General features: G+C 62.8%; 53 protein-coding genes, 3 tRNA genes and 1 riboswitch (1 of these 57 only partly in view). Of the genes, 35 read left to right on the top strand and 21 right to left on the bottom strand.

Annotated features, from left to right (window positions below; translation table 11 throughout):
* The 9 genes from BVH03_RS09875 to BVH03_RS09915 form a co-directional block, all read left to right on the top strand.
* Nucleotides 1–118 (top strand): integrase core domain-containing protein (locus tag BVH03_RS09875; protein ID WP_143485886.1); only part of this gene is annotated, 118 nt, incomplete at its 5' end.
* A gap of 264 nt (nt 119–382) precedes the next feature.
* Nucleotides 383–1,132, top strand: a complete 750-nt coding sequence (locus tag BVH03_RS09880) for a GntR family transcriptional regulator (protein WP_075961000.1) — start codon at nt 383–385, stop codon at nt 1,130–1,132.
* A 2-nt stretch (nt 1,133–1,134) separates the two neighbouring features.
* Nucleotides 1,135–2,859: a fumarate reductase/succinate dehydrogenase flavoprotein subunit gene (locus BVH03_RS09885; RefSeq protein WP_168175610.1), complete on the top strand. Its 1,725-nt coding sequence runs from the start codon at nt 1,135–1,137 to the stop codon at nt 2,857–2,859.
* A gap of 59 nt (nt 2,860–2,918) precedes the next feature.
* Nucleotides 2,919–3,164: a ferredoxin family protein gene (locus BVH03_RS09890; RefSeq protein WP_075961002.1), complete on the top strand. Its 246-nt coding sequence runs from the start codon at nt 2,919–2,921 to the stop codon at nt 3,162–3,164.
* Between the two features lie 176 nt (nt 3,165–3,340).
* Nucleotides 3,341–4,747: an ABC transporter substrate-binding protein gene (locus BVH03_RS09895; RefSeq protein ID WP_075961003.1), complete on the top strand. Its 1,407-nt coding sequence runs from the start codon at nt 3,341–3,343 to the stop codon at nt 4,745–4,747.
* 50 nt (nt 4,748–4,797) lie between these two features.
* On the top strand, nt 4,798–5,580 hold the full coding sequence (locus BVH03_RS09900; RefSeq protein ID WP_075961004.1) for an ABC transporter permease: 783 nt from the start codon (nt 4,798–4,800) through the stop codon (nt 5,578–5,580).
* On the top strand, nt 5,580–6,434 hold the full coding sequence (locus tag BVH03_RS09905) for an ABC transporter ATP-binding protein (protein ID WP_075961005.1): 855 nt from the start codon (nt 5,580–5,582) through the stop codon (nt 6,432–6,434). The genes BVH03_RS09900 and BVH03_RS09905 overlap by 1 nt, the downstream gene beginning before the upstream one ends.
* Entirely contained in the window at nt 6,431–7,411 is a 981-nt protein-coding gene (locus BVH03_RS09910) for a HEAT repeat domain-containing protein (RefSeq protein ID WP_075961006.1), read from the top strand. Before BVH03_RS09905 ends, BVH03_RS09910 begins: the two co-directional genes overlap by 4 nt.
* Entirely contained in the window at nt 7,408–7,701 is a 294-nt protein-coding gene (locus tag BVH03_RS09915) for a gamma-butyrobetaine hydroxylase-like domain-containing protein (RefSeq protein WP_075961007.1), read from the top strand. Before BVH03_RS09910 ends, BVH03_RS09915 begins: the two co-directional genes overlap by 4 nt.
* 348 nt (nt 7,702–8,049) lie before the next feature.
* Here BVH03_RS09915 and ykgO read toward each other — a convergent pair whose 3' ends face one another.
* Both ykgO and BVH03_RS09925 read right to left on the bottom strand, forming a co-directional pair.
* Nucleotides 8,050–8,205: a type B 50S ribosomal protein L36 gene (gene ykgO / locus BVH03_RS09920; RefSeq protein WP_042552546.1), complete on the bottom strand. Its 156-nt coding sequence runs from the start codon at nt 8,203–8,205 to the stop codon at nt 8,050–8,052.
* A complete protein-coding gene (locus tag BVH03_RS09925; RefSeq protein ID WP_075961008.1) occupies nt 8,202–8,462 on the bottom strand; it encodes a type B 50S ribosomal protein L31 in 261 nt (86 codons plus the stop codon). Before BVH03_RS09925 ends, ykgO begins: the two co-directional genes overlap by 4 nt.
* A 253-nt stretch (nt 8,463–8,715) precedes the next feature.
* Nucleotides 8,716–8,912: riboswitch (cobalamin riboswitch) on the top strand.
* 167 nt (nt 8,913–9,079) lie between these two features.
* On the opposite strand from BVH03_RS09925, the gene BVH03_RS09930 reads away from it, so the two are divergent.
* The 6 genes from BVH03_RS09930 to BVH03_RS09955 are packed head-to-tail and all read left to right on the top strand — an operon-like array spanning nt 9,080 to nt 14,000.
* Nucleotides 9,080–10,087, top strand: coding sequence for an ABC transporter substrate-binding protein (locus BVH03_RS09930; protein WP_075961009.1), 1,008 nt, complete (start codon nt 9,080–9,082; stop codon nt 10,085–10,087).
* On the top strand, nt 10,084–11,118 hold the full coding sequence (locus tag BVH03_RS09935) for an iron ABC transporter permease (protein WP_075961010.1): 1,035 nt from the start codon (nt 10,084–10,086) through the stop codon (nt 11,116–11,118). Before BVH03_RS09930 ends, BVH03_RS09935 begins: the two co-directional genes overlap by 4 nt.
* Nucleotides 11,115–11,882 carry an ABC transporter ATP-binding protein gene (locus BVH03_RS09940; protein ID WP_075933159.1) on the top strand — a complete coding sequence of 256 codons (768 nt, stop codon included), beginning with the start codon at nt 11,115–11,117 and terminating at the stop codon, nt 11,880–11,882. The genes BVH03_RS09935 and BVH03_RS09940 overlap by 4 nt, the downstream gene beginning before the upstream one ends.
* 14 nt (nt 11,883–11,896) lie before the next feature.
* The gene (locus BVH03_RS09945) at nt 11,897–12,325 is read left to right on the top strand and encodes a pseudoazurin (protein WP_075961011.1); all 429 of its coding nucleotides are present in this window, start codon (nt 11,897–11,899) and stop codon (nt 12,323–12,325) included.
* Nucleotides 12,326–12,366: 41 nt separating this feature from the next.
* Complete coding sequence (locus BVH03_RS09950; protein WP_075961012.1) at nt 12,367–13,590, top strand: MFS transporter; 1,224 nt, start codon at nt 12,367–12,369, stop codon at nt 13,588–13,590.
* A 23-nt stretch (nt 13,591–13,613) separates the two neighbouring features.
* A complete protein-coding gene (locus tag BVH03_RS09955) occupies nt 13,614–14,000 on the top strand; it encodes a hypothetical protein (protein WP_075961013.1) in 387 nt (128 codons plus the stop codon).
* Between the two features lie 18 nt (nt 14,001–14,018).
* Here the strand turns inward: BVH03_RS09955 and BVH03_RS09960 are convergent, their stop codons facing one another.
* From BVH03_RS09960 to BVH03_RS09970, 3 genes are all read right to left on the bottom strand, one after another.
* Nucleotides 14,019–15,155, bottom strand: coding sequence for a mechanosensitive ion channel family protein (locus tag BVH03_RS09960; protein WP_075961014.1), 1,137 nt, complete (start codon nt 15,153–15,155; stop codon nt 14,019–14,021).
* A 521-nt stretch (nt 15,156–15,676) separates the two neighbouring features.
* On the bottom strand, nt 15,677–15,985 hold the full coding sequence (locus BVH03_RS09965) for a hypothetical protein (RefSeq protein WP_143485937.1): 309 nt from the start codon (nt 15,983–15,985) through the stop codon (nt 15,677–15,679).
* A gap of 281 nt (nt 15,986–16,266) precedes the next feature.
* On the bottom strand, nt 16,267–17,271 hold the full coding sequence (locus BVH03_RS09970; protein ID WP_075961016.1) for an NADP-dependent oxidoreductase: 1,005 nt from the start codon (nt 17,269–17,271) through the stop codon (nt 16,267–16,269).
* A gap of 183 nt (nt 17,272–17,454) precedes the next feature.
* Between BVH03_RS09970 and BVH03_RS09975 the strand changes: the two genes are divergently transcribed.
* A complete protein-coding gene (locus BVH03_RS09975; RefSeq protein WP_075961017.1) occupies nt 17,455–18,354 on the top strand; it encodes a bile acid:sodium symporter family protein in 900 nt (299 codons plus the stop codon).
* Between the two features lie 91 nt (nt 18,355–18,445).
* Here the strand turns inward: BVH03_RS09975 and BVH03_RS09980 are convergent, their stop codons facing one another.
* The 3 genes from BVH03_RS09980 to BVH03_RS09990 all read right to left on the bottom strand — a co-directional run bounded on the left by BVH03_RS09980 (nt 18,446) and on the right by BVH03_RS09990 (nt 20,799).
* Nucleotides 18,446–19,642 carry a benzoate/H(+) symporter BenE family transporter gene (locus BVH03_RS09980; RefSeq protein ID WP_075961018.1) on the bottom strand — a complete coding sequence of 399 codons (1,197 nt, stop codon included), beginning with the start codon at nt 19,640–19,642 and terminating at the stop codon, nt 18,446–18,448.
* Nucleotides 19,642–20,256, bottom strand: a complete 615-nt coding sequence (locus BVH03_RS09985; RefSeq protein ID WP_075961019.1) for a LysE family translocator — start codon at nt 20,254–20,256, stop codon at nt 19,642–19,644. Before BVH03_RS09985 ends, BVH03_RS09980 begins: the two co-directional genes overlap by 1 nt.
* 96 nt (nt 20,257–20,352) lie before the next feature.
* Nucleotides 20,353–20,799, bottom strand: a complete 447-nt coding sequence (locus BVH03_RS09990; RefSeq protein WP_075961020.1) for a MarR family winged helix-turn-helix transcriptional regulator — start codon at nt 20,797–20,799, stop codon at nt 20,353–20,355.
* A gap of 230 nt (nt 20,800–21,029) precedes the next feature.
* On the opposite strand from BVH03_RS09990, the gene BVH03_RS09995 reads away from it, so the two are divergent.
* Together BVH03_RS09995 and BVH03_RS10000 are read left to right on the top strand one after the other, a co-directional pair.
* Nucleotides 21,030–22,196 (top strand): PLP-dependent aminotransferase family protein, encoded by a 1,167-nt coding sequence (locus tag BVH03_RS09995; protein ID WP_075961021.1) that lies wholly within the window; start codon nt 21,030–21,032, stop codon nt 22,194–22,196.
* Nucleotides 22,197–22,219: 23 nt separating this feature from the next.
* Nucleotides 22,220–22,822 (top strand): glutathione S-transferase family protein, encoded by a 603-nt coding sequence (locus tag BVH03_RS10000; protein WP_075961058.1) that lies wholly within the window; start codon nt 22,220–22,222, stop codon nt 22,820–22,822.
* Nucleotides 22,823–22,958: 136 nt separating this feature from the next.
* Here BVH03_RS10000 and BVH03_RS10005 read toward each other — a convergent pair whose 3' ends face one another.
* Nucleotides 22,959–25,067 carry a heavy metal translocating P-type ATPase gene (locus BVH03_RS10005; RefSeq protein WP_256574670.1) on the bottom strand — a complete coding sequence of 703 codons (2,109 nt, stop codon included), beginning with the start codon at nt 25,065–25,067 and terminating at the stop codon, nt 22,959–22,961.
* A gap of 418 nt (nt 25,068–25,485) precedes the next feature.
* Here BVH03_RS10005 and cadR point away from each other — a divergent pair, with 418 nt between their 5' ends.
* The 3 genes from cadR (at nt 25,486) to BVH03_RS10020 (ending at nt 27,027) form a co-directional block, all read left to right on the top strand.
* Nucleotides 25,486–25,932 carry a Cd(II)/Pb(II)-responsive transcriptional regulator gene (gene cadR / locus BVH03_RS10010; protein ID WP_075961022.1) on the top strand — a complete coding sequence of 149 codons (447 nt, stop codon included), beginning with the start codon at nt 25,486–25,488 and terminating at the stop codon, nt 25,930–25,932.
* 110 nt (nt 25,933–26,042) lie between these two features.
* Entirely contained in the window at nt 26,043–26,423 is a 381-nt protein-coding gene (locus tag BVH03_RS10015; RefSeq protein ID WP_075961023.1) for a hypothetical protein, read from the top strand.
* Nucleotides 26,424–26,520: 97 nt separating this feature from the next.
* Nucleotides 26,521–27,027 carry a plastocyanin/azurin family copper-binding protein gene (locus tag BVH03_RS10020; protein WP_075961024.1) on the top strand — a complete coding sequence of 169 codons (507 nt, stop codon included), beginning with the start codon at nt 26,521–26,523 and terminating at the stop codon, nt 27,025–27,027.
* Between the two features lie 146 nt (nt 27,028–27,173).
* Here the strand turns inward: BVH03_RS10020 and BVH03_RS10025 are convergent, their stop codons facing one another.
* A complete protein-coding gene (locus BVH03_RS10025; RefSeq protein WP_075961025.1) occupies nt 27,174–27,542 on the bottom strand; it encodes a glutaredoxin in 369 nt (122 codons plus the stop codon).
* Nucleotides 27,543–27,656: 114 nt separating this feature from the next.
* On the opposite strand from BVH03_RS10025, the gene BVH03_RS10030 reads away from it, so the two are divergent.
* Nucleotides 27,657–27,890, top strand: a complete 234-nt coding sequence (locus tag BVH03_RS10030) for a DUF3820 family protein (protein ID WP_075961026.1) — start codon at nt 27,657–27,659, stop codon at nt 27,888–27,890.
* On the opposite strand, the gene BVH03_RS10035 is transcribed toward BVH03_RS10030, so the two are convergent.
* Nucleotides 27,891–28,754, bottom strand: a complete 864-nt coding sequence (locus BVH03_RS10035) for a universal stress protein (RefSeq protein ID WP_075961027.1) — start codon at nt 28,752–28,754, stop codon at nt 27,891–27,893. It abuts the gene before it with no gap.
* A gap of 197 nt (nt 28,755–28,951) precedes the next feature.
* Between BVH03_RS10035 and BVH03_RS10040 the strand changes: the two genes are divergently transcribed.
* Nucleotides 28,952–29,623, top strand: a complete 672-nt coding sequence (locus BVH03_RS10040; protein ID WP_256574669.1) for a tRNA-(ms[2]io[6]A)-hydroxylase — start codon at nt 28,952–28,954, stop codon at nt 29,621–29,623.
* Between the two features lie 61 nt (nt 29,624–29,684).
* On the opposite strand, the gene lpxH is transcribed toward BVH03_RS10040, so the two are convergent.
* Both lpxH and BVH03_RS10050 read right to left on the bottom strand, forming a co-directional pair.
* Nucleotides 29,685–30,407, bottom strand: coding sequence for a UDP-2,3-diacylglucosamine diphosphatase (gene lpxH, locus BVH03_RS10045; protein WP_075961028.1), 723 nt, complete (start codon nt 30,405–30,407; stop codon nt 29,685–29,687).
* A complete protein-coding gene (locus BVH03_RS10050; RefSeq protein ID WP_075961029.1) occupies nt 30,404–30,898 on the bottom strand; it encodes a peptidylprolyl isomerase in 495 nt (164 codons plus the stop codon). Before BVH03_RS10050 ends, lpxH begins: the two co-directional genes overlap by 4 nt.
* Nucleotides 30,899–31,077: 179 nt before the next feature.
* Between BVH03_RS10050 and BVH03_RS10055 the strand changes: the two genes are divergently transcribed.
* From BVH03_RS10055 to BVH03_RS10065, 3 genes are all read left to right on the top strand, one after another.
* The gene (locus BVH03_RS10055; protein WP_075961030.1) at nt 31,078–32,742 is read left to right on the top strand and encodes a glutamine--tRNA ligase/YqeY domain fusion protein; all 1,665 of its coding nucleotides are present in this window, start codon (nt 31,078–31,080) and stop codon (nt 32,740–32,742) included.
* A 148-nt stretch (nt 32,743–32,890) separates the two neighbouring features.
* Nucleotides 32,891–34,273 (top strand): cysteine--tRNA ligase, encoded by a 1,383-nt coding sequence (gene cysS / locus BVH03_RS10060; protein WP_075961031.1) that lies wholly within the window; start codon nt 32,891–32,893, stop codon nt 34,271–34,273.
* A gap of 78 nt (nt 34,274–34,351) precedes the next feature.
* Entirely contained in the window at nt 34,352–36,277 is a 1,926-nt protein-coding gene (locus BVH03_RS10065; protein ID WP_075961032.1) for a DEAD/DEAH box helicase, read from the top strand.
* A 208-nt stretch (nt 36,278–36,485) separates the two neighbouring features.
* On the opposite strand, the gene folD is transcribed toward BVH03_RS10065, so the two are convergent.
* Nucleotides 36,486–37,340: a bifunctional methylenetetrahydrofolate dehydrogenase/methenyltetrahydrofolate cyclohydrolase FolD gene (gene folD / locus BVH03_RS10070; protein WP_075961033.1), complete on the bottom strand. Its 855-nt coding sequence runs from the start codon at nt 37,338–37,340 to the stop codon at nt 36,486–36,488.
* A gap of 267 nt (nt 37,341–37,607) precedes the next feature.
* On the opposite strand from folD, the gene BVH03_RS10075 reads away from it, so the two are divergent.
* From BVH03_RS10075 to BVH03_RS10115, 9 genes are all read left to right on the top strand, one after another.
* Nucleotides 37,608–37,684 (top strand) — tRNA-Arg (locus tag BVH03_RS10075).
* 41 nt (nt 37,685–37,725) lie between these two features.
* A tRNA-His gene (locus BVH03_RS10080) sits at nt 37,726–37,801 on the top strand.
* A gap of 61 nt (nt 37,802–37,862) precedes the next feature.
* Nucleotides 37,863–37,947 (top strand) — tRNA-Leu (locus tag BVH03_RS10085).
* 125 nt (nt 37,948–38,072) lie between these two features.
* Nucleotides 38,073–39,383, top strand: coding sequence for a trigger factor (gene tig / locus BVH03_RS10090; RefSeq protein ID WP_075961034.1), 1,311 nt, complete (start codon nt 38,073–38,075; stop codon nt 39,381–39,383).
* Between the two features lie 94 nt (nt 39,384–39,477).
* Entirely contained in the window at nt 39,478–40,119 is a 642-nt protein-coding gene (gene clpP / locus BVH03_RS10095) for an ATP-dependent Clp endopeptidase proteolytic subunit ClpP (protein WP_070887516.1), read from the top strand.
* Between the two features lie 109 nt (nt 40,120–40,228).
* Nucleotides 40,229–41,509 carry an ATP-dependent Clp protease ATP-binding subunit ClpX gene (clpX, locus tag BVH03_RS10100; RefSeq protein ID WP_075961035.1) on the top strand — a complete coding sequence of 427 codons (1,281 nt, stop codon included), beginning with the start codon at nt 40,229–40,231 and terminating at the stop codon, nt 41,507–41,509.
* A 150-nt stretch (nt 41,510–41,659) separates the two neighbouring features.
* Entirely contained in the window at nt 41,660–44,056 is a 2,397-nt protein-coding gene (lon, locus tag BVH03_RS10105) for an endopeptidase La (protein ID WP_075961036.1), read from the top strand.
* Between the two features lie 135 nt (nt 44,057–44,191).
* Complete coding sequence (hupB, locus tag BVH03_RS10110; protein ID WP_003239952.1) at nt 44,192–44,464, top strand: nucleoid-associated protein HU-beta; 273 nt, start codon at nt 44,192–44,194, stop codon at nt 44,462–44,464.
* A 217-nt stretch (nt 44,465–44,681) separates the two neighbouring features.
* Nucleotides 44,682–46,541, top strand: a complete 1,860-nt coding sequence (locus BVH03_RS10115) for a SurA N-terminal domain-containing protein (RefSeq protein ID WP_075961037.1) — start codon at nt 44,682–44,684, stop codon at nt 46,539–46,541.
* A 137-nt stretch (nt 46,542–46,678) separates the two neighbouring features.
* On the opposite strand, the gene BVH03_RS10120 is transcribed toward BVH03_RS10115, so the two are convergent.
* The 7 genes from BVH03_RS10120 to gloB all read right to left on the bottom strand — a co-directional run.
* Nucleotides 46,679–48,295 carry an ABC transporter ATP-binding protein gene (locus BVH03_RS10120; RefSeq protein ID WP_075961038.1) on the bottom strand — a complete coding sequence of 539 codons (1,617 nt, stop codon included), beginning with the start codon at nt 48,293–48,295 and terminating at the stop codon, nt 46,679–46,681.
* Between the two features lies 1 nt (nt 48,296).
* Nucleotides 48,297–49,316, bottom strand: coding sequence for an ABC transporter permease (locus BVH03_RS10125; RefSeq protein WP_075961039.1), 1,020 nt, complete (start codon nt 49,314–49,316; stop codon nt 48,297–48,299).
* Nucleotides 49,317–49,319: 3 nt separating this feature from the next.
* Complete coding sequence (locus BVH03_RS10130; protein ID WP_075961040.1) at nt 49,320–50,405, bottom strand: microcin C ABC transporter permease YejB; 1,086 nt, start codon at nt 50,403–50,405, stop codon at nt 49,320–49,322.
* Nucleotides 50,406–52,256, bottom strand: a complete 1,851-nt coding sequence (locus tag BVH03_RS10135) for an extracellular solute-binding protein (protein WP_075961041.1) — start codon at nt 52,254–52,256, stop codon at nt 50,406–50,408.
* Nucleotides 52,253–54,085, bottom strand: coding sequence for an extracellular solute-binding protein (locus BVH03_RS10140; protein WP_075961042.1), 1,833 nt, complete (start codon nt 54,083–54,085; stop codon nt 52,253–52,255). The genes BVH03_RS10135 and BVH03_RS10140 overlap by 4 nt, the downstream gene beginning before the upstream one ends.
* A 106-nt stretch (nt 54,086–54,191) precedes the next feature.
* Complete coding sequence (locus BVH03_RS10145; protein ID WP_075961043.1) at nt 54,192–55,733, bottom strand: LysM peptidoglycan-binding domain-containing protein; 1,542 nt, start codon at nt 55,731–55,733, stop codon at nt 54,192–54,194.
* 99 nt (nt 55,734–55,832) lie between these two features.
* On the bottom strand, nt 55,833–56,037 hold the 3' end of the coding sequence (gene gloB, locus BVH03_RS10150) for a hydroxyacylglutathione hydrolase (RefSeq protein ID WP_075961044.1). 569 nt of this gene lie beyond the right edge of the window; only the last 205 of its 774 coding nucleotides appear in the window; the start codon falls outside the window, past its right edge; the stop codon is at nt 55,833–55,835.

Genomic DNA, 56,037 nt, shown 5'->3' on the forward strand with positions numbered 1-56,037 from the left:
TTTGCCAGCCTGGCTGCACCACTACAACTGGCACAGGCCGCACAGCAGTCTCAACTACAAACCACCAATCAGTCGGGCTCCATTGCCACTGAACAACGTACTGGGTTTACACAGCTAGGTGGCGGCAGCGGTCATCGGCGCAGTACCTGTGGAAGCGGGTCGTGCCCGCGATTTTTCGCGCGCATGGCCCGCTCCCACAGTGGGTCAGCGGACGGCTGCTCCCGTCTTGCTGCCGCTTCACGCCCAGAAAGATCGTGTGAACAGGCTCTGAGGGCCATCGTGGCGCCATATGCTTATTCGATATCAATATTTCCTACATCTGTTCTTGTTCGTTAGTTTCTTGTCACTACTTGTTATGACAAGTCGATCAGAAAGGATACCGATGTCGCAGCTCATCCCGTTATCGCCCGTTCCTCTGTACAGCCAGCTCAAGGAGCTGTTGCGCGCGCGCATTCTCGATGGCAGCTATGCGCCGCACAGCCGCATGCCCTCCGAGAACGAACTGGGTCAGACCTATGCCGTCAGCCGCATCACCGTGCGCCAGGCATTGGGCGACCTGCAGAAGGAGGGGATGATTTTCAAGATCCACGGCAAGGGCACCTTCGTCGCCAAGCCCAAAGCCTTCCAGAACGTCAGCACCCTGCAGGGGCTGGGCGAGTCGATGAAACAGATGGGCTACGAGGTGATTAACAAACTGCGCAGCCTGCGCCACGTTCCGGCCTCGGCCCTGGTGGCCGAGCGTTTGCAGGTGGCACAGGGCAGTACGGTCACCGAAATCCGCCGGGTGCGGTTGATCAACCGCGAACCTATCTCCCTGGAGATCACCTGGTTACCCCACGCCATTGGCGAGAAGCTGGAAAAGGCCGATCTGGTGACCCGCGACATTTTCCTCATCCTGGAAAACGATTGCGGCATCGCTCTCGGCCATGCCGACCTGGCCATCGACGCCGTGCTCTCCGACAGCGACCTGACCCAGGCGCTGAACGTGGAAGAAGGCTCGCCGATCATGCGTATCGAGCGCCTGACTCACACTGCTGACGGCACACCGCTGGACTTCGAACACCTCTATTACCGCGGCGATGCCTTCCAGTATCGCCTGCGCATCGACCGACAGAAGAGCGCCCAATCATGAGCATCGAGACCCGGGAGCAGGAATACGACATCGTCGTCATCGGCGGCGGCACGGCTGGCCCGATGGCGGCGATCAAAGCCAAAGAGCGCAACAATAACCTGCGCGTGCTACTGGTCGACAAGGCCAACGTCAAGCGCAGCGGTGCCATCAGCATGGGCATGGACGGCCTCAATAATGCGGTGATCCCCGGCCACGCCACGCCGGAGCAGTACACCAAGGAAATCACCGTAGCCAACGACGGCATCGTCAACCAGGCCGCCGTGTACGCCTATGCCACCCATAGCTTCGAAACCCTCTCACAGCTTGACCGTTGGGGCGTGAAGTTCGAGAAGGATGAAACCGGCGACTATGCGGTGAAGAAGGTGCATCACATGGGCGCCTACGTTCTGCCGATGCCTGAAGGGCACGACATCAAGAAGGTGCTGTATCGCCAGCTCAAGCGCGCCCGGGTGGACATCACCAATCGCCTGGTGGCCACACGCCTGCTGACCGCTGCCGACGGTGCGGTCAACGGCCTGATGGGTTTCGACTGTCGCACCGCCGATTTCCACGTGATCAAGGCCAAGGCGGTGATTCTTTGCTGCGGCGCGGCCGGACGTCTCGGGCTGCCGTCTTCTGGGTACCTGATGGGCACCTACGAGAACCCGACCAATGCCGGCGACGGCTATGCCATGGCGTATCACGCCGGGGCCGAGCTGGCCAATCTGGAGTGCTTCCAGATCAACCCGCTGATCAAGGATTACAACGGCCCGGCCTGCGCCTACGTGACCGGCCCGCTGGGGGGCTATACCGCCAACAACAAGGGCGAACGTTTCATCGAGTGCGATTACTGGAGCGGCCAGATGATGTGGGAGTTCCATCAGGAACTTGAAGGCGGCAACGGCCCGGTGTTCCTCAAACTCGATCACCTGGCCGAGGAAACCATTCAGAACATCGAGGAAATTCTACACAGCAACGAGCGCCCCAGCCGCGGCCAGTTCCATGCCGGGCGGGGCACCGACTACCGCTCCAGCATGGTCGAGATGCACATCTCCGAGATCGGCTTTTGCAGTGGCCACAGCGCTTCCGGCGTATGGGTCAACGAGCGGGCGGAAACCTCGGTCAAGGGCCTGTATTCGGCCGGAGACATGGCGGCGGTGCCGCACAACTACATGCTCGGCGCCTTCACCTACGGCTGGTTCGCCGGCAACAACGCTGCCGACTTCGTCGCCGAGCGCGACTACAGCGCACTGGATCAGGCGCAGATCGACGCCGAGCGGGCGCGGGTCTACGCGCCGCTGAACCGCGAGCACGGCCTGCCGCCGGCCCAGGTGGAGTACAAGCTGCGCCGTTTCGTGAATGACTACCTGCAGCCGCCCAAGGTGACCAGAAAGATGGAGATCGGCCTGCAGCGCTTTGCCGCCATCGAAGCGGATCTGGGCGAGCTGAAGGCCAACAGCGCCCACGAGCTGATGCGCGCCATGGAAGTCAGCGTGATCCGCGACTGCGCCGAGATGGCCGCCCGCGCCTCGCTGTTTCGCAAGGAAAGCCGCTGGGGTTTGTACCACCACCGGGTCGATCATCCCGAGCGCAACGACGCCGAGTGGTTCGTGCATTGCCACCTGAAAAAGGACGAGCACGGCCAGATGATCAGCTTCAAGAAGCCGGTCGAGCCTTACCTGATTCCGCTGGATGACGAAGAGCAGCAGGCCTACAACCGCCTGCGGGTGAAGACCGAAGCGGCGTGATGAGTCGCTGATCAGACGCAGAAAAATACGAGAGCCGCAGGCTCCGAGGACACCGTGATATGAGCTTCCAGCCCCAGGAAATCCTGTTCCGCAGCAATGCCCCCGTGACCATCGACGAAGACAAGTGCATCGCCCACAAGGGCTGCACCGTGTGCGTCGACGTCTGCCCGATGGACCTGCTGGCGATCAATCCGGCGACCCAGAAGGCCTACATGGCGTTCGACGAGTGTTGGTACTGCATGCCGTGCGAGAAGGATTGCCCGACCGACGCGGTGCGCGTCGAGATTCCGTATTTGTTGCGCTGAGTTGCCATTCACCTGGGTATCGCTGCGTTCAACCCAGGCTACGGATGCACAACCAAACATAAGAAAAAGCAACACGCCATCCGGCCAACCACCGGACGCCTGATCGACACACCCCTCGTTTCCCACCACCGACCGGCTGGCGGAGACGAATACCATTGATTCGAGGGGAGACACCCATGCACTTGCGTACTACCATCGCCGGCCTTGCGCTGGCCATCGCTGCCGCTTCCGCTCAGGCGCAGACCATCCGCATCGCTATCGGCACCCAGGACACCACCATCAACTGCGCCACTGGCGGCCTGCTGATCCGCGAGCTCGGCCTGCTCGACAAATACCTGCCGCGCGACGGCAAGTACAAGGACGCCACGTACGAAGTAGAGTGGAAGAACTTCACCAGCGGCGCGCCGCTGACCAATGAAATGGTCGCCGGCAAACTGGACTTCGGCGCCATGGCCGATTTCCCCGGTTCGTTCAACGGTGTGGCTCATCGTGACGCCGGCAAGCAAAGCCTGTTCATCACCGTGCTCTCGGGCAGCACCAAGGGCAGCGGTAACGGCATCGTGGTGCCGGCGGCATCCAGCGTGCAGTCGCTGGCCGAACTCAAGGGCAAGACCATTTCCGTGCCGTTCGCGTCCACTGCCCACGGCATGCTGCTGCGCGCCGTCGCCGCCCAGGGTTGGGACCCACAGAAAGACGTGCGCATCATCGCTCAGGCGCCGGAGATCGCCGGCTCGGCGCTGCGCAGCAATCGCATCGAAGCCCACGCCGACTTCGTGCCGTTCGCCGAACTGTTCCCCAATCGTGGTTTTGCCCGCAAGATCTACGACGGCTCCCAGGCCGATGCGCCGACCCTGCACGGCGCGCTGGTGGACGCCGACTATGCCAAGAAGTACCCGGAGATCGTCACGGCCTATCTGCGCGCCGGCCTGGAGGCCGATCGCCTGTTCGCTGCCGAGCCGGAGAAGTACAGTGAGCTGATCGAAAAGGTCACCGGCATCGAGGCAGAGGTGAACTACCTGTTTCACGGTCCGCTGGGTTTGCAGACCCGCGATTTCACCTGGAAGCCTGAATACCGTCAGGCGGTTGCCACCTCCATCGACACCCTCAAGTTGCTGAAGAAGACCGACCGCGGCCTGAACGTCGAGCAATTCATCGATGACCAGTACATCAAGGCCGCCTTCGAGGCCGAGGGGCGGGATTATGGCCAGGCGCTGGCCAACTACGCGCAACTGCCGTTAGAGGCCAACGATGCAGTGACCGGCCAGCCGATCACCGACTTCAAGCGTGTGGCGCAGATCTGGGTGCGTGGCGAGAGCAAAGTGCGCCACTACGCCTCGCCGGAGGCTGCCTTCAAAGCCCTGGCGCAACTTGAGGAAGAGGGCAAGGACATCCGCGCCATCTACGCCCAGGCCGCTGATAGCGGCATCAAGCTGCTGGCCAACCAGGCCTGGTTCGTGCGTAACGGCAAAGGTGAACTCAGCGCCTTCCTGCTCAAGGATCAGGCCCAGGCCTATGCCAAGGCTCACGGCGGTGAAGCGCTGGACTTCGGCAGCGCCAACCAGCGCCAGATAGCCGCCCGCTGATCGGCCTGCTGCGCCATGCCCCATGTGGCGCAGCATTTCACTGGAGCCTGATGATGACTTCTCTACACCGCTGGCCCTTGCGTCTGGCTTCGCTGGCCCTGTGCCTGGTTTTCTGGCAGGTGGCGACGCAATCGCGCCTGGATTTCGGCTTGCTGACCTTTACCTACGTGCCCACGCCAGCCTCGGTGGTGAACGCTGCCGTGGCGCTGGTCGAATCCAGCAGGCTCTGGGATCACGTCGGCAGCAGCCTCGGCCGGGTGTTTTCCGGTTACCTGATCGCCGCCGTGCTGGGCGTCGCCCTGGGCATCGCCATTGGCCGTTCTCGCTGGGCCGAAGACAGCCTGCTACCACCGCTTGAAGTGCTGCGGCCGATTCCTGCCGTGGCCTGGATTCCTCTGGCGATCCTGATGTTTCCTTCCTCTGAATTGTCGATGATCTTCATCACCTTCACCGGCGCGCTGTTCCCGGTGCTGCTCAACACCATCCATGGCGTGGAGGGCGTCGACGCCCGCCTGGTCGCCTCGGCGCGCAGCCTCGGGGCAGGGCGCTTGGCGATCCTTCGTGAGGTGATCCTGCCGGGCGCTGCGCCGAGCATCGTCACCGGCCTGGCGATCGGCATGGGTACTTCGTGGTTCTGCCTGGTCACTGCGGAAATGATCTCCGGGCAGTTCGGCATCGGCTATTACACCTGGGAGTCCTACACCATCCAGAACTACCCGGACATCATCGTCGGCATGCTGCTGATCGGTGTGCTCGGCATGGGCAGCAGCCTGTTGGTCAAGCGCCTCGGCAGTCTGCTGACGCCCTGGTACCGCGCGGGAGGGCGTCACTGATGAGCATCCATGAAACGGCGCTGTCGGCCGGACGGATCGACATTGAAAAACTGACCATCCGCCTCGGCGAAGGCGCCCAGGCATTCGAAGCCGTGCAGGCGCTGGACTTCTCCATCGCGGCGGGCGAGTTCGTGTGCATTCTCGGCCCGTCCGGTTGTGGCAAATCAACCTTGCTTGGCGCCCTGGCCGGGCACCTGACGCCCAGCGCTGGCACCTTGCGGGTCGATGGCCAGGCGGTGGGTGGCCCGTCGCCGCAGCGCGGTATGGTGTTCCAGCATCACACCCTGTTGCCCTGGCGCAGCGTGCTCGACAACGTTGCTTTCGGCCTGAAGATGCAGGGCATCGGCAAAGTGGAACGGCGCCAGCGGGCGCGGGAATTCCTTGGCCTGGTTGGCCTGCAGGATTTCGCCTCGCGCTGGCCCAATCAGCTCTCCGGCGGCATGCAGCAGCGCGCCGAGATCGCCCGGGTGCTGATCAACCGGCCACGCCTGCTGTTGATGGACGAGCCCTTCGGTGCCCTGGACGCCCAGACGCGCAGCAAGATGCAGGAGTTGTTGTTGGATATCTGGGGCCGGGTTCGCACCACGGTGGTGTTCGTCACCCATGACATCGACGAAGCCCTGTTCCTGGCCGATCGCATTCTGGTGATGAGCCCGCGACCGGGCCGCTTTATCGAAGACTTGCGCCTGGACTTCCGTCGCCCACGCTACGCCGGCCTGTTGACCAGTCCCGACTTCGTGCAGCTCAAGCGCCACTGTCTGGAACTGCTGCGCCATGAAGAAGGCCGCGAGCTGCCGCGCCTGACGCCGCTCGGCCTGCCTACCGAACATCCGCCATTGCGAGTAGCGCTATGACCAACCCGAACAACGATACAAGCACCGACAACCCCGATATTCTCGACCTGCTGCCGCGCCTGCAGGATGGCGACGCCGGGGTGCGGCGCATCGCCCTGATCGAACTGGCCGACCTGGAAGAACCTGAGGCGTTGCCCTGGTTGACCCGGGCGCTGACCCGGGACAGCTCTGCCGATGTGCGGGCCGAAGCGGCGCGGCTGCTGGAAGCCTGGGAGGAGCCCGAGGTGGTCGACGCGCTCTGTGCGGCGCTGACCGATGCCGACGCCCGGGTACGCGGCGCGGCGGCGCAGAGCCTCAGCGAACTGAAGAGCGCTGAGGCGGGCCGTGTGGTGTTGCCTTGGGCGGTTCATGCTGACGCCTTCGTACGCGCCAGCGCGTTGCGTGCCTTGCGTGAGTTGCGCCTGATCGACAGCGTACCCACCGCTGTTGCGGCGCTGCAGGATAGCGATGCCTTCGTGCGTCGCGAGGCGGTGGGCATTCTTGGCTGGCTCAAGCAAAGCGATGCCTTGCCCCTGTTGGCGCGCCTGGCCAGTGACGATAGCGATACCGAAGTACGCCGTGCGGCAACCGGCGCTTTGGGCCTGGCCAGCGACGACAGCGTGCTGCCGGCCCTAAAGGCGGCGCTCAAGGATCGTGAATGGCAGGTGCGCGAAGAAGCAGCCACCACGCTGGGTAAGGTCGGCCAGGCGACGGCCGGCCCCGCGCTGCTGGAGGCGCTGAGCGACAGCTACTGGCAGGTGCGCCTGCGCGCGGTGCGCTCGCTCGGTCGCTTGCGCTTCGCAGCGGCGCATGACGGGCTTGTGGAATTGCTCGGGCACGCCATCAGCAACCTGCGCAAGGAATCGGCGCTGGCACTGGGCGAGCTGGGCGATGGCGCCGCGCTGCCAGCCCTGCAAGCCGCCGAGAACGATGCCGACCCGGAAGTGCGCAAGGCCGTGCGGATCGCCATCGGCCAGTTGCGCCTGCAAAAAGCATGAACCAGGCGCCCGTCGCAGTACGCAACAGTGCCGCGCAAGCCACGCTGACCGTGGATTGGGGGCAAGGGCAGGTTCTGGTGCTCGGCCATGGCCGCCTGCGTGCTGCGTGCCCATGCTCGAAATGCCGGGCGGCCCGGTTGGCGCAGCGTATCGATGTGGTGCCGGATGGCATACGCATCACGGCGATCCATGCCCAGGGCTATGGTGTGCAACTGGTGTTCGACGATGGTCACGACCGCGGTATCTATCCCTGGCGTTATTTGCGTGAGCTGGGGGAGGTGGCAGGTTGAGTTGGCCATGCTTGTCGCATGGCCTGGTCGTCGCGGTGCCATCTGCGGGATGACCGAAAATCGCTTCGCGCCGAGGGCGATGCTCCTACCGACATGGCGTCGAACCGTCGATATTGCAGGCTCCTCGATGCTGTAGGAGCCTGCTTGCGGGCGAATGGTTGTCGCGCCGCAGATGTTGAGAACGGCCACTGTCGCATTCGCGCCGAGGGCGACGCTCCTACCGGCATGGTGTCGAACCGTCGATTTTGCAAACGCCTCGATACTGTAGCCGCGCCCTGCGGCGAGTGGTTGTCGCGACGCGGCCTTGGAAAGATGGCTGCAATCGCGCCGCGATGGCGATGCAGGCACTTATCCCTTGTTCTTGCGTTGTGGCTTGGGCCGGCCCTGCACGCACTTGAAGCGCGGTTCGGTCTTGCAGATCACGTAGATGCGGCCGCGACGTTTGACGATCTGGCAGTCGCGATGACGCAACTTGGCCTGTTTAAGCGAGGCGACTACTTTCATGCCTTGGCTCCTGCGAAGCCTGCAAAGCGCTTGTTGAAGCCAGCCACACGGCCTTCGCTGGTGACCTGGCGCTGCTGGCCGGTATAGATGGGATGCGAGGCGCTGGACACGTCCAGGGTGACGTAGGGATAGGTGTTGCCATCGCTGTGCTGGCGAGTCTTGTCGGTGTCGACCGTCGAGCCGATCAGCCAGTAGGCGTCAGCAGCGACGTCGTGGAACAGAACAGGGCGATAGCCGGGGTGAATACCTGGTTTCATGAGAGCTCCGATAATTACGTTATAAGATAACATTTATAGTGTTGTTGATTATGATTCCCATTGCAAGTTCTGGGTCGATAATTTCAGGGGCCATGCGTGGCCGGGCATCAAGAGCTGATTCGGCTTGCTAAAATGTTATGTTATAACAATAATGGCCGCGCTTTTGCGCAGGGCACTGCGTGGGCTTGGCTGGAACCGATTGCAGTCGGTGAACGGAAACTGCGGCAAAGCGCTGCAGGCGGATCACTTAATCGTTTAAGATGCCGCCGCCGGTTTCCGCGAGGAATTAATAGGGAATCCGTCGCCGCCTCTGGTGGCCAAACGGAACTGCCCCCGCAACTGTAGGTACTGAGCAGCGCTGCATTCGTGTCACTGGAATCGCTTCCGGGAAGGCCGCCGCGCTGCATGGACGTACCAGTCAGGAGACCTGCCGGCATGGGTCTGATTCCGCTTCTGCGGGCAGGCGCCAGTAATCGAACCGCCGGCGGGGTGTCCGGGAGGGGGCATCCGTGATCACTTCCCGCAAGGGACAGGTGCGGCCATGGCCGCGCAGCGTGATGTGTTCTCCAGCCTACGCACTGCCGTTATGCGTATTTGTTGATTAGGAGATCACCCGCATGTTCGTACCACGCCTTGCCGTCATCGGCGCCGCCCTGGCGCTGTCTTCCATGGCTCATGCCACCGGCCCGACCCAATACCCGCTCACCCTGGAAAACTGCGGCCAGTCGCTAACGTTCGCGAAAAGCCCCGGCAACGCCGTGACCATCGGCCAGGCGGGTACCGAAATCCTTTATTCCCTGGGCCTGGGCGAACGCCTGGCCGGCACCTCGCTGTGGTTCAGCCACGTGCTGCCCGAATTCGAGGCGCAGAATGCCAAGGTGCCGCGCCTGGCCGACAACGACCCAAGCTTCGAATCGGTGATCAACAAGCGCCCGGGCCTGGTTGCGGTGCAGTTCGAGTGGATGGTGGGCGAGCAGGGCGTGGTGGGTACGCGCAAGCAGTTTCACGACCTGAACATCCCCACCTACATCATGCCGACCGACTGCGAAGGCAAGGACAACCTGGTCGGCGCCGACGGTACCCGCCTGCAGCCGTTCCAGATCGACAGCCTGTACAAGAGCATCAACCAGCTGGCGCAGATCTTTGACGTGCAGGACAAGGGCGACGCCCTGGTCGCCGACCTGCAGAAGCGCCTGGCCGCGGCGGTGGCCGGTGCCGAGCAGCGCCAGGCCAAGGATATTTCCGCGCTGTTCTGGTTCTCCAGCCCGGACATGGATCTGGACCCGTACGTGGCCGGCCAGAAGGGCGTGGCCGACTACATGATGAAGTCCCTGGGATTGCGCAACGTGGTCGAGTCCAGCGAGGAGTGGCCGAGCGTCGGCTGGGAAACCCTGGCCAAGGCCAACCCCACGGTGCTGGTGCTGGCGCGCATGGACCGTCGTCGCTTTCCCGCCGACGACGTGGAAAAGAAGCTCGAATTCCTGCGCAACGACCCGGTCGCCAAGCACATGGATGCCGTCAAGAACGGGCGTATCGTGATCATCGACGCCGATGGCATGCAGGCCTCGTTGCGCATGATCACAGGCATCGAAACCCTCGCCAAGGCCGTTGACGAATTCCAATGATCGCACGCAGTTCTCGCCTGCTCCTGCTGACCATCGCCTGCCTGCTGCTCCTGGGTGTGGCGGTGATCGCCGGAGTCGCCCTGGGCGAAACCCGCATTGCGCCCTCGGTGGTGTTTCAGGTACTGGCCAACAAACTGTTCGCGGCGGGCTTCGTGCTCGACCCGATCGATGAAGGCATCGTCTGGAATTACCGCCTGACCCGCGCCCTGGTCGCTGCCAGCTGCGGGGCCGGGTTGGCGGTGTCCGGGGTGGTGCTGCAGGCGCTGCTTCGTAACCCGCTGGCCGACCCCTACCTGCTGGGCATTTCTGCTGGCGCGTCCACCGGCGCGGTCTCCGTGGCCTTGCTTGGCTTGGGCGCCGGCATGCTGTCGTTGTCCATGGGCGCCTTTCTCGGCGCGGTCGCCGCGTTCGCCCTGGTCGCGCTGCTGGCCCGAGCGGCGGGCGGCGGTGCGATCAGCGGCAGTGCACAGATCATTCTTGCCGGCATCGCCGGCTCCCAGTTATTCAACGCACTGACCTCGTTTCTGATCACCAAGTCGGCCAGCGCCGAGCAGGCTCGCGGCATCATGTTCTGGCTGCTCGGCAACCTGAGCGGAGTCGACTGGCAAGATGTGCTGCTGGCCGTGCCGATGGCCCTGGCCGGGGTCTTGCTGGTCGCCTGGCACACACGGGCGCTGGATGCCTTCACCTTTGGTGCCGAGTCGGCGGCTTCGCTGGGCGTGCCGGTGCGTCGTGTGCAGGCCACCTTGATCGCCTGTACCGCACTGGTTACCGCGGTGATGGTGTCGATCGTCGGCTCCATCGGCTTCGTCGGCCTGGTGATTCCCCACGCTGCGCGGTTGCTGGTGGGCGCGCGGCATGGTCGGCTGGTGCCGGTTTCGGCGCTGATCGGCGCAGTGTTCCTGATCGCCGCCGATGTGCTGTCGCGCACGGCGATCAAGGGCCAGGTGCTGCCCATTGGGGTGGTCACCGCGCTGGTCGGTGCACCGGCATTCGCGGTGATTCTGGTGCGCGGGAGGCGGGTACGATGAGCACCGTGTTGCAATGCAGCGACCTTGGCTGGTCGGTGAAGGGCCGGGCGATCGTGGCCGGCGTCGATCTGCAGATTCGCCAGGGCGAAACCCTGGGGCTGATCGGGCCCAACGGTTCGGGCAAATCGACCCTGCTCAAGCTGCTTTCCGGCATTCGTGCGCCAGGCAGTGGCCAGGTACAGTTGCATGGCAAGCCATTGACGAGCCTGAGCCGCCGCGACGTGGCCCGGCAACTGGCTTTCGTCGAGCAGCAGGCCGATACCAGTGACGCGGTGACGGTGCGCGATGCCGTCGAACTGGGACGTACGCCGTGGTTGTCGGCGCTGCAGCCCTGGTCCGTCAGTGACGAGCGCATCGTCATGCAGGCCCTGGCCGACGTGGACATGGCCCACATGCGCGAGCATGCCTGGAGCACTCTGTCCGGGGGCGAGCGCCAGCGCGTACACATCGCCCGGGCGCTGGCCCAGCAGCCGCAGATCCTGCTGCTCGACGAGCCGACCAACCATCTGGACATCCAGCACCAATTGTCGATTCTCAACCTGGTGCGGGCGCTACCGGTCACCACGCTGATCGCCCTGCATGACCTCAACCAGGCCCTGGAATGCGACCGCTTGGGGGTCATGGAGCGCGGCCGGCTGGTGGCACTGGGCGAGCCCGATGAGGTGCTGACCACCGAACGCCTGCGCGACACCTTCGGCGTGCGCGCTCGCTACCTGACCGACCCGGAAGACGGCGCCCGGGTCCTGCGTTTTCATCCTGCCTGACACGGACGGTTCCCATGCCTATTCGTTACGCAATCGCCTTGCTGGCGACCCTGTTCTGCACCGCGGCCCTGGCCGAGGTGCACGAAGTGAAAATGCTCAACCGTGGCGCTAGCGGGCCCATGGTCTACGAGCCGGATTACCTGGCCATCGCGCCGGGTGACACGGTGAAGTTCATCGCCACCCAACCGAGCCACAATGCCGCGAGCCTGCCAGGTTTCCTGCCCGATGGCGCCGAACCGTTCAAGGGCAGGATCAACGAAGAAGTCGAAGTGAAATTCGACGTGCCGGGCTTCTATGGCATCCAGTGCATTCCGCACCTGGCCATGGGCATGGTGATGCTGATTCAGGTCGGCGGAACTCCGCTCAGCGAGGTGCAGATTCCCGCATCCCTGCCGGCGCGTGCCAAGCAGCGTTTCGAGCAGATCGTCGAGCGGGCGAATTAGGCATACTGAGGGCCATTTCCTGCGATGAGTGTCGTGCCCTGATGCGCCGTATCCTCACCACCCTGACGTCACTTTCGCCTGCGGCGCGTGTGCTGATCCTCAATGGGCTGAGCTTCAACTTCGGCTTCTACATGTTGATGCCGTACCTGGCCGGGCATCTGAGCGAGAATCTCGGCCTGGCCGGCTGGGCCGTGGGCCTGGTGCTCGGCATCCGTGTGTTCAGCCAGCAGGGGCTGTTCCTGCTCGGCGGCCTGCTGGGGGATCGCATCGGCTACCGCCGTGCCATTCTGATCGGCTGCGGGGTGCGCTGCGTTGGCTTTGCGGTATTCGGGTTTTCCGAGAGCCTCACGGTGCTGCTGCTGGCCGCCTGCCTGAGCGGTTTCGCCGGCGCACTGTTCACGCCCTGCGCCCAGGCCTACCTGGCGGACGAATGCCAGGACGCCCAGCTGCGCAAGCAGGCGTTCGCCCTGCACAACATGGCGAGCACCGCCGGCATGCTGCTTGGCCCGTTGGCCGGCCTGCTGTTCATCAGCGTCGACTTCTCGGTGACCGGTAGCGTATCGGCGGCACTGTTCCTGGTGATGACGCTGGTGCAATGGCGCTTCCTGCCGCTCAAGGACCTGGTATCGGGCGAGGAGCCGGTGACCATGCTGCGCCAATGCCTGGACATGCTCCAGCAATGGCCATTCCTGCGCTTCGCCTTGCTGGCGGCTGCCTATCCTTTGCTGTTTCACCCGCTGTACCTGGCGGTGCCGGCCTACAGCCACGCCTATGGCGGTGGTCAGGAATGGATCACCCAGGTGTTCGTGATTACCGCACTGGTCGGCGTGTTGCTGCAAATGCCGGTCAGCACCCTGCGCCAGCGCTGGATGAGCGAAGGGCAGAGCATGGGCATCGGTTTGGCGCTGATGGCAGCCAGCTACGGCCTGTTGGCCGAGCCGCTGGTCAGCCTGTTCGGCGCCCAGTTGGCGGTGCAGGTGATGGCCGTGGTGTTCAGCCTTGGTAGCCTGCTGGTGCTGCCGCTGCTGTCGGCCCACGTGCCTCACTACGCCAGGCGTGGGCAGCTGGCCGCCTATTACGGCTTCTTCGCCGGGGTAGGCGGTTTGGTCGCGTTGGTCAGCAACGTGCTGATCGGCCGCTTCCTGCCGACCGACCAGGCGCCGCCACAACTCCTGTGGTGGGCGTTGTGTGCCATCGGTGTGAGCGCCGGAATCGGGCTCACCCGGCATATGGCCCGTTTGAGCAATCCCGAGGTGCGCACATGATTCCAATACGACGGCTTCGCGCCATGCGTGGCATTACCTTAGCGATCGGCTTGCTGTTCGTAGCGCTGGCTCTGCCTGCCCAAGCGGCGTTTACGTTGCCGGGTGACGCGATGCGCTGTACCCGTAGTGCTACGCTGGTCAACTGCACGGACCGTTTCGGCAATCACTACGGCATTTTTCAGCAGGGCAATGACACCCTGATGCGCGGCTATGACGTGATCAGCGGCCTGAGCTGGGCGCAGACCAGCACCACCTATGGCCGCCTGCAACTGTTCACCGGCGTGAGTGCCGACGGGCAGGTGTGGTTCGGTTCCAGCCGGCGAATCGGCTGGAACGTGGTGAGCCGGCTGTCCAGCTCCAAGGGAGCGCGCGACCGAGTCAACTGCAATCGCCTGAGCGGTTGCCGCTGACTCGTCGCGTAGGCGCGGTCAGCTGAAGCGCGGTAGGCGTTGCTCGTGATCGTCCGCCTCAGGTTCGGCCTGCTGCGGCAAGCCAGCAACCTTCAGCGTCGGCATGCGCTCGCCGACCAGGCGCAAATCACGGCGCGGCAGGGCGAAGCGCACATCCAGTTCGCGTAGTGCATCGAGCAGTTGCAGGTTGATCTCCTGCTGGATGTCCATGTACTGGTTGTAGTCCGAACTCTGCACGATATACACCACTTCGAAGGTCAGCTGACTCTCGTCGAAACCCAGGAAATGGGCGCGGTCGAACTTGGCTTTCGGCGTGGCGCGAATGATTTCGCCGACTCGCTCCGAAACCTGGCGCACCTTGTCGCTCGGCGTGTCGTAGCTGATGCCGAACTTGAACACGATGCGCCGGGTGTCCATGCGCTTGTAGTTATGCACGATCTGGCGCAACAGGTCGGCGTTGGCGCAGACCACCTGTTCGCCGCTGAGGCTGCGGATTCGTGTGGTCTTCAGGCCGATATGCTCGATGCTACCGGCCACCTCGCCGAACACCACGAAATCGCCGATCTCGAACGGCTTGTCGACACCGATCGACAGTGACGCGAACACGTCGCCCAGAACCGTCTGCACCGCCAATGCCACGGCGATACCGCCGACCCCGAGACTGGCCACCAGCGCGGTGATGTCTACGCCGAGGTTGGCGAGGATCGACAGCAGCATCACCGACCAGACGACGATCAGCACCATGATGCTGATGATGGTGGTCATCACCGGGTTGTAGCCGCTGCCGCCGTGCTTACCGACCACCAGGCTGCGTGACCATAGGCGCACGCCGGTATCCACCCAAAGCGCGATCTGCAGGGCCAGCGCGACGAACCAGGTATGGCTGAGCGCAGCCTGCCAGCTTCCGGGCAGGTCCGGCAGGCGCAGCGCCAGCAACAGGGAGAAGGCCAACAGCAGCAAGCGGCTGGTACGGCCGATCACCACGGCGAGAAAATGCGGCCAGTTGCCATCCTGGCCCTTGGACCAGGCGCTGAGGCGCTTGTGCAGAATGCCCACCACGGCGCGCAGGACTGTGTAGATCACCGCCGTTGCAACCAACACGATGGCCACGCCGGTCCACAGGTCGCGGTCGAGCCAGATGTTCCACTGTTCCATAGGTACGTCTCCTGAAAAATCCAATACAGTTTTCTGTAGGCCTCAGGGCGAAGAAGTTCAGATCAATGGCCTGCCGGAGAGGGCGTGGGGGTCGTCTGCATGCGGCAGGCTGTCGCACGCCGGCATGTCAATCGCCAATAGCTGAGCTAAGGTGGAGGGGTGATCTGAAGGCTTGTGCTCAGATGTTGCAGCGCAACGCCGGGCAGTGATCACAGGCCTCTGGCGCCGCAAACGATGCGGCGCGGGTAACCCTGATGCGGGCACCACGCCTGTCCGCCTGGAGAATGACGTGACCTTCTATAGCCTTGATCTGCTGCTGATTCTTTTCCTGGTTACATTGTTGTTCACGGCCTTGCCGATCATCCTGATGCGCAGCCTATAGGGCCCGTTGACGTTTCAGCGCAAGCCGCGTTGCTGCGAGAAATCTCGCCAGGCCGGGCGACGATTCGCGAGGCGGAGGACGCAGGGAATGTGTCCCCTTTTCATAGACCAGTCCTCTGCGGGACCAAACACCTAGCCCTTCAACCGGCGATGGTTTGCCCCAGCAGCGCACGAAAGCTTTCCGGTTCCACGTCGCGAATCAGCAACAGGGCGCCCACCGTGCGTGCGGGCGTGTTGGGCAGAGCGTGAGCGGGAATGGCGATGGGTAGCTGCGTTTGCCAGGTGCGGATCAGCTCGATGGGGTCGCCATCTTCCGGCAGCACTTCTTCGAGATACACCTCGACGCCCATCTGCGCCGCCAGCTCGGCCGATTGCTGCAGCAGTACTTCGGCCATCTCATGTTGCTCGACCGCAGTGGCCGCGTCGAAGCGCGACAGCCAGTCACTCATCTGCTTTCGGCAATGCGCTGCTGGGCTACGCGCGCGTTGCAAAAGAAGGTAGGCGGCGACGATCAGCGCGAGGGTTGTGGCAGTGAAAAACAGTTCCATCCTGGCTCCGGCGCGTGGCAACGGTCAGCCCGGCGGGCTGCGTGGCGGCGAAACTAACCGAACGGTCATGTCGGCTCAAGCAATTTAATGGCTAGTGGCCATCTTTGCGTTGCAAGAGTTGAACGCAGAGGGGAGGGGCGATGATCGGAGGCCGGGCGACCTGCTGGCCGCCCGGCCGGGTATCAGACCTTGAGCACCAGCTTGCCGAAGTTCTCGCCCTTGAACAGTTTCAGCAGGGTTTCCGGGAAGGTCTCCAGCCCTTCGACGATGTGCTCCTTGGATTTGATCTTGCCCTCGGCCAGCCAGCCACCGATTTCAGCCGCCGCGCTGGCGAAGTTGGCCGCGTGGTCCATGACCACGAAGCCTTCCATGCGCGCACGGTTGACCAGCAGCGACAGGTAATTGGCCGGGCCCTTGACCGCATCCTTGTTGTTGTACTGGCTGATCGCGCCGCAGATCACGATGCGTGCCTTGGGGGCCAGGCGGCCCAGCACGGCGTCGAGGGTTTCGCCACCAACGTTGTCGAAGTACACGTCGACGCCCTTCGGGCACTCACGCTTGAGCGCTTCGTGCAGGTCTTCGCTCTTGTAATCGATGGCCCCATCGAAGCCCAACTCGTCGGTCAGGTAGGCGCATTTCTCCTTGCCACCGGCGATGCCGATGACGCGGCAGCCCTTGAGCTTGGCGATCTGCCCGGCAATGCTGCCCACGGCGCCCGCCGCACCGGAAAGCACCACGGTATCGCCGCTCTTCGGCGCGCCCACATCGAGCAACGCGAAATAAGCGGTCATGCCGGTCATGCCGAGGGCCGACAGATACACCGGCAGCGGCGCACGCTTGGGGTCGACCTTGTAGAAACCGCGTGGCTCACCAAGGAAATAGTCCTGCACGCCAAGGGCGCCATTGACGTGATCGCCGACGGCGTAGTCCGGATGCTTGGACGCCACTACCTCACCGACTCCCAGGGCGCGCATCACGTCGCCCAGGCCCACTGGCGCGATGTAGGACTTGCCGTCGTTCATCCAACCGCGCATGGCCGGGTCCAGCGACAGGTAGAGGTTCCTGACCAGGATCTGTCCATTTCCTGGTTCGCCGACCGGTTTTTCCAGGTAATCGAACGTATCGCGGCTGACCATTCCGCTGGGGCGTTTGGCGAGCAGAAACTGGCGGTTGAGCTGAGTGGACATGGAAAACCTCCGTTGAAATAAGCTGTGGTGATAATCCTCGGACCAGCATTGGACAAGCATGTCGCAGTGGCCGAATGTCTGCCGATCCATCGAACTGATGGGGCCCGCGTCCGCACTCGAGCCGACGATTGCCCGCTACAGTGTGGATCACGATCACGGAAGTCAGACCACGTCGAGGTAGCAATGACTGCAAGTCCCTTGCTGAGTGTGATTCTCCCCCTGGCGCTGGGCATCATCATGCTCGGCCTCGGCCTGTCGTTGACCCTGGCCGACTTTACCCGCGTGGCGAGGTATCCCAAGCCCGTACTGATCGGGCTGTTCTGCCAGTTGCTGTTGTTGCCCGTGGCCTGCTTCCTGATGGTTCAGGCGTTCGGCCTGGCGCCTGCGCTGGCGGTAGGCATGATGCTGTTGGCCGCGTCGCCGGGCGGCACCTCCGCCAACCTCTACAGCCACCTGGCCCATGGCGACGTGGCGCTGAACATCACCCTCACGGCGGTGAATTCGGTGGTTGCGGTGCTGACCATGCCTTTTATCGTCAACCTGTCGCTGGCCTACTTCATGGAAGGCGACCAGGCCATTCCGTTGCAGTTCGCCAAGGTGGTGCAGGTGTTCGCCATCGTGCTGGGGCCGGTGGCCATCGGCATGTTCCTGCGCAGCCGCTTCCCCGGTTTCGCGATGCGCATGGAAAACCCGGTGAAGATCATCTCGGCGCTGTTTCTGCTGCTGATCATCGTGCTGGCGCTGGTCAAGGACTGGCAGACGGTACTCGACTACGCGCCGGTAGTCGGCGCAGCGGCCCTGGCCTTCAACCTGCTGAGCCTGGCGGTCGGCTACTTCGTGCCGCGCCTGCTCAAGCTGAGCCTGCGCCAGGCTATCGCCATCGGCATGGAAATCGGCATCCACAACGGCACTCTGGCCATCGCCCTGGCGCTCAGCCCAGTGTTGCTCAACAACAGCTCCATGGCGATTCCAGCAGCGCTGTACAGCATCATCATGTTCTTCACCGCCGCAGCCTTCGGCTGGTGGGTAAATGCGGCGCATGGCAAGCAGCTGGCGACGGAGGCAGATGCTGCCGCCAAGTAGCCACAGACTCTAGGGTCCATTCCCGTTTCACGCACGGCCGCGCTGCCACAGTGGAGCGGCGAACGGCCGCAACCGCCACTTGCCGTCGGCCTCAGGTCGTGCGCCGCCCTGCATTGAGCAGCACCAACGTCAGCAACCCGGCAACGATGCCCCAGAACGCCGAGCCGACCCCGAATAGCGTCATACCCGAGGCGGTGACCAGAAAGGTGATCAACGCCGCCTCGCGTTCCTTGGGCTCGCCCATGGCCTGGGTCAGGCCGCCGATGATCGAAGCGAACAACGCCAGCGCGGCCACCGAGAGGATCAGCGCCTTGGGCAAGGCGGCGAACAGGGCGGCGAGGGTGGCGCCGAACAGCCCGGCAATCCCGTAGAAGATCCCGCACCAGACCGCGGCGGTATAACGCTTGCGCGGATCTTCGTGAGCTTCCGGGCCGGCGCAGATCGCCGCGCTGATGGCCGCCATGTGGATGCCGTGGGAGCCGAACGGCGCCATCAGGATCGATACCAGGCTGGTGGTGTTGAGCAGCGGCGAGGCCGGTACGTCGTAGCCGTTGGCGCGCAGTACCGCCATGCCCGGCAGGTTCTGCGAGGCCATGGCGACGATGAACAGCGGAATGCCGATGCTGATCGCCGCGGCGATGGAGAAGCTCGGCGTGGTCCACTCCGGGGTCGCCAGTTGCAGTTCGAACCGGGAGAAGTTCAGCAGCCCCAGCGCGCCGGCCAGCACGCAGCCGACCACCAGCGCACCGAGCACGGCGTAACGCGGCTGCAGGCGCTTGCCCAGCAGATAGGTGAACAGCATGGCGATCACCAGCAGCGGTTGCTGCTCGGCGGCCACGCAGATTTCCAGGGCGATCTTGAACAGCACGCCGGCCAGCAGCGCCGCAGCGATGGAACCGGGGATACGGCGCATGATGCGGTCGAAGCTGCCGGTCAGGCCACAGACCAGAATCAGCGCCGAGCAAACGATGTAGGCGCCGATCGCCTCGCTGTACGGCACGCCGGGCAGGCTGGTGATCAGCAGTGCCGCTCCAGGCGTCGACCAGGCGACCATCACCGGGGCGCGGTAGCGCAGCGACAGGCCGATACAGGTTACCGCCATGCCGATCGACAACGCCCAGATCCACGAGGAAATCTGCCCGCTGCTCAGCCCGGCTGCCTGGCCTGCCTGGAACATCAGCACCAGGGAGCTGGTGTAGCCGGTGAGCATGCCGATGAAACCGGCCACCACGGCAGCGGTGGAGGTATCGGCCAGCGGGCGCAGGCGCGGTTGGCTGCTCTCGAGCATTACAGCACTCCTTTGATGTCGGCGAGGATCGGGTACAGCGAGATCACCAGCAGTACGGCCATGCCGACATTGAAGACGCGCAGCACCGTGGCATTGCGCAGCCAGTTACGCAGCAGGCTGCCGGCCACCGTCCACAGGCCCACGCAGGGCCCGCCGACCACGGCGAAGAGGGCAGCGATCAGCAGCACGTTGAGCAGGAAATTTTCATGTGGGGTATAGGTGGCGATGGCGCCGATGGCCATGACCCAGGCCTTGGGGTTGACCCACTGAAACGCCGCCGCCTGCAGAAACGTGAAAGGCTTGCCACGCTCGCCAGCGGTGCTGTCTGGCGCGCCGGAGCAGGCGATTTTCCAGGCCAGGTAGAGCAGGTAGGCGGCGCCCAGGTAACGCAGCAAGGTGTACAGCACCGGAAGCTGTTCGAACAGCTGGCCCAGGCCCAGCCCCACGCAGATGATCAGCACCATGAAGCCAAGGCTGATGCCCAGCATGTGCGGCAGGCTGCGGCGCAACCCGAAGTTCACCCCGGAGGCCAGCAGCATCATGTTGTTGGGGCCTGGCGTGATCGAGGTGACGAAAGCGAAGGCGATAAAAGCGAGCAGAAGTTCCGGAGTCATGGCGAGTTCTCGTGATCGAGCGTCGACGATAAGCGTTGCCGTCGAGGTCGTCGCGGTACAGCGCTCGCGAGAAGTGACCGTACAGTTGTGTCCGGTCTACTCCGGTTGGCGAGCTGTATCGCTCAATGCTTTGTTCACTGCCAGCCAGCCGTCGACCGCATGCTTGCCGCTGTCATCGAACGCACGCTGCAGCAATTTGACTTGTTCGCGGCGCAGGGCGCGCTCCAGCTTGGCGCCCTCGACCGTCAGGCCGAGCAGGCGCTTGCGCTTGTCGTCCTCGGCGGTGACGCTCTGGGTCAGGTGCATCTCCATCAGTTGGCGCAGCGGAATGCTGAGCGCCTGCTTGCTCACACCCAGATAGTTGAGCAGCTCGCTGACGCTCAACCCTGGATGCCGCGCGATGAAAAACAGGACGCGCTGATGCACCCGCGACAGGCCGCGGCGTGCGAGCATCTCGTCGGCCTTGGCGGTGAACGCCTGGTAGCCGAAGAAGAAGGCTTCCATGGCAACTTGCTGGTCGGCTGAATTTTTAAGGTCAATCATGTTGACGTATATGTCTCGGGCGTCGTACTTTCGGTCAAGCAGTTTGACCTAGAGTCTGTTGACGTTTCAACGCGAGCCGCATTGCCGCGATGCTGCGTTTCTCGCCGGCTCATCTAGCGCCCGCTAAACTTCGCGGCTCGTGCCTTGCCTCGCGGCAAAACGGGCTCCGGCGCGGCCGTGCGTGAAACGTCAACAGACCCTCGTTTCATGACTTATCACCTGGTGACCTCATGGCCTTCTCCGAACGCATCTCCCGCCTGAAAAGCTCCCTGATTCGCGAAATCCTCGCTGCCGCCCAGCGCCCGGAAGTGATGTCGTTCGCCGGTGGCCTGCCGGCCGAGGAGATGCTGCCGGTGCTCGACTGGTCGCAGATGCCCACCAGCATGGGGCAATACGGCATGAGCGAGGGCGAGCCGGCATTGCGTGAAGCCATCGCCGCCGAGGCCCGCCTGCTGGGTGTGCCCTGCGAGGCCAGCCAGGTGCTGATCGTCAGCGGCTCGCAGCAGACCCTGGACCTGGCCAGCAAGCTGTTCATCGACCCAGGCACCAAGGTGCTGCTCGAAGCGCCAACCTACCTGGCGGCCTTGCAGGCGTTCCAGCTGTTCGGCGCCGACTGCCTGGCCGTGCCCCAGGAAGCCGACGGCCCGCAGCTGCAGGCGCTCGAAGCGCAGCTGGAGCGCCAGCGCCCGGCGTTCGCTTACCTGATTCCAACCTTCCAGAATCCCAGTGCGGTGCGCTACAGCGAAGCCAAGCGCGACGCCGTGGCAGCTCTGCTGGATCGTTATCAGGTCACGCTGATCGAGGATGAGCCGTACCGCGAGCTGGTGTTTGACGCCGGCAGTGCCACGCCCATCGTCAGCCGCCTGCGCCAGGCCAGCTGGATCTACACCGGTACCGTTTCCAAGACGCTGCTGCCCGGGCTGCGTGTCGGTTACCTGATCGCCACGCCGGACCTGTTTCCCCATCTGCTGCGCCTCAAGCAGTCGGCGGATCTGCACACCAACCGCGTCGGTCAATGGCAGGCGCTGCAATGGCTGGGTACCGAGCAATACCGCGAGCACCTGGCCGAGCTGCGAGATTTTTATCGCCTGCGCCGTGATGCGATGCAGGCGGCGCTCGTCGAACACTTCAGTGAGCTGGCCGAGTGGCAGGTTCCCCAGGGTGGCCTGTTCTTCTGGTTGAAGCTCAAGCAGCCCCAGGACACGCGCCTGCTGCTCGATGCGGCGCTGGCGCAGAACGTGGCGTTCATGCCGGGTGAACCGTTCTTCATCGACCCGGATCGTGAGCCCGGTTACCTGCGGTTGAACTTCAGCCACGTGGCACCGGAGCGCCTGGGTGAAGGGCTACGCCGGTTGGCTGGCGTGGTACGTCAGGGATTGGCCGCGGACGCGGCGTGATTATCGGCAAAGGGGGGATGAACATGTACAAGGTGTATGGCGATTACCGCTCGGGCAACTGCTACAAGGTCAAGCTGATGCTCAGCCTGTTGGGCAAACCGTTCGAGTGGGTGCCTATCGATATTCTCAATGGCGATACCCAGCGGCCCGAGTTCCTGGCCAAGAACCCTAACGGCAAGATTCCGGTGCTCGAACTGGAAGATGGCACCTGTCTGTGGGAGTCCAACGCCATCCTCAACTTCCTGGCCGATGGCAGCGAATTCCTCGAGACCGAGCCACGCCTGCGTACCCAGGTGCTGCAGTGGCAGTTCTTCGAGCAGTACAGCCATGAGCCCTATGTGGCGGTGGCACGGTTCATTCAGTTGTACCAGGGCATGCCTGCCGAGCGTCAGGAGGAGTACAAGGTCTGCCAGGTTCGTGGCCACAAGGCGCTGCGGGTGATGGAGCGACAGCTGCAGCAGACGCCGTATCTGGTTGGCGATCGCTACACCATCGCCGACATCGCCCTGTACGCCTACACCCATGTGGCTCACGAGGGCGGCTTCGACCTCAGCGCTTACCCGGCCATCAATGCCTGGCTGGATCGCATCGCCAGCCACCCGAAACACGTGACCATGCTGGATTGATAGCCGCGTCCGCTCTTGTAGCCTGGCGTAGAACGCAGCGAAACCCAGGGATCGGTTTTTGCTGCTTACACATGCCGATTGCGAAACCGCTCCCCGCACATCGCTTCGCTCAGTGACGGGCTACAGACGCAAATGACTACTTCCGCAACAACCGCAACCCGTTGAACACCACCAGCAGGCTCACGCCGACATCGGCGAACACCGCCATCCACATGGTGGCATGGCCGGTGACGGTCATGGCCAGGAAGACTGCCTTGATGCCCAGGGCCAGCATGATGTTCTGCTTAAGGATCGCCGCGGTCTGCTGAGACAGGCGGATGAACGCCGGGATCTTGCGCAGGTCGTCGTCCATGATCGCCACGTCGGCGGTCTCGATGGCCGTGTCGGTACCGATCGCGGCCATGGCGAAACCGACATCGGCGCGGGCCAGGGCCGGAGCATCGTTGATGCCGTCGCCGACCATGGCCACCACGCCTTTCTGTGCGAGCAGGGCCTCGACGGTTGCCAGTTTGTCGGTGGGCAGCAGGTCGCCGCGGGCCTCGTCGATGCCGACCTGGACGGCGATGGCCTGGGCGGTGTGCTGGTTGTCGCCGGTCAGCATGACGGTCTTGATGCCCATGGCGTGGAGGCTGGCAATGGCCTCGCGGCTGCTGTCCTTCAAGGTGTCGGCGACGGCGAACAGGGCCAGGGGGCGGGCTTCGTCGCTGAGCACGATCACCGTCTTGCCCTGGCGCTCGAGTTCGTCGAGCCGGGTCTCGAGCGCCGCCGAACAAAGCCCCAGCTCCTCGAGCAGACGATGGTTGCCCAACTGGTAGCGCTGGCCATCAATCACGCCCCGCACGCCGCGCCCGGCCAGGGCTTCGAATGCCTGTACCTCGTGCAGCTCGACAGCCTCTTGCCGGGCTGCATTGGCCACTGCCAGGGAAACCGGATGGTCTGAGCGGGCAGCCAGGCTGGCGGCGAGCGTGTGGTAGCCGGCGGCATCCCCCAGCGCCTGGTAGTCGGTCTGCACCGGCTTGCCGTGGGTGAGGGTGCCGGTCTTGTCCAGCGCCAGGTGAGTGATGTGTCGGCCGTTCTCCAGATACACGCCGCCTTTGACCAGAATGCCCTTGCGCGCCGCTGCGGCGAGGCCGCTGACGATGCTTACCGGCGTGGAAATCACCAGCGCACAAGGGCAGGCGACCACCAGCAGGACCAGAGCGCGGTAGACCCAGTCGAACCAACTGCCACCCAGCAACAATGGTGGCACCACGGCCACCGCCAGGGAGAGCAGGAACACCAGCGGTGTGTAGATGCGCGCGAAACGGTCGACGAAGCGCTGTGTCGGTGCGCGTGCGCCTTGAGCCTCCTCGACGGCCTTGATGATGCGTGACAGGGCGCTGTTGCTGGCGGCAGCGCTGACCTGGTATTCCAAGGCGCTGCCCTGGTTGATGGTGCCGGCGAACAGGGTATCGCCCACGGTTTTCTCGATGGGCAGGCTTTCCCCGGTGATTGGCGACTGGTCCACCGTCGAGTGCCCATCGAGCACCTGACCGTCCAGGCCGATGCGCTCACCAGGGCGCACTCGTACTACGCTGCCGATGGTCACCTGGGCGACGTCGAGCGCCTGCCAGCTACCGTCGGCCTGGCGCACCGTCGCCTGTTCCGGGGTCAGGGCCATCAGGCCGCGAATCGCGTTGCGTGCACGATCCAGGGATTTCGCCTCGATCCGCTCGGCGATGGCGAACAGCACCATGACCATGGCCGCCTCGGGCCACTGCCCGATCAGCACGGCGCCGGTTACGGCGATGCTCATCAGTGCGTTGATGTTGAGGTTGAAATTCTTCAGGGCGATCCAGCCCTTTTTGTAGACGTCGAGGCCTGCCGTAAGGATGGCGCCCAGGGCGATCAGTGCGACCACCCACTGCGGCGCGCTGTCGGTGAAGTGCACCAGTTCCGCCATGAAAGCGGCCACGCCGGCACCGATCAGCGTCCATGGCAAGCCGCTGGCCGCAGGCTCGGCGGGCGCGGCCTGGCCTTCGCTTTCGAGTTGCGGGGTGAAGCCGAGCCCGCGGATCGCCCGCAGAGCGGGCTCCAGAGCGTCCGGGCGGTGGCGAATGGTCAGCACCCGCTGCATGAGGTTGAACTGCAGCGCCTCGATGCCGGGCTGGCGGGCCAGCTTATCGCTGATCAGGCGCTCCTCGGTCGGGCAGTCCATCTGCTCGATACGCACGCGGGTCTCGGCGGCCAGAGGTTGCGCCTGCATACCCAGGCTGGCGATCGCCGCGATCACCTGCGGCGCAGCCCCGGCCTGATGCTCGACCACAAGGCTGCGGTCGAGCAGGTTGAACTGCAGGCCGTGCACCTCAGGCATCGGCTGCAGCTTGCCGCGGATCAGGCTTTCCTCGGTCGGGCAGCACATCTGCTCGATGCGCAGGGCGCTGCTTTCAGTGGCGAGAGCCGCCTGGCTGCCGGCTGGCTCGCTGATCCCCGCGACCAACGGGCTGCCCGGTGTGCAGCACGCAGGCGTCGTGTCGCTCGCGCAGCAGGTCTCCTGAGGGCGTGCGGGTTTCGGGGCATGGTCATGATCACAGCAGTTCGACATGGGGGCTCTCCCAACTATCCTGTTGCAGAGTGAACACCCTGTAGCCACTATAGGGTCAAGCACTGGGAGAAAGGTGATCATGAAAATTGGCGAATTAGCGACGGTAACTGGCTGCCAGGTAGAAACCATCCGCTACTACGAGCGCGAAGGATTGCTGCCCGCGCCCCAGCGTAGCGAAGGTAATTACCGCCTTTACCTGCAGGAGCACGTCGAGCGGCTGACCTTCATCCGCAACTGCCGCACCCTGGACATGACGCTCGACGAGATCCGCGAATTGCTCAGCCTGCGCGGTCGGCCGGCAGAAAACTGCGAAGCCATCAACAGCCTGATCGACGAGCATATCGAGCACGTCAACGCGCGAATCGCCAGCCTGCAGTCGCTGCAGGAGCAACTGGTCGAACTGCGCAACAGCTGTCTGGCGGATCAGCAATCATCGCCGTGCGAGATCATCCGGCAACTCAGTACCAGCGATACGCTGCACGCCGAGAAGGATGTTTCTCATGTCGGCCGGGCGCATCGGCACTAGCAGTGCTCTTGAAGAACTTGCCTCACCTACGTTTTTCAACGACCTGTTAGTCGCGCGGCTGCAAGTTGGGCATAATCGGGCTCTGTCTGTCATTGCCTGCCCGGTATCCGATGTCTTGCCGCCCGCTTCGCATCCTGCTGCTCTGTCTGCTGGCGCTGGCCTTGCCCGCCCAGGGCATCGCCGCGGCCGGCATGCAGGCGGGCATGGCGCTTTCGATCGGCGGCCACGGTCATGCCATGCATCTCTCGGGTGATGCGCATTCGTGCGAGGCGGATTGTGCTCATCATCATCAGCAGCCCGCCAAGCAGAAGGCGCCCGGGCACGCGGCCTGCAGCCTTTGCGTGTTCTGCGTCGGCGTGGTCGCCTTGAGCCCTGGGGTGCTCTCGGCCACGCAGTTGCCGCTGGATCGACCGCAGGCTGCCTGGCATCGACATTTCCTCGAGCACATTGCCGACACCCCGGATCGGCCCCCTCGCGCCTTCATCGGCTGAATCATTTCCGCGAAACGACACCTGGCGGCAGTAAAGGCCCGCCAGATGACCCGCGTGCTGTCGTGCACGCCGATGATGAGTCAACGAGGCAAACAAGATGCGTAAAACCACAACCCTTATCAGCAGCCTGGCGCTTGCCGCGCTGCTCCAGGCGCCAGTGCTCGACGCTGCCGAGCATGAGCATGCTGGCGGCCATGGTGCCGGCCACGCTACCCAAGACGCCGAACAGAAACCCTGGGGCATTCCTGGTGATGCCGCCGAAGCGACGCGCACGGTGCATATCCGCATGAACGACCAGATGCGCTTCGTGCCGGATCGGCTGGAGGTCAAGGCCGGTGAGACGGTGCGGCTGGTGCTGCACAACGATGGGCAATTGCTGCACGAGTTCGTGCTGGGTGACAAGGCGCAACTGGACGAGCACGCTGCCATGATGTTGCAGCAGCCGAACATGGCGCATACCGGCATGGACATGCTGCACGTGCAGTCGGGCGAGGAGGGCGAAGTGACCTGGACGTTCGACCGGGCGGGCACCTTCGACTTCGCTTGCCTGATCGCCGGGCATTACCAGGCCGGCATGGTCGGCAAGGTCGCGGTAACGCAGTAAGAGCGAGGCGCAGCCGGCGGTTTGCGGCTGCGCCTTTGCGGGTTTGATCGCTAGCCTGTCACTGAGCGCAGCGATGTGCAGGGAGCGTTCGCGAGGCTGCAGAATTGCTCCCGGGTTTCGCTTCGCTCTACGCCGGGCTACAGGCGTTACGCTGCGAAGCGCTGTTCCAGATAGGCTGCAATGGCCTTGGATTCGTACAGCCAGGTGCTCTGGCCGTTTTCTTCGATGCGCAAGCAAGGCACCTGGATCTTGCCGCCCTGACTTTCCAGCTCGCTACGGGCCGCGGCATCGTTCTTGGCATCGCGCAGCGCCACGGGCACGTTGAGCGCGTGCAGCTTGCGGCGGATCTTCACGCAGAATGGGCAGGCCTTGAACTGATACAGCGCCAGGTTGCCGGCGTCCTGTTCGACCGCAGCCTGCGCTTCGGGCGCACGCTTCATCTTGGCCGGTCGGGTAGCGAGGTCGCCGAGAACGATCAGTTGGCCGAGGCCCAGGCGCAGTGCCTTGATAATCATGATGAGTACCTGCAAGTGTGAACGGCGCGCAGCTTACCTCAGTTGAACTGCCGGCCCAACCGGCTAGCGCTTGCGGCATAATGTTGCGCCCAGCTGATCCTCACGGCCGATGCGATGAAACCCGAAGACCTGAAATTGTTGGTGAGCCGCGAGATGCCTTTTGGCAAGTACAAGGGGCGGCTGATCGCCGACCTGCCGGGCCACTACCTCAACTGGTTCGCCCGTGAGGGTTTTCCGAAAGGCGAGATCGGCCAATTGCTGGCCTTGATGCAGGAGATCGACCACAACGGCCTGTCGGCGCTGCTCGACCCCCTGCGCAGCAAGCCTCGCCATCCACCGCGCGGCTGATCAGCCTTCGCCGAGGCGCTGCTCGAGGTGCTCGACGATGCTGTCGGGCTTTAGCACCAGCACGTCGCTCTCCAGTGTGTCGAGAATCACCTCGGCGGTGTTGCCGATCAGCGCGCCGCTGAAACCGGTGCGTGCTACCGTGCCGATCACCGTCACGGCCGCGTGCAGCTCGTGGGCGAGCTGTGGGATCAGCACATCGGCCGGGCCCTCGGCGATATGCAGGTGCTGGTCATCGATATCGTAGGCGTTCTGAAACGCCTGGCATTCCTGGCGATAGCGCTCCTGCTCGGTATCGCGCAACTGAAAGGTCGGGTCCGCGGCGGTCAGCATGGGCGATGGATGGGCGCTGAGCACGTGCAACTCGGCCTTGGCCAGCTTGGCGATGTCGTAGCCATGATCGACGATCAGGGTGTGCAACGCGCGGTGCTCGCCGTCGATGTTGCCCACGTCGACCGCCGCCAACACAGTGCCGCCGCTCCAGGGCGTCAGGGTTTTCACCAGTAGCACCGGGCAGGGGCAATAGCGCAGCAGCTTCCAGTCATCGGGCGTCAGCAGCGCTTTCTTGAGGGGATTGTCAGGGCGATGCTGCTTGATCACCAGGCCACAACCTTCGGTCTGCTGGGCATGGGCGATGGTGTCGTGCAGGCTGCCGCGCCAGGCCTGCTGGGCGCTGACACTGTAACCATCCTGCTGCACCGCATTGCATAGCTGACGCAGATGCCCGCTGTGATCCACCGACTCGTCGCAGATCAGCAGATGCAAGTGGGATTGCGTGACCCCGGCGATCAGTTTGCCGCGCTTGAGCGCCAGGGTGTCGGCGTGTTCGGGCTCGATGACCACGAGAATGCTGCGGATGGCTTGCATGGCGTGTTCCTCTGCGTGCGGCGGTGGTTATCAATATAGAGGGTGCTTTCGCAGCAAGTTCTTGATCGGTATCAAACCCGGTGGCTGGTGGTTGCCGTCGGCGGCCTTATAATAGCCGGCTCGATGCCTGGCGCTGCCTGTGCCGCCTCCTGGTGGGCAGGCGTTTCGGGCTTTTCTCCTTTCGTTGCTCATGGGCCATGCACGTGTCATCTCCCGTCACAGTTTCAGATCAGTCACCCGCTACCGGCCGCCGTAGTGCCACGCCGAGCCTGCCGGAAATCCATGAGTTTCTCGGCTGCCGCACGCCCCAGGCCTGGGTCGAAGCCGCGCTGGCCAATCAGGACATCATGCTGATCGACCACAAGAACTGCGAATTCAAGGCGGCCAGTACGGCGCTTAGCCTGATGGCCAAGTACAGCTGCCATGTCGATCTGATCAACATGATGTCGCGCCTGGCCCGCGAGGAGCTGGTGCACCACGAGCAGGTGCTGCGCATCATGAAGCGCCGCAAGATCGGCCTGCGTCCGGTATCCGCGGCGCGCTACGCCTCGGGGCTGCGCAAGGTGACGCGTAATCATGAGCCCTACAAGCTGGTCGATACCCTGGTGGTCGGCGCCTTCATCGAGGCGCGTAGCTGCGAGCGCTTCGAGGCGGTCGTGCCGCACCTGGACGAAGAACTGGGCAAGTTCTATTACGGCTTGCTGAAGAGCGAGGCCCGGCATTTTCAGGGCTACCTGAAGCTGGCCTATCAGTATGGCGATGCCGCCGACGTCGAACAGGTGATTGAGCGGGTGAGGGCGGTGGAACAGGAACTGATCGAGTCGCCCGACAGCGAGTTTCGCTTCCACAGCGGCGTTCCGCAGGCGTAGGCGGGATTCATCGCAGAAAATCCCGGGTATCGCGTCGCTCAACGCCGGGCTACCTTTGATCTCAGTCCAGAGCGAAAGGGCTCTGGTTGAAGCCGTTCTCGTCGATCTGCAGCGCCCAGCCCTGCTTGTCCCAGTCGCCGAGCACGATGCGCCTGGCCGGCTGACCATCGACCTGAAGCTCATGCACGGCAGGGCGGTGGGTATGACCGTGGATCAGCGTCTTCACGCCGTATTGCGCCATCACCCGCTGCACTTGCTCGGGCGTGACGTCGACGATGTCGCTGGCCTTCATGCGTGTCTGCGAGCGGCTTTCCGAACGCAGCTTGCGCGCCAGCTTGTGGCGGGTGTTGAGCGGCAGGTTGCGCAGGATGAACAAGCTCAGGGGGTTGCGCAGCAGGCGGCGCATCTTCTGGTAGCCCACATCCAGGGTGCACAGGCTGTCGCCATGCATCAGCAGGGCCTTTTCGCCATTCAGGTTCAGCACATGGGGATCGCCGAGCAGGGTGCAGCCCGCCTCGCGGCAGAATGCCTTGCCGAGCAGAAAGTCGCGATTGCCGTGCATCAGGTAGAGGCGCGTGCCGCTGTCGCTAAGGCGCCGCAACGCCTCGGCGATGCCTTGCTGGAACGGCGTCATGGCATCGTCGCCGATCCACACTTCGAAAAAGTCGCCGAGGATGTACAGCGCCTCGGCCTGGCGCGCCCGGGTGTCGAGAAAATGCAAGAACGCCCGGGAAATGTCCGGGCGCTCCTCTTCAAGATGCAGGTCGGAGATCAGCAGAATCACTCGGCGATCTCGGCCTTCTCGATGATCACGTCGTCAGCCGGAACGTCCTGATGGCCGGACTTCATGGTGGTGGACACGCCCTTGATGGCTTCGACCACGTCCAGGCCTTCGACCACTTCACCGAACACCGCGTAGCCCCAGCCCTGTACGGTCGGAGCGCTGTGGTCGAGGAAGGTGTTGTCGGCAACGTTGATGAAGAACTGCGCGCTGGCCGAGTGCGGTTCCATGGTACGGGCCATGGCCACGGTGCCGGTCTTGTTGGAGAGGCCGTTGTTGGCTTCGTTCTTGATCGGCGAGCGAGTCGGCTTCTGCTTCATGCCCGGCTCGAAACCGCCGCCCTGAATCATGAAGTTGCCGATCACGCGGTGGAACACGGTGCCGTCGTAGTGGCCGCTCTTCACGTATTCCTTGAAGTTGGCGACGGTTTCCGGTGCCTTGTCTTCGAACAGCTTGAGGGTGATGACGCCGTGATTGGTGTGCAGCTTGATCATGTGTTTAATCGCTCTGTCGAGAAAAACGCGGGCCGCTCCAGGCTGACCGGGGCATTAATGCTGCCCGAAGGTCAGTGAGCAGGCACCAAGGCCTGTCAGGGGGTTGACAGCTTGGGCTATGATAAGCGCTTTGTTTTAGTCGGCCTACCCTGTGCCGCAATCCACGCGCTAAGGACACCATGAGCAAGCCCACCGTCGAAAAAGCCGCCAATTTCCTGCTGCCCATCGTTCAGGCCGACCTGGACGCCGGCAAGCACGCCAAGATCATCACCCGTTTTCCGCCGGAGCCCAACGGCTACCTGCACATCGGCCACGCCAAGTCGATCTGCCTGAACTTCGGCCTGGCCCAGGAATTCGGTGGCGCGTGCAACCTGCGTTTCGACGACACCAACCCGGCCAAGGAAGACCAGGAATACATTGACGCCATCAAGGACGACGTCCGCTGGCTGGGCTTCGAGTGGGCCGGTGAGGAGCGCTACGCGTCCAACTACTTCGACCAGTTGCACGACTGGGCCGTCGAGCTGATCAAGGCCGGCAAGGCCTATGTCGACGACCTGACCCCGGACGAGGCGCGCGAATACCGCGGCACCCTGAACACCCCCGGCAAGGACAGCCCGTACCGCGAGCGCAGCGTGGAAGAGAACCTCGACCTGTTCGCCCGCATGAAGGCCGGCGAGTTCCCGGACGGCGCCCGTTCGCTGCGCGCCAAGATCGACATGGCCTCGCGCAACATGAACCTGCGCGATCCGATCCTCTATCGCATTCGCCATGCCCACCATCACCAGACCGGTGACAAGTGGTGCATCTACCCGAGCTACGACTTCACCCATGGCCAGTCCGATGCCATCGAAGGCGTGACCCACTCGATCTGCACCCTGGAGTTCGAGGATCACCGCCCGCTGTACGAATGGCTCCTGGTCAACCTGCCGGTGCCGGCGCAGCCGCGTCAGTACGAATTCGCCCGGCTGAACCTGAACTACACCATCACCAGCAAGCGCAAGCTCAAGCAGCTGGTCGACGAGAAGCACGTCAACGGCTGGGACGACCCGCGCATGTCGACGCTCTCGGGCTACCGCCGCCGCGGCTATACGCCGGCATCGATCCGCACCTTCTGCGACATGATCGGCGTCAACCGCGCCGGCGGCCTGGTGGATATCGGCATGCTGGAATTCGCCATCCGCGAAGACCTGGATGCCAACGCCTCGCGCGCCATGTGCGTGCTCAAACCGCTCAAGGTGGTGATCAGCAACTACCCGCAAGGCCAGGTCGAGAACCTCGAGCTGCCGCGCCATCCCAAGCAGGACATGGGCACCCGCGTGCTGCCGTTCTCCCGTGAGATCTACATCGACGCCAGCGACTTCGAAGAAACTCCGCCGGACGGCTACAAGCGCCTGATCCCTGGTGGTGAAGTGCGCCTGCGCGGCAGTTACGTGATCCGCGCCGACGAAGCCATCAAGGACGCAGCCGGCAACATCGTCGAACTGCGCTGCTCCTACGACGAGAACACCCTGGGCAAGAACCCGGAAAGCCGCAAGGTCAAGGGCGTGATCCACTGGGTGCCGGCCGCCGAGAGCGTCGAATGCGAAGTGCGCCTGTACGATCGGCTGTTCCGCTCGGCCAACCCTGAGAAGGCCGAAGAGGGCGGTAGCTTCCTCGACAACATCAACCCGGATTCGCTGGTGGTGCTCAGCGGCTGCCGCGCCGAGCCGTCGCTGGCCAAGGCCGCCGCTGACGACCGTTTCCAGTTCGAGCGTGAGGGCTACTTCTGTCTCGACAAGGATTCCACCGCCGATGCGCTGGTGTTCAACCGGACCGTCACGCTGCGCGACTCGTGGGGGCAATAACGACTGTCAAATTGCTGCGCTCGATCAGGCTACGTTGGAGCGTGGATCGGACTGCTCATGTACTTGAGTACACTCCGCGTCCTCACCTCGCTCCGCCTTGCCTGATCTTCGCTCGCTGCTTTGAAAGCCGTTCTTGAGGAATTTTAAGATGCTGTCAATCTACAACACGCTCAGCAAGGTCAAGGAACCCTTCAAGCCGCTTGAAGGCAACAGCGTGCGCATGTACGTGTGCGGCATGACCGTGTACGACTTCTGCCACATCGGCCACGCCCGGGTGATGGTCGCCTTCGACGTGGTCACTCGCTGGCTGCGCCATCGCGGCTATGACGTGACCTACGTGCGCAACATCACCGACATCGACGACAAGATCATCAAACGCGCCAATGAGAACGGTGAACCGTTCGAGGCGCTGGTCGAGCGCATGATCGCGGCGATGCACGAGGATGAAGGTCGCCTGAACGTGCTGCGCCCGGATATCGAGCCGCGCGCCACCGGGCACATCGCCGGCATGCACCAGATGATCCAGACCCTGATCGACAAGGGCTATGCCTACGCGCCGGGCAATGGCGACGTGTATTACCGCGTCACCAAGTTCGAAACCTACGGCAAGCTGTCGCGTCGCAAGATCGACGAACTGAAGATCGGTGCGCGCATCGAGGTCGACGAAGTCAAGGAAGACCCGCTGGACTTCGTGCTGTGGAAAGCCGCCAAACCGGGCGAGCCGAGCTGGGCGTCGCCGTGGGGCAAGGGCCGGCCGGGTTGGCACATCGAGTGCTCGGTGATGTCCACCTGCTGCCTCGGCGAGACCTTCGACATTCACGGCGGCGGCCCGGACCTGGTGTTCCCGCACCATGAGAACGAAATCGCCCAGAGCGAGGCGGCTACCGGCAAGCAGTACGCCAATGCCTGGATGCACGCCGGTGCGGTGCGCGTGGACGGCGAGAAAATGTCCAAGAGCCTGGGCAACTTCTTCACCATCCGCGAGGTGCTGGAGAAGTACCACCCCGAAGTGGTGCGCTACCTGCTGGTGTCCAGCCACTACCGCAGCCCGATCAACTATTCGGAAGAGAGCCTGCGCGAAGCCAAGGGCGCCCTGGAGCGTTTCTACAATGGCCTCAAGGGTCTGCCGCAGGCTCAGCCTGCCGGTGGCGAGGCCTTCGTCGAGCGCTTCAACGCGGCGATGGACGACGACTTCAACTCGCCCGAAGCCTGCGCCGTGCTGTTCGAGATGATTCGCGAGGTCAATCGCCTGCGCGAGTCGGACGTACAGGCGGCTGCCGGCCTGGCGGCGCAGCTCAAAGCGTTGGCTGGTCTACTCGGTGTGTTGCAGTTGGAGCCGGATGCTTTCCTCAAGGCCGGCGCCGAAGGCAAGGTCGACGCCGCCGAGGTCGAGGCGCTGATCGCCGCGCGCCTGCAGGCCCGTGCCGACAAGAACTGGGCGGAAAGCGATCGCATCCGCGATCAGATCACTGCGCTCGGCGTGGTGCTCGAAGACGGCAAGGGTGGTACCACCTGGCGCCTCGCCGAGTAATCGCCCGCTGCATCCAAAAGGCCGCTAACGCGGCCTTTTCATTTCCAGACGCCAACATCGCAACGCCACGGAAAACCCATGCTGACCCGCTACAAACTGCTGCTCTCCAGTGCCTTGACTCGCTATTTTCCGCGGACCGCCGCCTACCTCGAAGCCGAGAAGCAGGCTGCTGCCGAGCGCGCAAAGGTCGCGGCCAAGAAACCGCTGGCGCAGAAGAAGAGCGCAGCAACAAAGCGCGGTGCCAAGCGGGTGAGCGCTGACAAAGCCAAGGGGGAGCCGGCAACAAAAAAGCCGGTAAGGCGCGCTAGCGCCGGCATCTACTCGGCAGCGGCAATCAAGGTGAGCGCAGCCCAGGAGCAGGCAATGCGCGAGACCGTGGCGCGGGCCGTCGCGGCGGGCGTCATCGGCGCGCCGTCCGACGAGCAGTGGGCGATGATTCTCTGTCGCCAACCACTGACCCGCATCTTCGCCGGAGCGGGTTCGGGCAAGTCGACCACCCTGGTGCTGCGCGTGGTGTTCATGCTCTGTCACCTGAACGTCGAGCCTGAACGGTTGACGGTGATCTCCTTTACCAACGCCTCCTGCGCCGAACTGCGTGAGCGACTGGTGAGCGTGCTCGGCTTCTGGCAGTTCTCGGCGGATGTTGGTCCGTGCGTGCGTACCTTTCACTCGGCGATGAGCGTGCTGGCGCGCCAGGTTCTGGGCAATCCCACCTGGTTCGAGCAGTTGGGTGATAAACGCGCGTCGGCGAGCGAGCCGGACAACCCGTTGGGGGGCGGGCGCCTGGGGCCGGCACAAACACGCTTGCTCAAGGGTGCTTATCAGGCCTGTTATGCCGATGACCCGGCCTTTCGTGGCTGGGTTCACGAGCTGCTCGGCTCCGCGCTGCCCGATCCGCAAAAGGCGCTGCCTAAAGCGCCCATGCAGCCGTTCAGGCTGGCGGGTGAGCTGCATGCTGCGCCGCTGTTCGAGGTGTTCTACACCCAGGCCGGTTTCATCGAGAGCATCGGCATTTCCATCGAGCGGATGACGGTAGCCGCGCTCTGCTGCTCGCCTGCCGAGCGAACCTTTCTCCTGGCTCTGCAGGCATTCTGCAAGGCCTTTGGCCAGCAGCTGAGCCAGCAGGGCCTGATGACCTTCAATGGTGCCTTCCAGCAGCTGACGCAGTTGCTCGATGAAGCCGACGGGCGCCTGGGTGCCGATGCGCTACAGGGCTTTTCCCATCTGCTGATCGATGAGTTCCAGGACATCTCGCCGCAGATCGTGCAATGGCTGCAAGCGCTGCACAGGCGCCTGGTCGGCACGGCCCGCGCGGTGAGCCTGATGGCCATCGGCGATGACTGGCAGTCGATCTATGGCTGGCGCGGCAGTTCTCCCGAGTTGTTCATGGCCTTCGATCGGCATTTTCCGAGCAAAAGCAAAGGCAAGAGTGCGGTGCTGATGCTGCAAGCCAACTATCGCTGCATCGAGCCGGTGATTCGCGACGCTGAATCCATGCTCGACGCCGTGGCCTTCAAGCAGGACAAGGTGACCACGCCGATCCGCCACACACCGGCGGGCGGCCATGGCGTGAAGTTGCTGGCGCCGTTCGACCTGGCCCGCGACATGGGTGAGCTGCAACGGACCATTGCAGCGCAATGCGACTATGCGCGTGATATCGGTTCCAAGGAGCGCACTGCGGTGCTCCTGCTCGGGCGACGCAACGACACCCTGAGGGACATTCAGGCCGGTTTCGACCGCCAGTTACCGGTAAAGGCCTATACCATCCACCGTGCCAAGGGGCTGCAGGCCGAGGTAGCGATCATCGTCGATGACTGTCTGCCGCCTACGCCTCATCCACTGCGTAATGCGCTGTACGCCTACAGTGGTTTCTTCGCCAACAGCTACGACCAGGCGATGGCAGACGAAAGCCTGCGCCTGGGCTATGTCGCCGTCACCCGAGGCGTCAGTCGGGTGCTGTGGTTCGTGCGCAAACCCCAGGGCGCCACGCGCTCGCTGGGCTGAAACGAAAACGGCGCCACCTCAGGCTGTGTGAAAAACGTAGCGAGCGAAGGTCAGGCAAGGCAAAAAGCGGCGAAAAAGCGCAGTTTACGAGCTGTAAATGAGCATTTTGATTGGACTCGCATCCGAGCCGGTTTTTAACGCTGCATGACCGAGCGCAGTAGTTTTCACACGGCCTGACCTGGGCGCCGTTCTTGCCGCAGGCAGCGCGTCAGGCGTGCAGGTGCTCTGCGGCGTGCAGGGTGTTTTCCAGCAGGCAGGCGCGGGTCATCGGGCCAACGCCGCCGGGTACAGGAGTGATCCAGCCAGCGCGGGGCAGGGCGGTCTCGTAGACCACGTCGCCGATCAGCTTGCCATCGGCCTGACGGTTGATGCCGACGTCGATGACGATCGCGCCTTCCCTGATCCACTCGCCCTTGACCAGGCCCGGCTTGCCGGCGGCGACCACGACGATATCGGCCTGAGCCACATGGCTGGCCAGGTCCTTGGTGAAGCGGTGAGTGACCGTCACGGTGCAGCCGCCCAGCAGCAGTTCCATGGCCATCGGGCGGCCGACGATGTTCGACGCACCCACCACCACGGCGTGCATGCCGTAGAGGTCCTGGCCGGTGCTGGCCAGCAGGGTCATGATGCCCTTCGGGGTGCAGGGGCGTAGCAGGGGCATGCGTTGCGCCAGGCGGCCGATGTTGTAGGGGTGAAAGCCGTCCACATCCTTGTCCGGGCGAATGCGCTCGAGCAGAAGCGAGGCGTCCAGGTGGGCCGGCAGAGGCAACTGAAGCAGGATGCCGTCGATGCTGGCGTCTTCGTTGAGCGAATCGATCAGGTCGCGCAATTCGTCCTGGCTGGTTTCGGCGTCCAGATCATAAGCGCGGGAGATGAAGCCGACTTCCTCGCAATCCTTGCGCTTGTGCGCGACATATACCTGAGAGGCGGGGTCGCTGCCGACCAGGATCACTGCCAGGCCGGGCGCGCGCAGCCCCTGCTCGCGTCGTTCGGCGACGCGCTGGGCGATCTGCTGGCGGATATTGGCGGCAATCGCTTTGCCATCTATCAGTTGTGCGGTCATTGCGCTTGGTTAACCATCGAAAGGGAGAAAAAAGGACGCGCATTCTCGCATGGCATTAAGGAAGGGCAAAGGCGGCAGAACGCAGATTTGGTGTAACTCCTTTATCTAACTGAATTTTTTTCGATTTGGGTGTTGACGCCTCAGGGGCGCCTCTATAAGATGCGCACCACTTGGCGAGCACAGCAAGTGACAGGGTAAAGTGGCAACGGCAGCAACGAAAGTAGCCGCTCTAGCCGAAGCTTGAAGTCTGCTCTGGTGGATGGATAAGTGCCCGTAGCTCAGCTGGATAGAGCATCCGCCTTCTAAGCGGATGGTCGCAGGTTCGAGTCCTGCCGGGTGCGCCACTAGGTGTGTCGGCACAAGTGAATAGCAGTAAAGCAATATGGTGGGCGTAGCTCAGTTGGTAGAGCACAGGATTGTGGCTCCTGGTGTCGAGGGTTCGATCCCCTTCGTCCACCCCATATTCTGAAAGCGCCAGGCCCTAAAAAGCCTGGCGTTTTTGTTTGTAAAAAGTATTACCACGCGGACGTGGTGGAATTGGTAGACACACTGGATTTAGGTTCCAGCGCCGCAAGGCGTGAGAGTTCGAGTCTCTCCGTCCGCACCATCTTTACGCCCCTCCCGTTTGCCACCTGCATCTAGGGTGACTTCTGCAACACCTCCCTCTAGAATGCATGCCCTTGAATGGGGCCGGTAAGCGGCCGGCATACGTCTGTGCAACGAGGAATATCCATGCAAGTTTCTGTTGAAAGCACTTCCGCTCTCGAGCGCCGCATGAGCATCACTGTGCCGGCCGAGCGCATCGAGACCCAGGTCAACAAGCGTCTGCAGCAGACTGCCCAGAAAGCCAAGATCCCTGGTTTCCGCCCCGGCAAGGTGCCGATGAGCGTGATTCGCCAGCGTTTCGAAGCCGACGCACGCCAGGAAGCGGTAGGCGACGTCATCCAGTCTTCCTTCTATGAGGCAGTGGCCGAACAGAAACTCGCCCCTGCCGGTCAGCCTTCGGTCGAGCCGAAAGTACTGGAGAAGGGCAAGGACCTGGAGTTCGTCGCCACCTTCGAAGTGTTCCCGGAAATCAAGGTCAGCGGCCTCGAAGGCATCGCCATCGAGCGTCAGCAGGCTGAAGTGGCCGACGCCGATGTCGACAACATGCTGGACATCCTGCGCAAGCAGAACACCCGTTTCGAAGCCGTAGAGCGTGCTGCCGAGAAAGACGACCAGCTGAACATCGACTTCGTCGGCAAGATCGACGGCGAGGCCTTCGCAGGCGGCTCTGCCACCGGTACTCAACTGGTGCTGGGCTCCGGGCGCATGATCCCGGGCTTCGAAGACGCCCTGGTCGGCGCCAAGGCCGGTGAAGAGCGCGTGATCAACCCGACCTTCCCCGAGGACTACCAGAACCTCGACCTGGCTGGCAAAACCGCTGAATTCACCGTCAAGGTCAACAGCGTTTCCGCCCCGCAACTGCCGGAGCTGAACGACGAGTTCTTCGCCCTGTTCGGTATCAAGGAAGGTGGTCTGGAAGGTTTCCGCGCCGAGGTTCGCAAGAACATGGAGCGCGAACTGCGCCAGGCCATCAAGTCCAAGGTCAAGAACCAGGTGATGGAAGGCCTGCTGGCCGCCAACCCGGTCGACGTGCCGAAGGCGCTGATTGCCAGCGAAGTGAACAACCTGCGCGTGCAGGCCGTTCAGCAGTTCGGTGGCAACATCAAGCCGGATCAACTGCCGGCCGAGCTGTTCGAAGAGCAAGCCAAGCGCCGTGTATCCCTTGGCCTCATCGTCGCCGAAGTGGTCAAGCAGTTCGAACTCAAGCCTGACGACGCCCGCGTACGTGAGCTGATCCAGGAAATGGCCTCGGCCTACCAGGAGCCTGAGCAGGTCGTGGCGTGGTACTACAAGAACGACCAGCAACTGAACGAAGTGCGTTCGGTTGTACTGGAAGAGCAAGTTGTAGATACTGTTTTGCAGAAGGCCAATGTGACTGACAAATCGGTCTCTTACGAAGAAGCAGTCAAGCCGGCAGAAGCTCCACAAGCCGCCTGATCTCTTCGCCTCGTTCGAGAACACCATAAGCCAGCCTCAGTGCTGGCTTATGCGTATTCGAGACATGACTTTTACTAGGGAGCGAATGCTGGAAATGTCGCACAATCCTTTCATGCAGCAAATGTCCGATATCCAGGCCGCTGGCGGTCTGGTTCCCATGGTCGTTGAGCAGTCCGCTCGTGGCGAGCGCGCCTACGACATCTATTCGCGCCTGCTCAAAGAGCGCGTGATCTTCCTGATCGGCCCGGTCGAAGACTACATGGCCAACCTGGTTGCCGCGCAGCTCCTGTTCCTCGAAGCCGAGAACCCGGACAAGGACATCCACCTGTACATCAACTCACCAGGCGGTTCGGTAACCGCTGGCATGTCGATCTACGACACCATGCAGTTCATCAAGCCGGACGTGTCGACCACCTGTATCGGTCAGGCGTGCAGCATGGGTGCGTTGCTGCTGGCTGGCGGCGCTGCGGGCAAGCGTTACTGCCTGCCGCATTCGCGCATGATGATCCACCAGCCGCTGGGTGGCTTCCAGGGCCAGGCTTCGGATATCGAAATCCATGCCAAGGAAATCCTGTTCATTCGCGAGCGCCTGAACCAGGTACTGGCCAACCACACTGGTCAGCCGATCGAAGTGATCGCCCGTGATACCGACCGTGACCGTTTCATGAGCGGTGAGGAAGCGGTCAACTACGGCCTGATCGACAAGGTACACAGCCGTCGCGAGCAAATCGGCTGAAGCATCACGCGCGCTGGCCGACGATAGTCGGTCAGCGGCACATCGGGCTTGAAAATGCCCCGGTTTGGCTCCATCTTGTGTTTTAAGCCTACGGTATTGGATTGATCGAATGACTGACACCCGCAACGGCGAGGACAACGGCAAGCTGCTCTATTGCTCCTTCTGCGGCAAAAGCCAGCATGAAGTGCGCAAATTGATTGCTGGCCCCTCGGTATTTATCTGCGACGAGTGCGTCGACCTGTGCAACGACATCATCCGCGAGGAGGTGCAGGAAGCCCAGGCCGAGAGCAGTGCGCACAAGCTGCCGGCTCCCCGGGAAATCAGCGCGATCCTCGATCAGTATGTGATCGGGCAGGAACGTGCCAAGAAGATCCTGGCGGTCGCGGTCTACAACCACTACAAGCGCCTCAACCAGCGCGAGAAGAAGGATGACGTCGAGCTCGGCAAGAGCAACATCCTGTTGCTCGGCCCGACCGGCTCGGGCAAGACGCTCCTGGCCGAAACCCTGGCGCGCCTGCTCAACGTTCCGTTCACCATCGCCGATGCGACCACCCTTACCGAGGCTGGCTACGTAGGTGAAGACGTCGAGAACATTATCCAGAAGCTGCTGCAGAAGTGCGATTACGATGTCGAGAAGGCCCAGATGGGCATCGTCTACATCGATGAGATCGACAAGATTTCCCGCAAATCCGACAACCCGTCGATCACCCGTGACGTGTCGGGCGAGGGCGTGCAGCAGGCGCTGCTGAAGCTGATCGAAGGCACCGTTGCCTCCGTTCCGCCCCAGGGTGGTCGCAAGCATCCGCAGCAGGAGTTCCTGCAGGTCGATACGCGCAATATCCTGTTCATCTGCGGTGGCGCGTTCGCGGGCATCGAGAAGGTGATTCAGGGCCGTTCGACCAAGGGCGGCATCGGCTTCAACGCCGAGGTGCGCACCAAGGACGTCGAGAAGAAGATCGGCGAGTCGTTGCGTGAAATCGAGCCGGACGATCTGGTCAAGTTCGGCCTGATTCCGGAGTTCGTGGGCCGTCTTCCGGTCATCGCTACCCTGGAAGAGCTCGACGAAGCGGCGCTGGTGCAGATCCTCACCGAGCCGAAGAATGCGCTGACCAAGCAGTACGGCAAGCTGTTCGAGATGGAAGGCGTGGACCTCGAGTTCCGTCCCGACGCGCTCAAGGCGGTTGCCCAGAAGGCGCTGGAGCGCAAAACCGGCGCACGCGGCCTGCGTTCGATTCTCGAGGGCGTGCTGCTCGACACCATGTACGACATTCCGTCGCAATCGGACGTCAGCAAGGTGGTCATCGATGAAAGCGTGATCGACGGCAGCTCCAAGCCGCTGTTGATCTACGAAAACAGCGAGCCGCCTGCCAAGGTGGCGCCTGACGCGTAACGCGTTCGTCATACGTTGTAAGTAAGGGGCCTGCGGGCCCCTTTGCTTTTACAGCCGGCAACGCTTGTTTTTTCGTGGGGCTGCCCCCATCTTAGGGCCAAGGGTAATCCCACCGTTTACGGCCGCAAGGCCGCCGTAGGGCTCAAAATCATGAAGACAACCATCGAATTGCCTCTCCTGCCTTTGCGCGATGTCGTGGTCTATCCGCACATGGTCATCCCGCTTTTCGTGGGCAGGGAGAAATCCATCGAAGCGCTCGAAGCGGCGATGAATGGCGAAAAGCAGATCCTGTTGCTCGCCCAGAAAGATCCCGCGGACGATGAGCCGAGTGAAGAGGGGCTCTACCGCGTTGGCACCGTAGCCACCGTGCTGCAACTGCTCAAGTTGCCCGATGGCACCGTCAAGGTACTGGTCGAGGGCGAGCAGCGCGGCGAGATCGAGCAGTTCATCGAGGCCGACGGCTACAGCGCTGCTGAAGTGCAGCTGCTCGACGAAGTCGAAGCGCCCGAGCGTGAGAGCGAGGTGTTCACCCGCAGCCTGCTCAGCCAGTTCGAGCAGTACGTGCAGTTGGGCAAGAAAGTGCCGGCCGAGGTGCTGTCCTCGCTGAACAGCATCGATGAGCCCAGTCGCCTGGTCGATACCATGGCCGCACACATGGTGCTCAAGATCGAGCAGAAGCAGGAAATTCTCGAAATCGTCGATCTGCCGACCCGGGTCGAGCACGTGCTCGCCCTGCTGGACGCCGAGATCGATCTGCTGCAGGTCGAGAAGCGTATTCGTGGCCGCGTGAAGAAGCAGATGGAGCGCAGCCAGCGCGAGTACTATCTGAATGAACAGATGAAGGCTATTCAGAAGGAGCTTGGCGACAGCGAAGAGGGTCATAACGAGCTCGACGAACTCAAGCGCCGCATTGAAAACGCCGGGCTGACCAAGGAAGCCTACGGCAAGGCCCAGGCCGAGCTGAACAAGCTGAAGCAGATGTCGCCGATGTCCGCCGAGGCGACGGTGGTGCGCTCCTACATCGACTGGCTGGTCAATGTGCCGTGGAAGGCCCAGAGCAAGGTGCGTCTGGACCTGGCGCGCGCCGAGAACATCCTCGATGCCGATCATTACGGCCTCGAGGAGGTCAAGGAGCGCATCCTCGAGTACCTCGCCGTGCAGAAGCGGGTGAAGAAGCTCAAGGGCCCGGTGCTGTGCCTGGTCGGCCCGCCTGGCGTGGGCAAGACTTCGCTGGCCGAGTCGATCGCCAGCGCGACCAATCGCAAGTTCGTGCGTATGGCGCTCGGCGGCGTGCGTGACGAGGCTGAAATCCGCGGCCACCGCCGGACCTATATCGGTTCCATGCCCGGCCGCCTGATCCAGAAGATGACCAAGGTCGGCGTGCGCAACCCGCTGTTCCTGCTCGATGAAATCGACAAGATGGGCCAGGACATGCGCGGTGATCCCGCCTCGGCGCTGCTCGAGGTGCTCGACCCGGAGCAGAACCACAACTTCAACGATCACTATCTGGAAGTCGACTACGACCTGTCCGACGTGATGTTCCTGTGCACCGCCAACTCCATGAACATCCCAGCCGCGCTACTGGATCGCATGGAAGTGATTCGTCTGCCGGGCTACACCGAGGACGAAAAGGTCAATATCGCCACCAAGTACCTCGCGCCAAAGCAGATTCAGGCCAACGGTTTGAAGAAAACCGAGCTGGAATTCGAGGAAGCGGCGATCCGTGACATCATTCGTTACTACACGCGCGAGGCAGGCGTACGTAGCCTTGAACGGCAAATCGCCAAGGTCTGCCGGCGTGCGGTGAAGAAGCACGCGAAGGAAAAACGCTTCCATGTCGTCGTTACCGCCGACGCGCTCGAGGATTTCCTGGGCGTACGCAAGCACCGTTATGGCCTTGCCGAACAGCAGGATCAGATCGGTCAGGTGACCGGTCTGGCTTGGACTCAGGTGGGCGGCGAATTGCTTACCATCGAGGCGGCCGTGGTGCCCGGCAAGGGCAACCTGATCAAGACCGGCTCGCTGGGCGACGTCATGGTCGAATCGATCACGGCCGCGCAAACCGTGGTCCGCAGCCGTGCCCAGAGTCTTGGCGTGGCCCCGGATTTCTATGAAAAACGCGATATCCACATCCACATGCCAGAGGGCGCTACGCCCAAGGATGGCCCGAGTGCCGGTGTCGGCATGTGCACCGCGCTGGTGTCGGCGCTGACGCAGATTCCGGTGCGTGCCGATGTCGCCATGACCGGGGAAATCACCCTGCGCGGTCAGGTGCTGGCCATTGGCGGTCTGAAGGAAAAACTGCTGGCCGCTCATCGTGGTGGAATCAAAACCGTGATAATTCCCCAGGAGAATGTTCGCGATCTCAAGGAGATTCCCGAGAACATCAAGCAGGACCTGCAGATTAAACCGGTTAAATGGATTGACGAGGTCCTGCAAATTGCGCTGCAATACGCGCCGGAGCCCTTGCCAGACGCGGCTCCGGAGTTGGTTGCAAAGGATGAAAAACGCGAGTCTGATTCCAAGGAGCGAATCAGCACGCATTAGCCGGATGCCTTCCTTGACACTTTTTTGGAGCCCTTGATATAAAGCGGCTCTTACCGTGTCGGTAGGCCATCCAGCACCCGATTCGCTTCCATTAAAATCAAGAAACAACCTAAACCGAAATTAAGGGGACTTAGAGTGAACAAGTCGGAACTGATCGATGCCATCGCCGCATCTGCTGATATCCCGAAAGCTGTCGCTGGCCGTGCGCTGGACGCAGTGATTGAATCCGTTACTGGCGCTCTGAAGGCTGGTGATTCCGTTGTACTGGTTGGTTTCGGTACTTTCGCTGTCAAAGAGCGCGCTGCTCGCACTGGCCGCAACCCGCAGACTGGCAAGCCGATCAGCATCGCTGCTGCCAAGATCCCAGGTTTCAAAGCTGGTAAAGCGCTGAAAGACGCCGTCAACTAAGCGTCTTCGGGCCTTTGCCCGCCGGGTCGGCTAATCCCGGCTCGGTTGTGGGGCGGCAATAAGACCAAGCGGTCTGTCACGCCGGGGATTGTAGAGTTCTGATCCCGATCCGCTTCGCACGTTACGAGAAGGCGCATCCCAGGATGCGCCTTTCTTCTATCCGGATTTTACCCACGCTGCGCGGCCATTCTTTGTATGTGGCCGTTCTGGGGGAAGCATGCTGCAAAATATCAGGGACAATTCACAGGGTTGGATTGCCAAAACCATCATCGGCCTGATCGTCGTTCTCATGGCGTTGACGGGCGTTGACGCGATCATTACCGGCACGGGCAACAGCCAGAACGCTGCCGACGTGAATGGCGAGAAAATCAGCCAGAACGAGCTTAACCAGGCTGTGGAGATGCAGCGCCGTCAGTTGCTGCAGCAACTGGGCAAGGATTTCGACGCTTCCATGCTTGATGAGCGCCTGCTGCGCGATGCCTCTCTCAAAGGGCTGATCGAACGCTCGCTGCTGTTGCAGGGCGCCAAGAATTCCAATTTCGCCTTTTCGCAAGCGGCTCTCGATCAGGTGATCGTGCAGACGCCCGAGTTTCAGGTGGAAGGGCGCTTCAATGCCGACCGCTTCGACCAGGTGATTCGTCAGCTCGGCTATACCCGTATGCAGTTCCGCCAGATGCTCGAGCAGGAAATGCTGATCGGTCAGCTGCGCGCCGGTCTTTCCGGTAGCGGCTTCGTCACCGATGAAGAAGTGGCCGCTTTCGCGCGCCTCGAAAAGCAGACTCGTGATTTCGCGACCCGCACCATCAAGGCTGACGGCGCCGCGGTGAAGGTCAGCGAAGACGACGTGAAAGCCTATTATGACGCTCAGCAGTCGCAGTTCATGAGCCCCGAGCAGGTGGTCATCGAGTACGTCGAACTGAAGAAAGATGCATTCTTCTCGCAGGTTTCCGTCAGCGACGACGAAATGCAAGCGGCCTACGAGTCGGAAATCGCCAACCTGGCCGAGCAGCGTCAGGCTGCTCACATCCTGATCGAAGTTGGCGGCGACGTCAGCGACGAACAGGCCAAGGCCAAGATCGACGACGTTCAGAAGCGTCTGCAGCGCGGCGAAGACTTCGCCGCGCTGGCCAAGGAGTTCTCCCAGGATCCAGGGTCGGCCAGCGAGGGTGGTGACCTCGGCTATGCGGGCAAGGGCGTTTACGCCCCGGCCTTCGAGGACGCGCTCTACGCCCTGAAGCAGGATGAAGTATCGGCTCCGGTGCGCACCGAGTTCGGCTGGCACCTGATCAAGCTGCTGGGCGTACAGGCACCTGAAGTGCCGACGTTCGCCAGCCTGAAGGAAAAGCTCGAGACCGACCTGAAAACCCAGCGTGTCGAGCAGCGTTTCGTCGAGGCTACCAAGCAGCTCGAAGACGCAGCCTTCGAATCTTCGGATCTGGCGCAGCCTGCCCAGGAACTGGGCCTGAAGGTGCAGACCAGCGAGCCGTTCGGTCGCCAGGGCGGTGAAGGCATCGCCGCGAACCGTCAGGTTCTGCAGGCCGCATTCAGCCAGGAAGTGATGGAAGATGGCAGCAACAGCAGTGCCATCGAACTCGACCCGAACACCCTGGTGGTCGTCCGCGTCAAGGAGCACCGCAAGCCACAGCAACTGGAGCTCGATCAGGTAAGCGACAGCATTCGTGCTCAGCTGACCAGGACCCGCGCCAGTGAGGCGGCCAAGGCCGCTGGTGAGCAGATGGTCAGCGATCTGCATGATGGCAAGGTCAAGCCTGAAGGTGCCGAGTGGCAAGTCGTCGAGGCGGCCACCCGCAACCAGGATGGCGTCGACCCGGCCGTGCTGCAGGCGTTGTTCCGGATGCCCAAGCCGACCGGTGAGAAGTCCGAGTTCAGCGGCATTGCCCTGGGCAACGGCGACTTCGTGGTGATCCGCCTGAAGGGCGTCAGCGAGCCCGAGCAGGCCCTGACCGACGAGGAGAAAGCCATGTACCGCCGCTTCCTCGCTTCGCGCAGTGGCCAGGAGGATTTCGCGGCGTATCGCAGGTTGTTGGAAAGCAAGGCGGATATCGAGCGCTTCTAAGACTCACCGCGACAACGACAAAGGCCCCGATTTCGGGGCCTTTGTGTATCTGCAGGTTTAGGTCGGTAATACGGCAGCGCCATCGCGAGTCTGCGGCGACCTGCACCGCAGGTTCATGGCAGGCTCAGGCGCCGGCTTCAGGCTGTCTCGGGTCCCTTGGTCAGGAACGCCGCTTCCAGGAGCTGCTGGGTGTAGGGGTGTTGAGGCGCCTGGAACACTTGCCTGGCGTCACCTTGCTCGACGACCTGGCCCTGTTTCACCACCATCAGTTGATGGCTGATCGCGCGTACCACCGCCAGGTCATGGCTGATGAACAGGTAACTCAGGTTGTACTTGGCCTGCAGCGAGCGCAGCAGGTCGATCACCTGGCGCTGCACGGTGCGATCCAGCGCCGATGTCGGCTCGTCGAGCAGAATCAGCGCCGGTTTGAGCACCAGAGCGCGGGCGATGGCGATGCGCTGGCGTTGGCCACCGGAAAACTCGTGGGGATAACGGTGCCGGCTGTCCGGATCGAGGCCGACTTCCAGCAGGGCATCGATGATCGTCTGTTCCTGTTCGGCCGCGCTACCAATGCGATGGATGCGCAGCCCTTCACCGATGATCATGCCCACCGTCATGCGCGGGCTGAGGCTGCCGAACGGGTCCTGGAACACCACCTGCATTTCCCGTCGTAGCGGGCGCACGTCGCGCTGCGACAGGCCGTCGAGATGATGCTCGCCGAAGCGGATGCCGCCCTGGCTGCCGATCAGCCGCAGGATGGCCAGGCCCAGGGTCGATTTGCCCGAACCGCTCTCACCGACGATGCCCAGAGTCTGGCCACGCTGCAGGCTGAAGTTGATGCCGTCCACGGCCTTGACGTGATCGACCGTGCGGCGCAGCAGGCCCTTCTTGATCGGGAACCAGACCCGCAGGTCTTCCACCTGCAGCAAGGTGTCGGCGTCTTCGCTGGCGACAGGGTCGCCATCCGGTTCGGCCGCCAGCAGCTCACAGGTGTAGGGATGCTGCGGCGTGGTGAACAGCGTCTCGCAATCCGCCTGCTCGACCAACTCACCGTTCTGCATCACGCATACGCGCTGGGCGATGCGGCGTACCAGCTTGAGATCGTGGGTGATGATCAGCATGGCCATGCCCAGGCGCGCCTGCAGGTCCTTGAGCAACTCGAGGATCTTCAACTGCACGGTCACATCCAGCGCGGTCGTCGGCTCGTCGGCGATCAGCAGTTCAGGTTCGTTGGCCAGGGCCATGGCGATCATCACGCGCTGGCGTTGGCCACCCGACAGTTCGTGGGGCAGGGCCTTGAGGCGCTTGTGTGGCTCGGGTATGCCGACCAGCTCCAGCAGCTCCAGGGTGCGTTGGGTGGCGGCCTTGCCGCGCAGCCCCTTGTGCAGGGCAAGCACCTCGTTGATCTGTTTTTCGATGCTGTGCAGCGGGTTCAGGGAGGTCATCGGCTCCTGAAACACCATGGCGATGCGGTTGCCACGGATGCCGCGCAGCGTGCGTTCGGGCAGCTTGAGCAGGTCTTCGCCGGCGTAGCGGATGCTGCCGCTGGGATGTTGGGCCAGCGGGTAGGGCAGCAAACGCAGGATCGAGTGGGCGGTGACCGATTTGCCGGAGCCGCTTTCACCGACCAGGGCCAGGGTCTCGCCACGGCGGATGTCGAAGCTGATGTGGTTGACCACGCTTCGGCTGCTGTCGCCGTTGACGAAGGCGACGGAGAGGTCGCGGATTTCGACGAGGTTATCGGGATGGCTCATCTTACTTCCTCGGGTCGAAGGCATCGCGGGCCGCTTCGCCGATGAACACCAGCAGGCTCAGCATGATGGCCAGTACGGCGAAGGCGCTGATACCCAGCCAGGGCGCCTGCAGGTTGGACTTACCCTGGGCGACCAGCTCGCCGAGCGACGGTGAACCTGCCGGCAGGCCAAAACCCAGGAAATCCAGGGCGGTAAGGGTGCCGATGGCGCCCGTGACGATGAACGGCAGGAAGGTCATGGTCGAGACCATGGCGTTGGGCAGGATGTGGCGGAACATGATCGCGCCGTTACGCATGCCCAGGGCCCGGGCTGCGCGCACGTATTCGAGGTTACGGCCACGCAGGAATTCGGCGCGCACCACGTCGACCAGGCTCATCCAGGAAAACAGCAGCATCAGGCCGAGCAGCCACCAGAAGTTGGGCTGCACGAAACTGGCCAGGATGATCAGCAGGTAGAGCACCGGCAAACCCGACCACACCTCCAGGAAACGCTGCCCGGCCAGATCCACCCAGCCGCCGTAGAAGCCCTGCAGGGCGCCGGCGGCAACACCGATCACCGAGCTGGCCAGGGTCAGCGCCAGGGCGAACAGCACGGATATCCGGAAGCCGTAGATGACCCGTGCCAACACGTCGCGGCCCTGATCGTCGGTGCCCAGCCAGTTGGCCGCCGAGGGCGGTGCGGGGGCGGGCACCTTGAGGTCGTAGTTGATGCTTGAATAGCTGAAAGGGATCGGCGGCCAGACCATCCAGCCGTCCTTCTGCTCGATCAGCTCGCGGATATACGGGCTCTTGTAGTTGGCTTGCAGAGGGAACTCACCGCCAAAGGTGGTTTCCGGGTAGCGTTTGAGCACGGGGTAATACAGCTCGCCGTCGTAGCTGACCACCAGCGGCTTGTCGTTGGCGATCAGCTCGGCGCCCAGGGTCACGAAGAACAGGGCGAGAAAGATCCACAGCGACCACCAGCCACGCTTGTGAGCTTTGAAACGTTCGAAGCGGCGTTGATTGAGCGGGGAAAGTGCCATGGCTCAGGCCTCCCTGCTTTCGAAGTCGATGCGTGGATCGACCAGGGTGTAGGTGATGTCACCGATCAGTTTCACGACCAGCCCCAGCAAGGTGAAGATGAACAGGGTGCCGAAGACCACCGGGTAATCGCGGTTGATCGCCGCCTCGAAACTCAACAGGCCCAGGCCGTCGAGGGAGAAGATCACCTCGATGAGCAGGGAGCCGGTGAAGAAGATGCCGATGAAGGCCGCCGGGAAGCCGGCGATGATCAGCAGCATGGCGTTGCGGAACACGTGGCCGTAGAGCACGCGGGCGTTGCTCAGGCCCTTGGCGCGGGCGGTGGTCACGTACTGCTTGTTGATCTCGTCGAGAAAGCTGTTCTTGGTCAGCAGGGTGAGGGTGGCGAAGTTGCCGATCACCAGGGCGGTGACCGGCAGGGCCAGGTGCCAGAAATAGTCGAGAATCTTGCCGCCCAGGCTCAACTCGTCGAAGTTGCTGGACGTCAGGCCGCGTAGCGGGAAGAAGTCCCAATAGCTGCCACCGGCGAACAGCACGATCAGCAGGATGGCGAACAGGAATGCGGGAATGGCGTAGCCAACGATGATCGCCGAGCTGGTCCATACGTCGAAAGCGCTGCCGTGCCGAGTGGCCTTGGCGATCCCCAGCGGGATGGACACCAAGTACATGATCAGCGTGCTCCACAGCCCGAGGGAGATGGACACCGGCATCTTCTCCATGATCAGGTCGATGACCTTGGCATCGCGAAAGAAGCTTTCACCGAAGTCCAGTTGGGCGTAGTTCTTGACCATGATCCAGAAGCGCTCGGGGGCCGACTTGTCGAAGCCGTACATCTTCTCGATCTCGGCGATCAACTCCGGATCCAGGCCCTGGGCGCCGCGGTAATTGGAGCCGGCCGTGGACACTTCGCCGCCGCCACCGGAGATGCGCCCCGTGGCGCCACCGGCGGCCGCGTCGAAGCCTTCCAGCTTGGCGATCATCTGTTCCACCGGGCCACCGGGCGCGGCCTGGATGATCGCGAAGTTAATGACCAGGATGCCGAATATGGTGGGAATGATCAGCAGCAGGCGCCGCAGGATATAGGCCAGCATCTAGCGTTCGTCCTGCTCGGCGGTGGATGCGTCTTCACGGCTGACCACTTCGCCGATCGGCTTTTCCTGCCACCAGGTCATCAGGCCGTAGTCGTACAGCGGTGATTTTTCGGGGTGGCCGAAGCGTTTCCAGTAAGCGACGCGGTAGGCATCTACGAAGTAATTGGGCACCACGTAGTTGCCCCACAGCAGCACGCGATCCAGGGCGCGGGTATGGGTGATCAGCGATTCGCGGGAGTCGGCCTGAATCAGCCCCTCGACCAGCTTGTCGATCGCCGGGTCGCGCAGGCCGATGAGGTTGCGGCTGCCCGGGTTGTCGGCGCTGCTGGAGTGCCAGAACTCGCGCTGTTCGTTGCCGGGCGAACTCGATTGCGGCCAGATCGACGACGTCATGTCGAAGTCCCGCGAACGCAAACGGTTGATGTACTGGGAAACGTCGACACGGCGGATCTGCAGGTCGATGCCCAACTCGGCCAGGTTGCGCTTGAACGGCAGGATCACCCGCTCCAGATTGGCCTGGGTGTTGAGAAATTCGAAGGCCAGCTGGTTGCCGTTGGCATCGACCATCTTGTCGTTCTCGATCCGGTAGCCGGCCTCGGTGAGCAACTGATAGGCGCGGCGGGCCTGGTCGCGGATGATGCCGCTGCCGTCGCTGACCGGTGGTGCGAAGGCTTCGGTGAACACACGGTCGGGAATCTGTCCGCGCAGCGGCTCCAACAGCTTCAGCTCGGCCGGGCTGGGCAGGCCCCTGGCGGCCATTTCCGAGTTCTCGAAGTAGCTGTGGGTGCGCTTGTAGGCGCCGTAGAACAACTGCTTGTTGGCCCATTCGAAATCGAACAGCTGGGCAATCGCCTCACGTACCCGCGGGTCCTGGAACATCGGTTTACGGGTGTTGAACACGAAGCCTTGCATGCCGGCCGGGTTACGGTTGGGGAACGCTTCCTGGACGAATCGCCCCGCACGTAGCGCCGGCGAGTTGTAGCCGGTGGCCCAGTCCTTGGCCGAGTATTCGAGGTTGACGTCGAACTGGCCGGCCTTGAAGGCCTCCAGGGCGACGGCCATGTCGCGAAAGTAGTCGATACGGATTTCATCGAAATTGTACATGCCGCGTGCTACCGGCAGATCCTTGGCCCACCAGTCCCTGACGCGTTCGAAGCGGATCGAGCTGTTCGGCGAGAAGTCGGCGATCCGGTAAGGGCCGCTACCCAGAGGCGGCTCCAGGCTGCCCCGGGAGAAATCGCGGCCTTGCCACCAATGCTTGGGCAGCACCTGCAACTGGCCGAGGATCAATGGCAGCTCGCGGTTGCCGGCATGCTTGAAGCTGAAGCGCACGGTGCGCTCGTTCTCGGCGACCACCTCGGCGACGTCGGCATAGTAGTGGCGGTACAGCGGGTCGCCGTGTTCGAGCAAGGTATTGAAGGTGAAGATCACATCTTCGGCGGTAACCGGTTCACCGTCGTGAAAGCGCGCTTTGGGATTGAGGTAAAAACGCACGTAACTGTCGTCGGCGCCTTTCTCGATCTTTTCGGCGAGCAGGCCATATTCGGTAAAGGGCTCATCCGGCGAATGATAGGTGAGGGTGTCGTAGATCAGCCCGATGCGGTCGGCCGCGTTGCCCTTGGGAATGAACGGGTTGAAGCTGTCGAAACCGTTGAGCCCTGGCAGGCGCAGCACGCCGCCCTTGGGCGCGTCCGGGTTCACGTAATCGAAGTGCTTGAAGTTGGCCGGGTATTTGGGCGCTTCGCCGTACAGCGTCAGGGCGTGTTGCGGCGCGGCCTGGGCGAGGCTGGCGAGGCCAAGCAGCAGCAAGGCGCTGCCGTGCATGAGAAATGCACGCAGTGGGTGCGTCATCGTGCGGTCTCCGTGGGTTTCAGCCACCAACTGCGCAGCCCCAGCGTGTAGGGCGGCGTGGCGACGAAGGCAAAGCGGTTGCGGTACGCCAGGCGGTGATAGTCGATGTACCAGTTGGGAATGGTGTAGTACTGCCAGAGCATCACGCGATCCAGGGCGCGGGTCGCGGCCACCTGTTCATCACGGGTGCGGGCAGAGAGCAGCTTTTCGAGCAGGGCATCGACGACCGGGTCGTTGATGCCGGCGTAATTCTTGCCGCCTTTCACGCTGGCCTGGCTGGAGTGAAAGTACAGCGATTGCTCCAGGCCGGGGCTGAGGGTTTGCGGCAGGGTCAGCAGGATCATGTCGAACTCGAAGCGATCCAGACGTTGCTTGTATTGGGCGCGATCCACGGTTCTCAGGTTGGCCTGGATGCCGACGCTGGCCAGGTTCTCGGTGAATGGCTGGAGAATGCGCTCCAGATTGGGGTTGACCAGCAGGATCTCGAAACGCAGCGGCTGGCCCTTGGCGTTGCTGAGGCGCTGGCCCGATGGTTTCCAGCCGGCCTCGGCGAGTAGACCGAGTGCGCGGCGCATGGTTTCACGCGGAATACCGCGCCCGTCGGTCACCGGCATCTTGAATGGTTCGGTGAACAGCGTTGCCGGCAACTGCCCGCGATACGGCGACAGCAACAGCCACTCGGCGCCTTCGGGTTTGCCCCTGGCGGAAAACTCACTGTTCGGGTAATAGCTGGCGGCGCGGGTGTAGGAGCTGTTGAACAGGGTGCGGTTGGTCCACTCGAAGTCGAACATCAAGCCCAGCGCTTCGCGCACGCGCGCATCCTCGAAGGTGGCGCGGCGGGTGTTCATGAACAGCGCCTGGGTTTGGGTGGGAATCTGATGAGGGATTTCCGCCCGCACCACGTCACCGCGTGTGGCCGCCGGAAAACGGTAGTTATTGGCCCAGTTCTTGGCCTGCTGCTCGATATAGAAATCGAATTCGCCGGCCTTGAAGGCTTCGAAAGCGACATGGCTGTCGCGGTAGAAGTCCACCTCGACCCGGTCGAAGTTGTACTTGCCACGATTGGCCGGCAGGGATGCGCCCCACCAGTCCTTGACCCGCTCGAAGGTCAGGCTGCGCCCCGGGTTGACCTGGGTGATGCGATAGGGGCCGCTGCCCAGCGGGGGCTCGAAGGTGGTGGCCTTGAAATCACGATCTTTCCAGTAGTGCTGCGGCAATACCGGCAGTTCGCCCAGGCGTAGGATCAGCAGCGGGTTGTCGGCGCGTTTGAGCACGAAACGCACGCGGTGCCGGTTGAGGATATCGACCCGTTTCACTTCCTGCAGGCTGGTGCGGTACTGCGGGTGGCCTTCCTTGAGCAGCAATCGGTACGAGAATGCCACGTCGTAGGCGGTGATGGGCTTGCCATCGTGAAAGCGCGCCTCGGGGCGCAGGTTGAATACCACCCAACTGCGGTCTTCGCTGTATTCGACGGAGCTGGCGATCAGCCCGTAGCTGGACGCCGGTTCGTCACCGGAGGGGTCGTACTGGCCGGTGCCCACCATCAATGGCTCGTTCAGTTCGGTCACGCCGTACTGCAGGAAGTTGGCGGTGGCCACCGGGCTGGTGCCCTTGAGCGTATAGGGGTTGAGGGTGTCGAAGCTGCCAGCGGCCATGATGCGCAGCGTGCCGCCCTTTGGGGCTTCGGGGTTGACCCAGTCGAAGTGGGTGAAGCTGGCGGGATACTTGAGCGCGCCGAACTGCGCATAGCCGTGGCTTTCGCTGAGCGTTGCCGAGGCCGGGAAGCTGGTGGCCAGGCCAAAAAACAGCGAGAGGAGGGGGCGTCTCAAGAGCAGTATCCGATCCGGGGCAGCAAGGTTTCCGTACAGTAACAGCTTGTCTGTACAGGAAAAAGAGCGGCCCCGGCGGCTCGCGTCAAGAGTGTTGCAGTGCGCGTCAGTTGGGCAGGCGCAGGGTCAGTACCTGGCCCGGTTTCAGGGCCTTGCCGGTACGCGGGTTCCAGCTCTGCAGGTTCTGCATCTGCACGTTGAAACGCTTGGCGATCAGGTGCAGGGAATCGCCCTTGCGCACCTTGTAGTAGGTGACGTCGGCGACGGCTTTCGCGCTGGCGTTGCTGCCTTGCAGCTTGATGGTCTGCCCAACGCGCAGCGAGTTGCCCTTCAGGGCGTTCCAGCGCTGGATATCGTTGACCGACACATTGTGTGCCTTAGCGATCTGCCAGAGGTTGTCGCCATTGCGAATGGTGTAATTGCGCGAGGCCACGGCGGTGTTGATGGCGCGCTGCGGCGCCTTGTCGGGCAGCGCTTGCAGGCTGGTCGGCAGGCTCAGGTGCTGGCCCACGGCCAGGGTGTTGCCGGTGAGCTGGTTGAGCTCCTTGATGCTGGCAACGCTTAGTTCGTAGCGATTGGCGATGCCGTGTAGGTTGTCGCCGGCGCGCACCACGTACTCCTGCATGCCGCGATCTTCGGGCTTGAGCGTCGACAGGTTGGCCGTCAGCAGCTCCACTTTCTGGGTCGGTACCAGCAGATGCTGAGGGCCGTCCATGGTCACGCGTTTCTTGAAGGCGGGGTTGAGCAGGTACAGCTCGTCTTCGTCTATCTCGGCCAGGGCGGCGACGCGGGCCAGATCCATACGCTGCTTGAGCTCCACTTCCTCGAAGTAAGGCTCGTTGGCGATCGGTGCCAGGCTCACACCGTATGCGGCCGGGGCCATGACCACCTCGGACAGGGCCAACAGCTTGGGCACGTAATTCTGGGTTTCCTGGGGCAGCGACAGGTTCCAGTAGTCGGTCGGCAGGCCGAGCTTCTGGTTGCGCTCGATGGCGCGGCTGACCCGGCCTTCGCCGGCGTTGTAGGCCGCCAGGGCCAGCAGCCAGTCGCCGTTGAACATCTCATGCAGGCGCGCCAGGTAATCCATGGCCGCCTGGGTGGAGGCCGTGACGTCGCGGCGGCCGTCGTACCAGCGGGTCTGGCGCAGGTTGAAGTTGCGCCCCGTGGACGGGATGAACTGCCACAGACCGACAGCATCGGCCGGCGAGTAGGCGAAGGGATTGTAAGCGCTCTCGATCATCGGCAGGAGCGCCAGCTCCATCGGCATGTTGCGCTCTTCGAGACGTTCGACGATGTAATGAATGTAGGGGTTGCTACGTTCTCCGGCCTTCTCGACGAACGCCGGGTTGCTGGAGAACCACAGGCGTTGCTGTTCGATACGCGGGTTGACGCCGATGGCGTCCTGCAGCTTGTAGCCGGCGCGCACGCGCTCCCAGATATCCTTGGGCTGCTCGGCCTTGGCCGTAGCCTCGATCCACAACGGCTGGTGCGGCGTTCTGCCGCTCAAATCCACCGACGGACCATTCTCCACCTGCTGTTGATCGAGGCTCTGGCAGCCGCTGAGTACGGTACAAACAGCCAGGGCGAGCGCTGGATAGCGCAGGGCCAATGCCTTTGAATTCAATGAGTTAGGTCGGGAAGAGGGCATTGGTGACGGGGGGTATCCTGGATCGAAAGTCGGGGGATTCTAGAAACCGATCCAGGGGTGGTCAAGTTTTGACCAGATTTTTGCGGGCCAGTCGGCGCTTCAGAAGCGATCTTTCCAGGCGCGCAGCGCGGCAAAAACCTCACCCTCGCTGGCCAGGGTGCGACCCTCACGGCTGGCGATCATTTCTTTAACTGATGTTTCAGCGGCGCGCAGAAACGGGTTGGTAGCCCGCTCGAGCTTCAGGCTGGATGGCAGGCTGATCTGCCCGCCCCGCCGCCATGCCTCGACCTGCTCGAAACGTCTG

This window comes from Pseudomonas sp. PA15(2017) (assembly GCF_001945395.1).
Lineage (GTDB): Bacteria > Pseudomonadota > Gammaproteobacteria > Pseudomonadales > Pseudomonadaceae > Aquipseudomonas.

Bases quoted from the DNA above. Each gene is read 5' to 3' on its own strand.
- BVH03_RS10145 (WP_075961043.1), bottom strand. From the start codon at position 55,733: ATGCCCTCTTCCCGACCTAACTCATTGAATTCAAAGGCATTGGCCCTG.
- cysS (WP_075961031.1), top strand. From the start codon at position 32,891: ATGCTGTCAATCTACAACACGCTCAGCAAGGTCAAGGAACCCTTCAAG.
- BVH03_RS09990 (WP_075961020.1), bottom strand. From the start codon at position 20,799: ATGATTGACCTTAAAAATTCAGCCGACCAGCAAGTTGCCATGGAAGCC.
- BVH03_RS09925 (WP_075961008.1), bottom strand. From the start codon at position 8,462: ATGAAACCAGGTATTCACCCCGGCTATCGCCCTGTTCTGTTCCACGAC.
- clpX (WP_075961035.1), top strand. From the start codon at position 40,229: ATGACTGACACCCGCAACGGCGAGGACAACGGCAAGCTGCTCTATTGC.
- BVH03_RS10115 (WP_075961037.1), top strand. From the start codon at position 44,682: ATGCTGCAAAATATCAGGGACAATTCACAGGGTTGGATTGCCAAAACC.
- clpP (WP_070887516.1), top strand. From the start codon at position 39,478: ATGTCGCACAATCCTTTCATGCAGCAAATGTCCGATATCCAGGCCGCT.
- BVH03_RS09945 (WP_075961011.1), top strand. From the start codon at position 11,897: ATGCCTATTCGTTACGCAATCGCCTTGCTGGCGACCCTGTTCTGCACC.
- ykgO (WP_042552546.1), bottom strand. From the start codon at position 8,205: ATGAAAGTAGTCGCCTCGCTTAAACAGGCCAAGTTGCGTCATCGCGAC.
- BVH03_RS10000 (WP_075961058.1), top strand. From the start codon at position 22,220: ATGTACAAGGTGTATGGCGATTACCGCTCGGGCAACTGCTACAAGGTC.
- BVH03_RS10025 (WP_075961025.1), bottom strand. From the start codon at position 27,542: ATGATTATCAAGGCACTGCGCCTGGGCCTCGGCCAACTGATCGTTCTC.
- BVH03_RS10120 (WP_075961038.1), bottom strand. From the start codon at position 48,295: ATGAGCCATCCCGATAACCTCGTCGAAATCCGCGACCTCTCCGTCGCC.
- BVH03_RS10015 (WP_075961023.1), top strand. From the start codon at position 26,043: ATGTCTTGCCGCCCGCTTCGCATCCTGCTGCTCTGTCTGCTGGCGCTG.
- BVH03_RS10020 (WP_075961024.1), top strand. From the start codon at position 26,521: ATGCGTAAAACCACAACCCTTATCAGCAGCCTGGCGCTTGCCGCGCTG.
- tig (WP_075961034.1), top strand. From the start codon at position 38,073: ATGCAAGTTTCTGTTGAAAGCACTTCCGCTCTCGAGCGCCGCATGAGC.
- BVH03_RS09935 (WP_075961010.1), top strand. From the start codon at position 10,084: ATGATCGCACGCAGTTCTCGCCTGCTCCTGCTGACCATCGCCTGCCTG.
- BVH03_RS09900 (WP_075961004.1), top strand. From the start codon at position 4,798: ATGATGACTTCTCTACACCGCTGGCCCTTGCGTCTGGCTTCGCTGGCC.
- BVH03_RS09975 (WP_075961017.1), top strand. From the start codon at position 17,455: ATGACTGCAAGTCCCTTGCTGAGTGTGATTCTCCCCCTGGCGCTGGGC.
- BVH03_RS09955 (WP_075961013.1), top strand. From the start codon at position 13,614: ATGCGTGGCATTACCTTAGCGATCGGCTTGCTGTTCGTAGCGCTGGCT.
- folD (WP_075961033.1), bottom strand. From the start codon at position 37,340: ATGACCGCACAACTGATAGATGGCAAAGCGATTGCCGCCAATATCCGC.
- BVH03_RS10055 (WP_075961030.1), top strand. From the start codon at position 31,078: ATGAGCAAGCCCACCGTCGAAAAAGCCGCCAATTTCCTGCTGCCCATC.
- BVH03_RS10040 (WP_256574669.1), top strand. From the start codon at position 28,952: ATGCACGTGTCATCTCCCGTCACAGTTTCAGATCAGTCACCCGCTACC.
- BVH03_RS09880 (WP_075961000.1), top strand. From the start codon at position 383: ATGTCGCAGCTCATCCCGTTATCGCCCGTTCCTCTGTACAGCCAGCTC.
- BVH03_RS09985 (WP_075961019.1), bottom strand. From the start codon at position 20,256: ATGACTCCGGAACTTCTGCTCGCTTTTATCGCCTTCGCTTTCGTCACC.
- BVH03_RS10030 (WP_075961026.1), top strand. From the start codon at position 27,657: ATGAAACCCGAAGACCTGAAATTGTTGGTGAGCCGCGAGATGCCTTTT.
- BVH03_RS09970 (WP_075961016.1), bottom strand. From the start codon at position 17,271: ATGTCCACTCAGCTCAACCGCCAGTTTCTGCTCGCCAAACGCCCCAGC.
- BVH03_RS09930 (WP_075961009.1), top strand. From the start codon at position 9,080: ATGTTCGTACCACGCCTTGCCGTCATCGGCGCCGCCCTGGCGCTGTCT.
- BVH03_RS10005 (WP_256574670.1), bottom strand. From the start codon at position 25,067: ATGCAGGCGCAACCTCTGGCCGCCGAGACCCGCGTGCGTATCGAGCAG.
- BVH03_RS09940 (WP_075933159.1), top strand. From the start codon at position 11,115: ATGAGCACCGTGTTGCAATGCAGCGACCTTGGCTGGTCGGTGAAGGGC.
- BVH03_RS10065 (WP_075961032.1), top strand. From the start codon at position 34,352: ATGCTGACCCGCTACAAACTGCTGCTCTCCAGTGCCTTGACTCGCTAT.
- BVH03_RS09910 (WP_075961006.1), top strand. From the start codon at position 6,431: ATGACCAACCCGAACAACGATACAAGCACCGACAACCCCGATATTCTC.
- BVH03_RS09965 (WP_143485937.1), bottom strand. From the start codon at position 15,985: ATGAGTGACTGGCTGTCGCGCTTCGACGCGGCCACTGCGGTCGAGCAA.
- BVH03_RS09890 (WP_075961002.1), top strand. From the start codon at position 2,919: ATGAGCTTCCAGCCCCAGGAAATCCTGTTCCGCAGCAATGCCCCCGTG.
- cadR (WP_075961022.1), top strand. From the start codon at position 25,486: ATGAAAATTGGCGAATTAGCGACGGTAACTGGCTGCCAGGTAGAAACC.
- BVH03_RS09995 (WP_075961021.1), top strand. From the start codon at position 21,030: ATGGCCTTCTCCGAACGCATCTCCCGCCTGAAAAGCTCCCTGATTCGC.
- BVH03_RS10130 (WP_075961040.1), bottom strand. From the start codon at position 50,405: ATGCTGGCCTATATCCTGCGGCGCCTGCTGCTGATCATTCCCACCATA.
- BVH03_RS09950 (WP_075961012.1), top strand. From the start codon at position 12,367: ATGCGCCGTATCCTCACCACCCTGACGTCACTTTCGCCTGCGGCGCGT.
- BVH03_RS09905 (WP_075961005.1), top strand. From the start codon at position 5,580: ATGAGCATCCATGAAACGGCGCTGTCGGCCGGACGGATCGACATTGAA.
- BVH03_RS10125 (WP_075961039.1), bottom strand. From the start codon at position 49,316: ATGGCACTTTCCCCGCTCAATCAACGCCGCTTCGAACGTTTCAAAGCT.
- BVH03_RS09980 (WP_075961018.1), bottom strand. From the start codon at position 19,642: ATGCTCGAGAGCAGCCAACCGCGCCTGCGCCCGCTGGCCGATACCTCC.
- BVH03_RS10135 (WP_075961041.1), bottom strand. From the start codon at position 52,256: ATGACGCACCCACTGCGTGCATTTCTCATGCACGGCAGCGCCTTGCTG.
- BVH03_RS09895 (WP_075961003.1), top strand. From the start codon at position 3,341: ATGCACTTGCGTACTACCATCGCCGGCCTTGCGCTGGCCATCGCTGCC.
- BVH03_RS10035 (WP_075961027.1), bottom strand. From the start codon at position 28,754: ATGCAAGCCATCCGCAGCATTCTCGTGGTCATCGAGCCCGAACACGCC.
- BVH03_RS09960 (WP_075961014.1), bottom strand. From the start codon at position 15,155: ATGGAACAGTGGAACATCTGGCTCGACCGCGACCTGTGGACCGGCGTG.
- BVH03_RS09915 (WP_075961007.1), top strand. From the start codon at position 7,408: ATGAACCAGGCGCCCGTCGCAGTACGCAACAGTGCCGCGCAAGCCACG.
- lon (WP_075961036.1), top strand. From the start codon at position 41,660: ATGAAGACAACCATCGAATTGCCTCTCCTGCCTTTGCGCGATGTCGTG.
- BVH03_RS10050 (WP_075961029.1), bottom strand. From the start codon at position 30,898: ATGATCAAGCTGCACACCAATCACGGCGTCATCACCCTCAAGCTGTTC.